This is a genomic window from Flavobacterium soyae, from assembly GCF_021245985.1.
Lineage (GTDB): Bacteria > Bacteroidota > Bacteroidia > Flavobacteriales > Flavobacteriaceae > Flavobacterium > Flavobacterium soyae.
Map to the genome: position 1 here is coordinate 57672 of NZ_JAJQXA010000002.1, position 44897 is coordinate 102568.

The following is a 44897-nucleotide window of genomic DNA, read 5'->3' on the forward strand; positions in this document are numbered from 1 at the left end:
GGCTGTTGAAAGATTCAGAAATTAATAAAATTGAATTTTTAAAGTTAAAAATTATGAGAAGCATTGAAAAATTTAAAATCTTAATTATCGGTTTAACGACTGTTTTATCGCTAATAAATTTTAGCACCAAAGATTTTAAAAATGAAATCGATCAAAATGTATTAAGCAAAAATATTAAATAGTTGATGTCCTCGGACTTCCAGTCGAAAATCAATAAAATAATAGTAATCACACATGTTAAACGAACAGATTTTTTTCCATTATAAATGCCATTGATAATTGAATTAATGCTATTAAAATTAAATAATTTTCATTATAACCGGGGCATCAGCTATAATTTTAAATATATAAGAAACAAATAATTAATTCATGGTTTGATTTGTTTGTATGGGGGGAGGCCCGGCGTCTGATTAACGCCGGGCTTCATTTATAATTTAACTTATAATTAATAAAAATAAAAGCGGTAAAAATATTCAGCGACACAGATTTTAATTAATTTTATAAAAAAATATACAATGAAAAAAATACTATTTATAGCCTGTAGTGCCTTATTTTTATTAAGCACACAGACTCATGCTCAAACAAACACAAATAAATTATCTAAATCAGATAAAACTATGGCAAAAGAAACCATTTATCAGTTTAAAGTTGAAGATTTATCAGGTGATACTTTTGATTTTGCGTCTTTAAAAGGCAAAAAAATCCTAATCGTAAACACGGCATCAAAATGCGGATTAACTCCTCAATACAAAGATCTTGAAGCTATTTACAAACAATACAAAGACAAAGGTTTTGTAATTGTTGGTTTTCCGGCAAATAATTTTGCTTCGCAGGAACCTGGTACAAATAAAGAAATCGAAACTTTCTGCCAGCAAAATTACGGTGTAACTTTTCCTATGATGAATAAAGTTTCTGTAAAAGGCGACGATATGTGTGAGGTTTATAAATTCTTAACTCAAAAATCGAAAAATGGATTGAAGGATTCTGAAGTTGAGTGGAATTTTCAAAAATACTTAATCGACGAAAAAGGAGAATTAGTAAAAGTGATTAAACCAAAAACTTTAGTTACTGATCCAGAAGTAATCAATTGGATTAAAAGTTAGTTAGAACTATCCAGACAAAAAAATCCGCAAATTTGAATTTATCAAATTTGCGGATTTTTTTAAGGTTCAAAGCAGCAAAGAGACAGAGGGACAAAGGTTTTTCCAAAAAGTCTTGTCTCGCACAAGAAACTCGACAAAGATTGGCGATTCACTATGAGGAAATGCGAGTGCGATTTCATGTTCCTCAAAATGACAAAAAAGCGAAAAGAAAAAAAATCCTTATAAATCCGCGCCTTCGCGATAGCGAACCCGTAAAATCCGCGTGCCATTTACGCTAATATAAGCTGCATAAAAACCAAATCAAGCCAATGATCAAACTTATACCCAACTTCGCGGATTGTTCCTGATACCACAAATCCAAACTTTTCATGAAAAGCAATACTTCCTGCATTATCAGCATCAATTGCACCAATCATAACATGAAAACCCTGTTCTTTAGCCAAACGAATTAATTCTGTCAATAATTTGGAGCCAATTCCTTTTCCAATAACATTATCAACTACATAAACAGAATGTTCGACTGTGTATTGATAACCAATTTTTTCACGAAACTGGCCATAACTTCCAAAACCAACAACTTCACCATCTAAATCAGCTACAACAACAGGAAGATTTTTAGCTTTTTTATCTTCAAACCATTTTGTCTGAATTTCAAGAGTTTGAATATCATAACTATAATTTGCCGTTGTATGAAGGATAGAATGATTTACAATATCAAGAATTTTCTCTAAATCGTTTGTGGTTGCAGGTCTAAGAATAACGCTCATAGTTTTGTTGTTTTTTCCGTCACGAATTCACGAATTTTAATTGGAATAATTCGTGAATTCGTGGCTAATAATAATTTTTAAGTTTATTTAGAATTTAATTCAGTCAGTAAAGTATCAATATCTTTGGTATTCCAGCCCATTTCTTTACCAATTGCTTTGGCATCTTTAGCATATTTCAATGCCTGTTTTTTGTCTTTTATTTTATTGTAAAGCCGGGCAATGAGTAAATTTCCATCGTAAGAATCCGTTAATTCTAAAGAATGTTTTACCCAAAAAATTGATTTTTTCAAACTTTCGGTATCATTAATATGTTTCAAATAAGTCTGTCCAATGTCTTTTAAGAAACCAGCATCATTCCAAACCAATTTTTCAGTATCTTCCAAAGTTACTTTTTTGTAGAAATCCCACTTTTCAGTACGTTCAGCCAGCGTCAGATCAAATTTAAAAACAAGAGAATCCGTTTTCTGCAGTCTAATTGATTTTGCGACTTCTCTTTGTTTATAATAATTTATAGTATCCAGATTATCAACAAGCGGACGAAGTAATTCGTTTACAATACTCTCTACTTTACGGTCCACACGATTTTGCGAAGCTACTGCTGCAAATTCTTTTTGATGTTTTAAAACATATTGAAATTCTCTCGAATTAATATCAGTAACGCCATTTGCAATTACACGCCAATTGGTTTCACTTATTAATTGAGAATCTGATTGTGTTTGAAGATAAATATGGGTTGGAATCGATAATTCAGTTCTGTCTTTCCCTTTTTTCAGCGTATTCAAATAAGTAAAAAACTTGGTTGAATTACTCGGATCAGCCAGAAACTCTTTTTCTAAATAAGGAAGCTGTAATTTCGGGTTTAAAGCATAATTAGCTTCGGCCAGAAATTCTTCTTTTTTCATTTCGCCTTTTAAAGCATATAAAAGGGTTTCATCAGCATCTAAAAATAAAAATGCAGGAAGAGAAGTCGTTTTAAATTTATTTTTAAGTGCAGTTCCTTCTTCTTTCTCGATGTTTTTCCAAACGCAGATATAATTTTTATTCAAAAAATCCATCACATTTGTATCGCTGAAAACCTCTTTTTTCATTTGGCTGCAATGCGGACACCAATCTGCATACAGCATTACAAAAACCGGCTTGCCTTGTGTACTGGCATTTTCGAGAGCTGTTTTGTATGTTATTCCGTCAACAGCAAACTGATTTTGAGATTTTACGGTTTGCAGAGAAACGAAAAGAAAAAGTAAATATAAAAAACGCATAAAAGGTTAATTTTAATAAAAAAAACTGTTATACAAATATATTCCCTTTTTATAAAAACAGTATTAATATCTTCCTAATATATAAGTTAAATCAAGCACGAAGTTTGTAACTTTGTATTCGCAAAAAGAAAATTTTTATAAAATATATTTTCTTAAAAAATTATACACCATTTAGAATGATTTACCCCAAAATAGCGCTTGCACAAAGCATTATCGAGATTTGTTCAGCAAAAGGAATTCATAATATTATAATTTCTCCTGGTTCACGAAACGCACCTCTGACGATTGGTTTCGCACAAAATCCAAAATTTAAATGTTACAGTATTGCCGATGAGCGCTGTGCTGCATTCTTTGCTTTAGGAATTGCACAGCAGACAAAAAAGCCTACAGCAGTTGTCTGCACGTCAGGATCAGCATTATTGAATTATTATCCCGCTGTAGCCGAGGCATTTTACAGTCAGATTCCTTTAATTGTAATTTCTGCAGATCGTCCGCAGAGTAAAATCGATATAGGTGACGGACAAACGATTCGTCAGGAAAATGTATTTTTAAACCATTCTGTTTTTAATGCCAATTTAACAGAAGATGCATCTGCAGAAAATGATTTGAAAATTAATAAAGCTATAGAAACAGCGATTCTTCAAAAAGGGCCGGTTCATATTAATGCACCATTTGAAGAGCCATTATATGAAACGGTTTCAGAACTTTCTGTTCAACCAAAAATTACCAATCCTGAGGAAGAAACCCCATCTAAAATTATCGAAAACAGCGAAGAAACCGTTTCAATTTGGAATTCTGCAAAAAGAAAACTAATTCTTATTGGAGGAATAAACGAATCTAATTCTATAGATCAGGAAATTTTAGAAAACCTGGCCAGCGATCCATCAATTGTTGTACTTACAGAAACTACCTCAAATTTGCATCATGCGAGTTTTATTAATAGTATAGATACCTTAATTACACCATTTGACGATTCTGATTTTAAAGAGCTGGAAGCAGAGGTTTTAATCACTTTGGGTGGTATGATTGTATCAAAACGTATTAAAGCATTTTTACGAAAATACAAACCTGCACATCACTGGCATATAGATACTTTACGTGCTTATGATACATTCAATGCTTTAAGTAAACATTTTGTAATGGAGCCAAATGATTTTTTTAAAAATCTGCTTCCAAAAACAGAATTTAGAGCAAGCAATTACTTTTCAAAAATCGATAAAATTTACAGTCTGAGAAATAAAAGAAAAGAAGAATATTTAAAGAAAATTCCATTTTCAGATTTTAAAGTTTTTGAAAAAGTTATCGAATCGCTTCCCAAAAAAAGTCAGTTACAAATTAGCAACAGTTCAGCAATTCGTTATGCACAATTAATTGAAATTGATCCGTCAATTGAAGTATTTTGCAACAGAGGAACAAGCGGAATAGACGGAAGCACTTCAACAGCAGTTGGATCGGCCGTAGGCAGCGAAAAGGAAACTATTTTTATTACGGGCGATATAAGCTTTTTGTATGACAGCAATGCTTTATGGAATTCTTATATTCCTAAAAACTTCAAAATTATTATAATTAATAATGGAGGAGGAGGAATCTTTAGGATTTTGCCCGGACATGAAGAAAAACCTGTTTTCAATACTTATTTTGAAACATCTCATCAATTAACGGCAGAGCATTTAGCTAAGATGTATCAATGCAATTATTTTAAAGCCAATGATTTGGAAGAATTAAATAAAAATTTAGAAAAATTATATAATACTAATGAAGCGCCGGGAATACTTGAAGTATTTACACCGACTAAAGAAAACGATGCAATTTTAAAACAATACTTTAAAGAGCTTGTTTAAATATATTGTAAGTTAAATAGTGTTAAATATTTGTTTTAAATCATAATATTATTTAGATTTGATACATAAAATAGTAATCAATATTAAATTTATTATGAGCAAAAGAGAAGAATTAATTCAGAAGTATGCAGCAGATTTAAAAGACAAATGCGGAGTAACTCCAAATATGGATTTATTGACAAAAGTAACAATTGGCTGCGGTCCGTCGATTTACAATGATGATGCTTCAACTGTAGCAGGAAGCCAGCAGTCTGAATTAGATACAGTTAAAAATAATTTTCTGATCAAGAAATTAGGTTTACCGGCAGGCCCGGCTTTAGATGAAGCTATTCATGCTGTTTTAGAAAAATATGGCAAATCAAACAGAAATAAACACAGAGTTGTTGTTTATTATCTATTGACATTACACTTTAAGAAAGAAAGTGTTTATAAATAATAAATGTAAAAGCGTCTATAAATAAGGCGCTTTTTTCTTTTTCTATGGCTTAATCCAAAACATTTTTCATTTACCATTTCAAACTTCGTACATTTGCACCTTAGAAACTTAGCTGTTCGCAGCTTAGAACCTCATAATAATGCTTGAAATAGGAAAATACAATACACTTACTATATTGCGTGATACAAAAGTTGGTCTTTTTTTAGGAAATCCTGAAAAAGATCCAGACGGAATTCACGATGTTTTATTACCAAATAAATATGTTCCAAATGAATTTGAAATAGGCGAAGAACTTGTTGTTTTTGTTTATTTAGACCATGAACAGCGTCCGGTTGCAACTACACTTGAACCTTATATTTTATTGAATGAGTTTGCTCTTTTAAGAGTAAACTATATCAATAACGTTGGGGCTTTTATGGATTGGGGAATGGAAAAAGATATCCTGGTTCCTTTTAAAGAACAGGCACGTCCAATGGAAAAAGGAAAACGCTACCTTGTTTATCTTTATAAAGATGAAAAAACAAATCGTTTGGTCGCATCCAGCAAAACAAATCAGTTTTTGAGCAACGATCATTTAACTGTCGAGAAAGGCGAAGAAGTTGATTTAATTGTTTCGCATATTACCGAAATTGGAATTAACGTAATTATAAACGAACAGCATAAAGGACTTTTGTATAAAGACGAGGTTTATGATGATTCGATAAGAACTGGTGACAGAATGCGTGGCTATATTAAAAACATTCGTCCTGATAATAAAATTGATGTGGCATTGCAAATTCAGGGCTATCAGAGCATTGAACCAAATGCAGAGAAGATTTTAGACGAATTAAGAGCCAATAGGGGATTTTTACGCTTAAATGACAATTCGCATCCGGAAGACATAAAAACGGTTTTAAAAATGAGTAAAAAAACTTTTAAAAAGGCTGTTGGGGCTTTATATAAAGAAAAACTAATTGAAATTAAAGAAGATGGTATTTATCTTTTAAAAGATTAAGAATAAATTCCAATATTTTAAATTCCAATGTAGTACGTTATACATTGGAATTTGGAATTTAAGAAAATTACATAACAAGAAAGGCTGCTCATTACAAGCAGCCTTTCCCTTTTTATTCTAGTTTTAAAAAAAATTGTAATTAAAAAAAAACAGAAATAAAATAATTCGAATTCATCTTGAAAGTTAGCAGCTTTACGAATTTTAGAAACTACTTTCTTGATGGTATGTCTTTAAACAATTAATGCGTTTATCTCAAAAGCAAAAATTTAATTTCACGGCTAATCCATTTGGTTTAATAAAATAACTTATAGAAAGTTTTAGTTAGCATTTTTCCTCTTTTCGTAATCAATTTTATACTAATTACAAAACAATTCTAGCGTTTAACCTTAGGTGTTACTATTTCCTTTTTGAAGTTTTGACAAACGAATAAATCATTTGCTCATTCTTAACAGGTTTACTATTTAAAACCATAAAAAAATGAGCGACAAATTTTTTAAATTTTCTCAAAAAAATCATTTTTTAGGTTAATAAATCAGTGAAAGAAAATCAATCTTATATCAACAAAATAATTTGTATCTTGTTGATTTCTAGGACGTAAAATTACTCATTATTTTTTAATACCAATGTTAAAAAGTGTTATTTTTTGTACAGGAATATTAATTGTTAACATTGAAAGAAAAATATAGCCGAGACTTAAACAAAATTGAATAGGGAAAAATGTAAAAAATGGTTTATTTTTACACTATAATTTTTAAATAAAACAAACAGAAATGGATTGGATTACAGCCAGAGAATTTGAAGATATAACCTATAAAAAATGTAATGGAGTTGCCAGAATTGCTTTTAACAGACCAAATGTTAGAAATGCTTTCAGACCTAAAACAACTTCAGAATTATACCAGGCTTTTTACGATGCGCAAGAAGATACTTCAATAGGAGTAGTTTTACTTTCTGCAGAAGGACCATCAACTAAAGATGGTGTTTACTCATTTTGCAGTGGAGGCGATCAAAATGCGCGCGGACATCAGGGATATGTTGGAGAAGACGGGCAGCATCGTTTAAATATTCTTGAAGTACAGCGTTTAATTCGTTTTATGCCAAAAGTAGTTATCGCAGTAGTTCCTGGCTGGGCTGTTGGCGGCGGACATAGTTTGCATGTAGTCTGCGATATGACCCTGGCAAGTAAAGAACACGCCATTTTTAAACAGACAGATGCTGATGTGACCAGCTTTGATGGTGGTTACGGGTCTGCTTATTTGGCAAAAATGGTAGGACAGAAAAAAGCACGTGAAATTTTCTTTTTAGGAAGAAATTATTCCGCTCAGGAAGCTTTTGAAATGGGAATGGTAAATGCCGTAATTCCGCATAATGAATTAGAAGCTACTGCTTATGAATGGGCACAGGAAATTCTTCAAAAATCACCTACTTCTATAAAAATGCTGAAATTTGCCATGAACCTAACAGACGACGGAATGGTCGGGCAGCAGGTTTTTGCAGGAGAAGCAACACGTTTAGCCTACATGACCGAAGAAGCAAAAGAAGGAAGAAATGCCTTTTTAGAAAAAAGAAAACCAAACTTTGGCGAAAATAAATGGCTGCCATAAATATTTTAGATTTTAGATTGCAGATTTTAGATTTTTTTGAATCTGAAACTGATATCTAAATTCTAGATAAAAAAACAATATTATTTAGATTACAGATTTTAGATTTTTTTAAATTAAAAAGAATCCAATAATCTAAAATCTAAACTCTAAAAATCTAAAATTAAAATATGAAACATTGGATTGAAGCCGCCAGACTGCGCACATTACCTTTATCAGTTTCCGGAATTATAGTTGGAAGTATTTATGCACTTTCAAACCCAACAGAAACAATTAATACGCCAACAGAAGTTTTTAGTTGGAAAATTTTTGGTTTCGCTCTTTTAACAACACTTGGTCTTCAGGTACTTTCTAATTTTGCAAATGATTATGGCGACGGAGTAAAAGGTACAGATAATACAGATCGTATTGGTCCGCAGCGTGCCATTCAAAGTGGTGCAATTACGCCGGAAGCTATGAAAAAAGCCATAATAATTACTTCATTGCTGACTTTGTTATCGGCTATTATATTGATTTATTTTGCTTTTGGTCAGGATAATTTTGGTTATTCTATCTTTTTCTTGCTGCTGGGAATCGCTGCAATTGTTTCGGCGATTCGTTATACAGTAGGAAGTTCAGCTTATGGATACAGAGGATTTGGTGATTTATTTGTTTTCATTTTCTTCGGACTTGTAAGTACATTAGGCGTTAACTTTTTATATTCAAAAGAAGTTGATCCGCTTTTAATTCTTCCTGCAGTTTCAATTGGATTATTGAGCGTAGGTGTTTTAAACTTAAACAATATGCGCGACGAAGAATCAGACAGAAAATCAGGAAAAAATACTATTGTAGTACAAATGGGCGGAGCAAAAGCTAAAATTTATCACTTTTCATTGATTATTACGGCAATGCTTTTAGTTATAATTTTTGCCTTTTTAAGTGATTATAATTTTGATCAATATTTGTTTTTACTGGCTTATATTCCGTTAACTAAACATTTAATTACCGTTTATAAAAATCAAAATCCTAAACTGTTAGATCCGGAATTAAAAAAGCTGGCACTTAGTACATTTTTGTTATCTATATTATTGACAGTATGTATGATTTCGTTGATTTCAGACATCATTGTTAATCTTTTCTTAGGGGGAAGATAATTAGTTCAACTTTAAAAATTTTTAAGATGAAAATTACATTTTACGGACATGCATCCTTAGGAATCGAAGTAGGAGGAAAACATATACTTGTTGATCCGTTTATTTCTGGAAACCCTCAGGCCGCTGCTATTGACATAAACAAATTAAGAGCCGATTATATTTTGCTTACTCATGCGCATAGTGATCACGTTTTAGACGTAGATACTATTGCAAAAAACACCAATGCAGTAATTGTTTCAAATGCTGAAATTACAAGTTATTACGCAAAGAAAGGTTTTAATGCACACCCAATGAATCATGGTGGAAGCTGGCAATTTGATTTTGGGAAAGTAAAATATGTAAACGCAATTCACTCAAGTTCTTTCCCTGATGGAACTTACGGAGGTAACCCCGGTGGATTTGTAATCGAAGGAGAACATAAAAACATTTACATTGCCGGAGACACAGCTCTTACATTTGATATGAAACTGATTCCGATGAGAACAAAATTAGATTTAGCGATTCTCCCAATCGGAAATAATTTTACAATGGATGTTGAAGATGCCATAATTGCTTCTGATTTCATAGAATGTGACAAAATTTTAGGTTATCACTTTGATACTTTTGGTTACATCGAAATCAACCACGAAGAATCAATTCGCAAATTCTTTGATAAAGGAAAAGATTTGATGCTTTTAAATATTGGAGAATCTATAGAATTATAATAAAAATTCTATTTAATTATTCGTTATGTTATGTCATTCCGAGGAACGAGGAATCGCACTAGAAATTCCGCAAAGAAAAGAACCAATCTTTGTCGATCTGCGAGTGCGATTCCTCGTTCCCCGGAATGACAAAAATGAGAATAAAAATAAATAGTAATCATCCGTAATATGAATCTTAAAAGAATATTTTTAATACTTTTAATAACTTCAACCTACAGCACCTTTGCTCAAAAAGATGGTTATTGGGACAAAGAACGCGCAACTACAAAAGAAGTTCTGGTTTCTGCAGGAGACCGGCTTGTAGTAAAAACAGAAGATTTACCAGTAGGGACAACCGAAATTGTGTACAGAATTACACTTCTGGACAAAAATCAGCAAATGGCCAATAGTCTCGTTTCTCTGCTAAAAGCAATTCCAGATCCATACGGAATAGGTCAGGGATCAGCCGGAGCTGTTTTTTTAATGTCTAAAATTTCTGGAGACGATCAATGTACATATTCATTGTTTACCTCAAATGAAAATGCTAAAAAATACGTTACCGACGGAAAAATTGATTCGGCCTGTTATTCACAATCAGAACCGGTTAGTAAAGACGCAAAGCGAATTTCATTAGATAAAAATTCCTGCCTTAAAGAGAATACAGCCACAATCTGGTTTGGTTTTGAAAGCAAAAACTGGTTTTTGAGCCAGAAGATAGTTTTAGAAGTTGTGCCCTGGGTCGATACTAAATTAAACCGAGGCTGGAATCAGGATAACAAAAATGAGATTATCAGTTTATGCAAAACATCGACAATGGCACAAAAAATGGCTAATTCTGATGATTTTTGCGTTTGTATACTTGATAAGATAATGAAACAATATCGTTATTCAGAATTTCAGAAATTACTTGCTGTTGAAAAAACAAAAGTGTACAAAGACTTTGGAAATGCCTGTTATAAAGATGCCGACATTTCTAAAAACGTTTATAATGATTTAAGAAATCAGGCTGCAGTTTTAATAAAACAGCAAAAGTACAACGAAGCTATTCAAAAATTAAATATAATTGTTAACGACGGTAAAGCTACAGCATTAGACTACAGTTCAATTGGTTATTGCTATATCCTGACAAAACAATATGCAAAAGCATTAAAGTTTTTGCAGGAAGGCGAAAAATTAGATAATACAGAGTTACTGGTAAAATTAAACTTAGCACACGTTTATTTAGTAAGCAATAATTATAGTGATGCAAAAGCAATATATAAAAAATACCAGGATCAAAACGTTACAGACAGCGTAAGCTGGAAAGACAAAACAAAATCTGATTTTGCCCTTTTCGAAAAAGCTGGTTTACCCTCAAAAGACTTCGAAAAAGTTTTAAAATTATTTAACTAAGTTACTAAGTTGCTGAGATACTAAGTTTCTAAATTTTTTAGTTTCTCAGCATCTTGGGATCTTAGAATCTTAGCATCTAAAAAAAAAATGAAAGCAACTTACCACAAATATATGCTCGAGTTTAAGCGTCCGTCCGGGACGTCTCGCGGTGTTATGACCGAAAAAGAAACCTGCTTTATAGTTCTTGAAGAAAACGGTAAAAAAGGAATAGGTGAGTGCGGCATACTTCGTGGCTTAAGTGCTGATGATCGCGATGATTATGAAGAAAAGCTAAAATGGGTTTGCGAAAATATTGAATTAGGCGAAAAAACACTTTGGGAATCCTTACTGGAATTTCCTTCGATTCAATTTGGAATTGAAATGGCTTTTTTATCCCTTAAAAGTAAAAATCCATATTTACTTTTTTCATCTGATTTTACCGATAATACTCAGCCAATTGAAATAAATGGTTTGGTTTGGATGGGCGAGCCGGCTTTTATGAAACAACAGATTGAAGAAAAATTAGCAGACGGATTCAACTGTATTAAACTTAAAATTGGGGCGATAGATTTTCAAAAAGAATTAGAATTATTAGAATTTATCCGTAGTCATTTTTCAGCAGAAGAAATAGAAATTAGAGTTGATGCAAATGGTGCTTTTACTTTAGATGAAGCTTTAGATAAACTCAATCAATTAAATAAATTTCAATTGCACAGCATTGAGCAGCCTATTAAAAAAGGAAATATTCAGGCGATGGCCGATTTGTGTAAAATGCCCCCTTTTCCAATTGCTTTAGATGAAGAATTGATAGGCATATTTACATTTAAAGAAAAAGAAAAATTACTAAAAGAGATCAAACCTCAATATATTATTTTAAAACCTAGCTTTATTGGCGGTTTTAGAGGAACGCAGGAATGGATAATATTAGCTGATAAATATAATATTGGCTGGTGGATTACATCTGCACTTGAAAGTAATATTGGATTGAACGCAATCGCGCAATGGACATTTCTTCAAAATTCAAAAATGCCCCAAGGATTAGGAACAGGAGCACTTTACACCAATAATTTTGATTCTCCGCTAGAAGTTCTAAAAGGAAAATTATGGTACAATACAGCTGCAGATTGGGATTCTGTAATTTTAGAAAAGGTACAAAGTAACAAAGATTCATAGGGTTAAAAAGCACGATATAAAACCTCTGAACCTTTACAGCTCTGCACCTTTGAACCTATTTTCACTCTTTCCCTCCAAGTAAATTCTCCTGCCATTCTTTTAATTCCTGCCATTTGCCCAGATAGGCAAATAAAGCTTGTTTAGCCCAGGTACTTGGATTATGAATTGCATAATTTTCTCCTCCAGCATCCAGAATTGATTGTAATTTTTCTGTCGATGCTTCCGAAAGATCTTGCCAGGTTTTAATCCCGGCTTCGTTAAACAAAGCTTCTATTTTTGGACCAACTCCTTCGACAATCTTCAAATCGTCCTGTTTTATTTTTTTTCCTAATACATTTGAAGCCAGCTCACTGTCAAATAAAGCTGATGGAGCCTCCGAAACAAATGATTTAGCCACTGATGCAGAAGCTTTGGCATGAGCAGCTGTAAGATCTGCTTCAAGAGAAGATATTTTTACATTTAAATTTTTCGTATTTGCTTTGCAGGCATCAAGATCTGCTTGTAATGATGCGGCTAACGAATCATCTCCTTTTGAGTTCAATTTTCCTAGTAAGTAACCTAAAATTCCACAGATTATACCCACTAAAATCGGTATTAAGATACATGGTAAATTCATAATAAGTATATTTTTGATTATTTGATGGTAATAACAGTTCTTCTATTGCTTGCTTTTCCTTCACTGGTCATATTATCACCAATTGGTTCATCCGGCCCTTTTGATTCAGTCACAATTCTAGAGGCTTCAATACCATTTTTAATTAAATAATTTTTAGAAAAATCAGCTCTTTTTTGTGCCAGAGCGATATTTAAATCCCGATTGCCTACATTATCGCTATGCCCCGCGACTAAGACAGAAGTATTTTTTACATTTTTTAAATATTTAATAATATCAGTTATTTTTTGCTGTTCTTCTTCATTTAAATTAAAGTTTGATTATTCGTATTAAAATGAAGAATTAACGGATCTATAAAAGGAACAAAATTATCATTCTTAACTAGTGCCGAAGGTGCATTTTTGGAAGCCTTTGGCTGTGCCGCATCGCAATTGCAGCAAAACTTTATATACAAAATAGTACCTAAAATTATGGTAAGAGCGATCCCTAATAGATAAAGTGCTTTTTTAGACATGATTGATAAATTAAGGTTCTATCAAAATTAACAAATTTAACATATGTAATGTGTTAACAATCAGTGAAAATGGTTTCATTTTAGATCAAATAAATTATGATCTGAAACGAATTTTATATCAGGAATTTTAAAAATGAAATTTCATGACTGGATTAAATTGAGTAAATTGCAGTAAAATAAATTAAGACTTAAAATGCTCGAAATAGAAAGAAAATTTCTTGTAAAATCAGACGATTTTAAAGAACAGGCATTTGCAAAAAATAAAATTGCGCAAGGTTATTTAAGCTCAATGCCTGAAAGAACAGTTCGTGTAAGAATTAAAGGGGAAAAAGCTTTTTTAACCATAAAAGGTATTGGGCATCAGGGTGGAATGTCTCGTTTTGAATGGGAAAATCAAATTCCGCTTGACGAAGCTGCTGAACTTCTTAAATTATGCGAAAAAGGTAAAATTGAGAAAACTCGTTATGAGATTAAACTCGGAAATCATATTTATGAAGTAGATGAATTTTATGGCGAAAATGAAGGCTTAATAATGGCTGAAATTGAACTGCTGTCTGAAGATGAAAGTTTTGAAAAACCTGACTGGCTGGGAGAAGAAGTAACAAATGACGAAAGATATTATAATGCTTATTTGAGCAAAAATCCTTTTAAAAACTGGGGAAAAGAATAATATGGCTGATCAATATGATTTAATTATTGTGGGCGGCGGACCAATAGGTCTGGCTTGCGCAATAGAAGCTCAAAAGAAAAACTTACATTATTTAATTATAGAAAAAGGTGCAATAGCAAACAGTATATTCAATTATCCATTGTATATGACTTTTTTCTCAACTGCCGAAAGACTTGAAATTGGCGATATTCCGTTTAACTGTTTAGCGCCTAAACCAGGTCGTCAGGAGGCTTTAGAATATTATCGAAATATTCATCGTTATTTTAATTTCAATATCAATTTATTTGAAAAAGTAACCGAAATTAAAAAAACAGGAAATTCTGTTTTCGAAATATCTACCGATAAAAATTTATATAAATCGAAAAACGTTGTTATTGCAACCGGTTTTTATGATATTCCAATTCAAATGAATATAAAAGGAGAGGAATTGCCCAAAGTTCGCCACTATTATAAAGAAGCACACGAATATGCTTTTAGAAATGTCGTGATTGTAGGTGCTAATAATTCATCTGTTGATGCTGCTTTAGAATGCTGGCGAAAAGGAGCGAACGTAACGATGGTAATTCGCAAAAATGAAATCAATAATCGAGTAAAATATTGGGTTAAACCCGATATCGAAAACCGAATTGCTGAAGGAAGTATCAAAGCTTATTTTGAATCGAATATAACTGAAATCCGTGATAATGAAGTTGAAATTGAAACTCCAACCGGAAAAGTGACAATCGAAAATGATTTTGTTCTGGCTTTAACAGGCTATAAACCAGATTTAAATTTTCTTGAAAATATAGGAATCCAGCTTTCAAACGACGAATTGAAAATTCCAACTTATAATCCTGAAACGATGGAAACGAATGTTGAAGGTTTATTCCTTGCAGGCGTTGTCTGCGGAGGAATGCAGACGCATAAATGGTTTATCGAAAATTCAAGAATTCACGCTAATATGATTGTGGATTATATTACATCGAAATAAGTTTGCCACTAATTACACTAATTTTCACGAATTAATATTTTTGTCAGTTCGAGCGAAGTCGAGAACATACTCGCATCTCGATTTCGCTCGATGTGACAGCTTTAAAAAAATTCGTGAAAATTAGTGTAATTCGTGGCAAAAAAATCTAAGAACTACAAGAAAGCATAGAGCATCCTACTTTAGATCGTGCCCAATCCGGGCGTTTTGCAAACCATTTTTCGTATTCCGGCTGTTCATCGTATGGTTTTTGCAATAATGTATACAGCTCGTTTATCAATGAATAATCTTCTTTATCAGCTGCATCAATAGCTAATTGTGCCATATAATTTCGAAGTACATATTTCGGATTAATCAAGTTCATTTTTTGTGAACGTTCTTTATCTGATAATTCTTCAGAGTTCAATCTATTCAGATAAACTGCAAACCATTTTTTCCAGGCATCTAAAATATCTCCTGAAACTTCTTCGATTTTATAGAACGAAAATTGAATTTTCTCAATCGCTTTTTCAACAGAATCAGACTTTTTAACAGAACTTAAATTTCTAAAAAAGATCGTCATATCTGTTTCTGTTAATTGTAAAATCGTTTCTAGATTATCGATCAAATCATTATCAGTTTCAGTTGAAGTAAATACTCCTAATTTACTTAAAAACATTTGCTTATAATCTACAATAAAATCATCCATAAATGATTCTAAGATTTTTTCTAACTGCTCCGTTTCATTAATCAAAGGATAAATAGCGTTTGCCAATTGATATAAATTCCAATGCGCAATCTGCGGCTGGTTCCCAAAACGATATCTTCTGTTTTGACTGTCTGTAGTATTTGGTGTCCAGTTCGGATCATAATTTTCAAGCCATCCGTAAGGGCCATAATCAATTGTAATTCCGTGAATTGACATATTATCTGTATTCATTACGCCGTGAACAAAACCTACACGCTGCCAATGCAAAATCATTTCGCGGGTCGTATCTGCCGCTTTTTTAAAGAACTGTAAATATTGTTCTTTTGGCTCGCCGGTAATTTCAGGAAAATAATACTTGATATTATATTCTACAAATTGTTTTAAATTTTTAAGCTCGTTTCTGGCTGTCAGCATTTCAAAACTTCCAAAACGAATAAAAGAAGGTGCAACACGACATACAATTGCACCTTTTTCGTAAGCAGGATTTCCATTGTATAAAATATCACGCAAAACCTGATCTCCGGAAAGAATCAACGAAAGAGATCGGGTAGTGGGAACGCCTAAATGGTACATGGCTTCTGCACATAAATATTCTCTTATCGAAGATCGCAAAACTGCCAAACCATCTGCAGTTCTGGAATAAGGTGTTTTACCGGCACCCTTTAATTGAAGGGTAAAAAACTGATTATTATTTTCTACCTCTGCTAAATTAATAGCACGTCCGTCGCCCAATTGCCCTGCCCAATTTCCGAACTGATGCCCGGCATAACACATGGCGTAAGGTTGTGTATCAGGAAGGATTTCATTTCCTGAAAATACATCTAAAAATTCCTCAGATTGAATTTCATCTTTTGAAATTCCAACCATTTCAGCTACTTCATCAGAAGCGTGAATTAATTTAGGATTTGAAGGTTTTGTTGGATTTACATATGAAAAAGCAGTATTTCTAACTTGACGAATTTCATTCGTTAAATCAGAATCTGCTGGCAATTCGGCAGTAAATCTATTATTTATTTTTAAATTTTTCATTTGTGTTTTATGTTTGGGCCACAGATTACACAGATTAAAAGGATTTCTCCTCTCTTATTTGTAAATATTTAGAATCTACACAGATTTTAAAAAAAATACTTTTAATCTGTGGCTGAAAAATTATCAGCATACATTTTTTAATTTTTTTATATTTGGCTGACAGATTACACGAGTTAAATTAAACGTTTTTTTTAAATCTGTGTTCATTTTTTTCTATTTACCCCGTCAAAAAAAGAGAAATCCTTTTAATCTGTGTAATCTGTGACTGAAAAAAAAATATCAGCCAATTAATTTATCAGCATACATTTTTTTAAGTTTTTGAACTTTTGGGTCGATTACAACCTGGCAATACCCAGCTTCCTGATTATTGTTGTAATAATTTTGATGATAATCTTCGGCTTCATAAAACACTTCAAAAGGTTTTAACTCCGTTACAATTGGATCTGCATAAACGGGCTGAACTTCTTCAAAAACTTGTTCCGAAATTTCTTTTTGCGATTCGTCATGATACAAAACTATCGAACGATACTGCGTTCCGCTGTCACCGCCCTGACGATTTAAGGTTGTTGGATCGTGACTTGTCATAAAAACGGTTAGTAAATCATGATATGAAATTATGTCAGAGTCAAAAGTAACCTGAATAACTTCTGCATGACCTGTTCGTCCTGTACATACTTCACGATATGCAGGATTTTTTATAAAACCATCTGAGTAACCAGATTTTATTATCTCAACACCTTTTAAACGCTGAATCACAGCTTCTACACACCAAAAACATCCACCACCAAAAGTGGCTGTTGATAAATTTCCCATAAATGTAAATAGTTTAAAGTTTACATGCCCTATTAATCCGATAGAATATTATGATAATTTATCTAAAAAATCACTGTTTAACTAAAAATATTAAAAATTTATTTAAAGTTTGAAGTTTAGAATTGATAAATTCTCAATTTTAGAAAAAAGCAATATATTTGCAGTTAAACACAGGCACAACAAATGAATACCAAAAATAGTACCATCAATCTAGAAACTTATTTTCAGGATTTTAGACAGCATATCGTTGGCATAGATCAGGAATTTATGTCACCTTTTGGCAAAAAAAATATTATTTATACCGATTGGACTGCCAGCGGAAGGCTCTACAGACCAATTGAGGAGAAACTTTTGAATCAATTTGGACCGTTTGTTGCCAATACACATACAGAAACAACTGTGTCTGGAACTGCCATGACAAAGGCATATCACCACGCAAGACATATTATAAAACGTCATACAAACGCAAGTGAAGATGATGTTTTAATTACGGATGGAACAGGAATGACTGGCGTTATCAATAAATTCCAGCGCATTTTAGGTTTAAAAATCCCTGAAAACCTTAAAAATTTCACCACAGTTCCGGCTGAAAAAAAACCGATCGTTTTTATCTCTCATATGGAGCATCATTCTAATCAAACTTCATGGTTAGAAACAATTGCTGATGTTGAAATTATTCCGTCTTGTGAAAAAGGTCTTTTTTGTTTAGACAATCTAGAACTATTATTACAGAAATACAGCGACAGGACTATAAAAATTGCATCGATTACTTCCTGCTCAAATGTTACGGGTTTAAAAACCCCTTTTCATGAAGCAGCAAAATTAATGCACCAATATAATGGAGTTTGTTTTGTAGATTTTGCCTGTTCAGGCCCTTATGTAGAAATTGATATGCATCCTGCAGATTCTGAAGCTTATCTGGATGCGATTTTCTTTTCTCCGCATAAATTTCTTGGCGGTCCAGGAACTTCGGGAGTTTTAATTTTCAATAAGAAACTATACAATAATATGATTCCGGATTGTCCGGGCGGGGGAACAGTGAGCTGGACAAACCCGTGGGGCGAACATAAATATATTGATAATATAGAGGATCGTGAAGATGGCGGGACTCCGGGATTTCTTCAGGTTATTAAAACCGCTTTGGCAATTGAGCTAAAGGAAGAAATGGGAATTGAAAACATTTTGCAGCGTGAACACGAAATTGTTGATTTTGTTTTTAGTCAGTTAGATCCAGTTGAAAATATTAAAATTTTGGCTGGTCAGCATAAAAACCGTTTGGGTGTAATTTCATTTTTTATTGAAGATCTGCATTTTAATTTAGGTGTAAAATTATTAAACGACAAATTCGGGGTTCAAACTCGAGGCGGATGCAGTTGTGCGGGAACTTACGGTCATTATTTATTACACGTAGATCAGGAAACTTCTAATAAACTGGTTAATGAAATTACAATTGGTGATTTAATAAAAAAACCAGGATGGATTAGAATGTCAATTCATCCAACTACAACTGATAAAGAAATTGCTTTTGTGTGTAATAGTATTATAGACTTGGCTAAAAACCATAAAACTTGGGCTTTAGATTATTCTTATAATAAAGATACTAATGAATTTGTTCATAAAAACGCTGCTTCATTTGAAGATAAATTAGTGAAGAGCTGGTTTAAATCTTAATTTTATTCTAACTTTTAATTTTAACACAAAGAGCGCTAAGTTTTTTTCACAAAGATTGCAAAGTTTTCTAGTTTAAAAGCAAGTTTTTTTAAGGTCACAAAGCTGGTTTTAAAATAAATAAAGTAAATAAGCCTGAGAGTTTTAAAACTCCCGGGCTTACTTTTATAATTGATAATCTCAAACTAAACTTTGAGATCTTAAAAAAAACTTTTATAAATCAAAAACCTTTGCAATCTTTGTGAAAAAACCTTAGTGAACTGAACTTTGTGTTTAAAAAAAAACTACGATTTAAACCGGCTTTTCTACGTTATTTAGATTCCTGAAATTTTTTAAGGGAAAGCAAGGCTTGTTCCTGAATTTTTTTATGGAAAAATCCTGTCCAGCCTAGTAAATATCCAGTTGGTCCAAAGGCTTGTTTTGACCATTTCCAGACATCAAAATTATCTGTATGTTTGATGATTAGGCCGTCCTGAAATACGAACTCGGCCGAAACTCTATTTGTTACATTACGATTTGTTTTACTGAAATTATAGGCGGCTACCCATTTTGCCGAGCCGGTAAATTCATCTGCTTTTACATCAAAGAATTCAATTTTAATGTTTCCTTTGCTTCTAATAAGCAGCATCTCCCACATTTTCGAAACTTGTTCTTCTTTTAATAAACCAAATGCGGGATCAATAAAGTGTATTTTTGGATGATAACATTCTGCCATTGTTTTAAAATCAGAATTGGCAAAAGCAGTATAGAACTTTATAATAAAAGCTTCGTTAGGTGTCATAAATTTGGAAATTAGATTATAAATATAAGATTTATTTTATAAACCTTACATTTTTTTTTATAAACCTTACATTTATAAAATACTAATTTCTTTTGCAGTGTCGTAACTCTTTTTAGATTTATCGTAAGCCGTTGAAAAATAATTCTTTTTGTTATGCGCCGTAAAATATCCCGTTTCGTTACCAAAAGTATTTGATCCGCCATTTATGATAAATCTTACGGCATAAATATCTGTTTTTTTGAGTTTAGCAAATTCGGCAGGAGTAAAATAATAGTAAGAAGCTGTCTTTCCGTCTGCAGATTCCTTTACGTTTTTATCGACACAGGCAATAACATCGGCATTTGCCAAATCTACGTAAAGACCTCCGGCAATTCTGGCTTTATCATTTGAAGTCGCAATAGTAATTTTTAAAATGCCCCCTTTATCTGTTTTTGCAATCTGAATATTAGTTTCGCCCGTAAAAGCATATTTTTCGCAGATAAAAGTATAATCCTGTGTTGCCGAAAAGGGCTGAGATCCTTTTACACTCATAGTCTGCTGGGCATTTGCAAAAAATGAAATAAACAGTAACAAAAGAAGCGGCATTTTTAATTTCATATATTTTTACTTTATTGTTCGGCTATTTTTGCATCAAATTTTTCATCCCAATCCATTGATTTAATAGCAGATATTAAATTTTCTTCATTTACAAAAATACGAAGTTCTTTGTTTGCTACTTTTTTGCTGTATAAAGCGTGGTAGCGGTAAATAACTTCTTGTTTGGTTTTGTAAACGCCGTCTAATTTTAAATCAATAAAACTTCCATAATATTGTCTAAATCTTGTGCAGGTTTTAGTCAATCTTTCTTCGGTCGTGTTTTCTCTAACAGACTGAGTAACTTCGGTTTCATTAAAAGGCTTAAACTTTGATGTATTACAGGTTTCTAAAACTCTTTTGCCTAATTCATAAGCTTTTCTTTGCTGCTCAGAATTAATATCGGCGTTAGAAACTTTTTTAATTTTTAAATCTTCAGTATCTCTGCTTACAGTTTTCGATTTACATCCAATTAATAACAACAAACATATAATCAATCCCGCTTTCTTCATAATCATTTAAGTTATTTTTAATAATAAGTTTGGGTCGGGGCAGTTTTCAATATAAAAATTTAAATCATTTGTGTTGCAGACACCGGGATAATCGCCCCATTTGTCTCCTAAGTTTTTTATAATCTGAAAGTGAACATGAGGTGCGTAATCTCCGTTAACAGTTGAATTTCCTAAAGCAGCAATTTGTTCACCTTTCTTAAAAATTGTCCCAACGGTAAGGTTTTCTATACTTTCTAACGATAAATGTCCGTATAAAGTATAAAATTTCTCGTTTTCTACTTCATGTTCTAATATTATAGTCGGTCCGTAATCTCCTAAACCTTCATTATTTTGAAAACTATGCACTTTTCCGTCAAGCGGCGCTAAAACGGCAGTTGCAGCTTTTGCCCATAAATCAAGTCCAATGTGAATATTTCGTTCCGGAACCGAATCATTTTTAAAAATGGTGCTTCTTTTATATAAGTTACGTCCTTCAATATAACCTCCGTAAGCAACTTCGGCGTTATTATCAGTAAGGTAGGCAAAAATAAAACGCTCAAAATCTGCAGCCGTTTCGGGTTTACTTTCGACTAATTCAGTATTTGTTATGGATAAATCTAAAGGAAGGTATTTTGAAAAATCAATAGAGGCATCAATTATTTTAGTAGGTGGTAAGGCTTTTAATATAGATACAAGGGATTTCATAAAATTAAATTTAGGCTACTTTTTCGATTATTATTAATTCATTATGAACTTCTATGCGGGGCAGCATTTTTGAAGTAAATAATTGTGAGTTTATTTCGGTAATATATTTTCTGTTTCGAACATTATGTGCTTCATCGAGAATCATGGTATTAAATAAAATAAAGCCCTGATCTTTTAGAAGAAAGCAAACTCGTTCGCTAAAAAACTTTTCGAACAAAAAGTTTGGCATATTGGTATCTTCAAAAATATCAATAATTATTAAATTATATCGGTCTTTTGTTTTTAAAACAAATTCAAATGCATCATCAATAATAACTTCAAGCTGCTTTATCTCATTTAGATTAAAATATTGATTTGCAATTTGAATCATATCAGGATCGATTTCAACTCCGGTAATTTTACCTTTATAGTTAATTTCGTCAACAAGGGTTTTTATTACGCTTCCGCCGGCAACTCCCAGAACCAGAATATGATCCATTTTTACTACTTTATCATAACCAATATTTCGAAGGCCATACCTTAATATACGCTGTAAACTTCCGTATGAATAATTTGTGTTTTCAGAATCTAAAACTAATTCTCCATTTGCCCAGGTAATTTCGATTACTTTGCTTCGGGCTGATTTTTTTTTGAAAATTTTAATTGGATATAGATAACTGAATAATTTTTGAATCATTTTGTAATGCTTTTACTCAAAAATACCATTTTAAATCTTTTATTTTGCAAGAAATATTAAATTTTAATGAAGAAAAGACTATACAAATTCATCTTTTTTAAGCTAATGGGCTGGAAGATAGTGGGAATGGAAAATGCTGAAGTGAAAAAATGTATATTAATGGTTATGCCGCATACCAGTAATCATGATTTTTATATAGGTCTTTTAACCCGTGGTATTTCTGGCTTGCAGATGAACTGGGTTGGAAAGAAAGAATTATTCAAGTTTCCGTTTGGTTATTATTTTAGAAACGTGGGCGGTGAACCAATTGATCGCACCGGTGGATTAAATAAAGTAGATTCTATCGCCGCTATTTTTGATCGTAAAGAAGTTTTTCGTTTGGCTGTTGCGCCAGAGGGAACACGAAAAGGTGTAACCGAAATTAAAACAGGATTTTATTATATAGCGCTTAAAGCGAATGTACCAATTGTTCCGGTTGCTTTTAACTGGAGCGGGAAAGAAGTTAATTTAGGAAAGCCATTTTATCCGACTGGAAATTACGAAGCCGATTGGGAAATTTTAAAACAGCATTATAAAGGTGTTTTAGGAAAAATTCCTGGAAACGGAATTCAAATCTAATTTTTTGATGTTTTTTCAGATTCGCGAGAATCCCTTAAATGAAAATTATTTTTTAAAATTTTCAAATACGCGAAATTTTCAATCTATGGTACATATGCCTTAAAAATTCCATTTTTATAGAAAATTACTATTTTCTCAATTTCGTCTTCTTCAAAACTTAAATTTGGTTTTTTGATTTCGATCGAACTTTTAATTACTGATTTATTTTCATCGTTATTTATTGGAATAAATAAATCTTCTCCGGAATAATTTTTGCTTGATGAAGAAGGGAAATCTGAATCTGTATTTTGAAAATTTGAGATCGTTTTATTTTCTGATTTTGGAAAATTTCCTTTTCCAATTAAAATCCAATATAAATCTACTTCCGGAAAAACATCCAAAATTTTCATGACAAAATCAAGACTTGGCTTGTTTCTTCCAGAGAGCAGGTGAGACATACTCGAACGCTGCACGCCAATTTTATCTGCAAAAGAAGAGGCGTTTAGTCCGTAATAATCCAGTATAATTTCCAGCCTTTTTACAAAATCATCAATGTTTACCATTGTAAATTCTAATTTAAATCATACATGTTTACAAATGTAATTAAAAAGATTTGATAATGCAATTTTACAGTTGCAAAATGCTCAAAATAAGCTTTTAATATGTTACTGTTACTTCATGTGAACACAATTAATATATTGAAATACAAGCTTTTACATTTTTATACTTAAAGTAATAACAATTGTTAACCATATTTCGCTTAAAACCATAAAATCTATTATTAAATGTGTTTACATTTCTAAATTTCTCTGATTTTTTCTTGTTTACAATTGTAAAAATAAAGATGTTTACTTTTGTAAACTAATCAAAACACAATGAATTTAGAAGAATTATTTAACCAATACAAAGAGCAGTCAATCGAAGGCCGATATCTAACTTTAGATCATATTAAGCCATTATTAGATAAACTAAATACTGATAATCAAGTTAAGGTTATTGGGAAATCTGTTTTAGGAGAACCTATATATAGTTATGAAATTGGAACAGGAAAAACACGTATATATTTATGGTCTCAAATGCATGGAAACGAAAGTACCACAACAAAAGCACTTTTTGACTTTATAAACGTATTAAACAGCAAGTCTGATTTTGCTGAAAAAATGCTGGCAGCATTTACATTTTATGCGATTCCAATCTTAAATCCGGATGGTGCAAGACTTTATACACGCGAAAATGCTAATAAAATTGACTTAAATCGCGATTCTCAAAATTTAACACAGCCTGAAAGCAACATTTTAAGAGAGGTTTTCGAAACTTTTAAACCTCATTACTGCTTTAATCTGCACGATCAGCGTACTATTTTTGGTGCTGGCGATACTGGCAAGCCTGCAACTGTCTCTTTTTTAGCCCCATCGTATAATGAAGAAAGAGAAGTAAATGAAAACAGACAAAAAGCAATCAATTTAATTGCAGGAATTAACGACGAATTGCAAAAATATATTCCCGGACAAGTAGGAAGATTTGACGATTCATTCAATATAAACTGTATAGGAGATACTTTTCAGTTTTTAGGGGTTCCTACTATATTATTTGAAGCCGGCCATTTTCCTAATGATTACGACAGGGAAATTACAAGAAAATACATATTTTTCTCACTAATTTCAGGCTTCAAACTCATAAGCGAAAACGATTTAGTTGTCAATAGAATTTCTGATTATTTGAATATTTCACAAAATAAAGTCGTTTTTTATGATTTTATGTATAAAAATATCAAAATAAATTATGATGGTATCGAAATTATTACGAATTTTGTCGCACAATACAAAGAAGAATTGATTGAAAATAAGATTCATTTTAATGCTTATATCGTAGAAGCAGGCGAATTGGAAAATTATTTTGGTCATTATGAATACAACGGGAATGAAGCTGTTTACTCTGATGATTATCTTAATATTCCGAAAATGAACCAAAAAGCAGATTTTTATTTAGATAAAAATATTAAATTTGTTAACGGTTTGATAAAAAGTTAATTTTTATGTGAATTTGTTGTTTTTTATATATATTTTTATACTTTGTAATAGCAATTAGTAATATTAATTAAAGAATTATGAGTAAATTTCGTTTAGATGAAGTAGATCACCAGATTTTAGATATGTTAATAGACAATACGAGAGTTCCGTTTACTGACATTGCAAAAAAATTATTGATTTCTGCTGGTACAGTACACGTTAGAGTAAAAAAGATGGAGGATGCCGGTATCATCATGGGGTCTTCATTAGCCTTAGATTACGATAAATTGGGTTATTCATTTATTGCTTATGTTGGGGTATTCCTTAATAATACATCACAAACTAAATTCGTATTAGAGCGTATCAATCAAATTCCATTCGTAACAGTTGCATCTGTAACGACAGGAAAATTTAATATCTTTTGTAAAATCAGAGCAAAAGATACAAAACACGCAAAAGAAGTTATTTTCATGATTGATGATATCGATGGTGTTTACAGAACTGAAACAATGATTTCATTAGAAGAAAGTATTAACGATAAGAAGCGTTTGATGCATACTATTTTCAAAAATATGTAAGAATTCCTCTTGAATGCTATATTAAAATATAACCTCAAGTTTATTCTTGGGGTTTTTTTATGACCAATTAACCAACCAACTATAAAAGAATTTATGTACACGTTGCCAAAAATAGAACGTTTTAATAAAGACGTTCTCTCTAAATACCACATTTACAATAGTGTTTTCATAACATTACCATTTGATTCTATAGATAATACAGGTGTTTTACTGCCATTATTTACAGAAACGTGCGAAACGGGATTTAAAAAACAGGAAACTCCAAAAGAAATTTTTGATTTCTTTTCAAACAAATTTCTAAACAATGCTTCAGAAACGGAGAAAATCGATCTTATGTTTCGATTTATTCAATATATAGAACGTCAGATTGTATTGTTTGATGCTATCGAAGATGCTGCTTTTCCGGAAGTTAATAATATGGAAGGGCGAGGATCTTTGCGTGATATTAAAGAAAAATCAGATGCAAAAGAAAAAGACGACGAATTAGTTAATTTTTTAGAAAATTTTAATGTTCGTACGGTTTTAACAGCACATCCAACTCAGTTTTATCCTGGACCTGTTTTAGGAATTATAAACGATTTGACTGAAGCAATTCGTCAGAACGATTTATTGCAGATCAAACAATTATTGGCGCAGCTGGGAAAAACACCTTTTATTCAGCATGAAAAACCAAATCCTTACGACGAAGCTGTAAGTTTAATTTGGTACCTCGAAAATGTATTTTATGCTACAGCCGGAGAAATTGTACATTATCTTCAAAAAAATCTTCACAACGGAAATCCTATTCATAATCAATTGATAAAACTTGGATTCTGGCCGGGTGGTGACCGTGACGGAAATCCATTCGTTACAACAGAGATTACGCTTAAAGTTGCAGATCGATTAAGAACCTCAATTTTAAAGTGTTATTATGTTGAAATGAGAAACTTAAAAAGAAAGCTAACTTTCTCTGGTGTAGATACTTTGGTGTCTGATCTTGAACATAAACTTTACCGTTCTGTATTTTATTCTAATGGTGAAATTTTTATCACTTTAGACGAATTATTGACGCAGCTTAATAAGATTCGAACTATAATTATTGAAAAACATCAGTCTTTATATTTAGATGATTTAGAAGCTCTTTTAGTAAAAATTAACTTATTTGGATTCCATTTTGCAACTTTAGATATTCGCCAGAATAGTAAAATTCATAATGCTGTTTTTAAAGATGTTGTCAATTATTACTTAAATTCAGGTTCAGATATTTTTCCAAAGAATTACTATGAATTGACAGAGGATCAAAAAATTGATGTTTTATCAAAAATAAAAGGAAATTTAAACCCTGCCGATTTTGAAAGCGAAATTACAAGATCGACGTTAGAATCTGTACAGGCAATTAAGACTATTCAGAAAAACAATGGAGAAGAAGGCGCTAATCGTTATATTATTAGTAATAACGAAAGTGCCCTAAACGTAATGGAGACTTTTGCAATGATTCGTTTGAACAATTGGGAGAATCCAACGGTTGATATAATTCCGCTTTTTGAATCTGTAGATGATTTACAAAATGCCCATCAAATTATGGAGCAGTTGTATACAAATCCTGAATATTCTAAGCATTTAAAAGCCAGAAGAAATGAGCAGACAATTATGCTTGGTTTTTCTGATGGTACAAAAGATGGTGGTTATTTAATGGCTAACTGGAGTATTTATCAGGCTAAAATTTCGTTGACTGAAATTTCAAGAAAATACGGAATTAAAGCTATTTTCTTTGATGGCCGCGGAGGACCTCCAGCGCGCGGGGGTGGTAAAACACATAAATTCTATGCTTCTTTAGGTCCAAAAATTGAGAACAAAGAAATCCAGATCACGGTTCAGGGGCAGACAATCAGTTCTAATTTTGGAACTTTAGATTCTTGCCGCTATAATATTGAAAACTTATTGAGTGCTGGTGTAACTAATCAGGTTTTTAGTAAAGAAAAGAATGAATTATCTGCAGAAGAAACACAAATTTTGACTCAATTAGCAGATTTGGGTTATAATAAATATTTAAGTTTTAAGAATCACCCTAAATTTATTCCGTATTTGGAAAAAATGAGTACATTAAAATATTATTCTAAAACTAACATTGGAAGCCGACCTTCAAAAAGAAGTAAATCTGAATCTTTAGATTTTGCAGATTTAAGAGCAATTCCGTTTGTGGGTTCATGGAGCCAGTTAAAACAAAATGTACCGGGATTTTTTGGTGTAGGAACAGCTTTAAAACATTTTGAAGAAAGCGGTCAATGGGATAGAGTGCAAGATTTGTATCACAACTCTTTATTCTTTAAAACACTTTTAGAGAACAGTATGATGTCATTGGCAAAATCATTTTTACCTTTAACGGCCTACATGAGAAAAGATCCTGAGTTTGGTGAGTTTTGGCAGATTATCTATGATGAATTCTCTGAAACAAAACGTCTTTTATTAAAAATTGCGGGTCATAAAACCTTAATGGAAAATTATCCTGATGGTATAGCATCAATTCAAATAAGAGAGCGTATTGTGCTGCCGTTGTTGACAATACAACAATATGCACTATTAAAAATCAATGAATTAAATAAAGAAAATTCGACCAATGAAGAGCTTATCAAAGTATACGAAAAAATCGTAACGAGATCTCTTTTTGGAAACACGAATGCAAGTAGAAATTCGGCTTAATCTTATCTGTAAACTTTAAAATTATAAAAAATGATTGCAAGTCAGTTACTAGAAAATGAATATTCAGGCCATTTTGGTACTTATATCAAAGAAGCCGGCGACGGAAAATTAATCGAAGAATTAGAAATTTCTCTTCATGATTTTATCCGATTTGTTCAGAATATTCCAATGGATAAATTTGATTATCGCTATGCAGAAGGGAAATGGACAATTAAGGATATTATCCAGCATGTTATTGATACTGAGCGTATTTTTGCTTATCGCGCTTTGAGATTTTCAAGAAACGATAAAACACCTTTACCTAGTTTTGAAGAAGATGATTATGCTAATAATACAGAATCAAATAAAAGAAGTATTCAGGATTTATTAACTGAACTCTCTGCTTTAAGACATTCAACTTTATTGTTTTATAAAAGTTTATCTGAAGAACAGCTTAAAAGAATTGGGACTGCTTCTAATAATCCGATTTCAGTTCGCGCATTAGGTTTTGTTATGATTGGACATCAAAAACATCATCAAAAAGTTTTTGAAGAAAGATATTTATAAGGCTTAAAATTTATAAAAACAAAAAAATCCTGTGAATTTACTTCATAGGATTTTTTGCTTTTGTCATTTCGAGGAACGAGAAATCGCACAAGTATTTCCTCATAGTGAATTATCAATCTTTGTCGAGTTTCTAGTGCGATTTCTCGTTCCTCGAAATTACAAAAAATCCGTATTAATCCGCGCCTTCGCGATAGCGAACCCGTAAAATCCGTATACCATCTACGCCAATATTAATTTATTTAATAGTTTGATGCTTTCTCTCCAAAAACGCCAAACCAAATCGAATTTTATCATAAGACATTTTTTCTTCAAAGTAATCATAATAAGGGCGTAAAGCGTTAGGATTTTCTAATTCAACTTGAGCTTTTCTAATTTCATTGATTTCTCCATCTGAAACAAACTGACTTAAATCGAAATCATTTCCGTCAACGTATAATTTTGCCAAATGAGAAACAATCGTGGTTTCTCCCAGATTTCTTTGTCCGGCAATTTCTTCAATAGAATGTCCATTTTGAAATAACTCTAAAGTTTTAGCATACGTGCTTTCCTTTTTTTCTTTTTTTACAACCGATTTATTTCTTTGAAATTCAATAATTGCGTTAATAAAATCTGCCCCATATTTTTCGAGTTTTGCTTTTCCAACACCTTCTACAGCAAGGAAATCCTCATCGCTCATTGGTCTTAAAATTTCCATATGTCTTAACGAAGCATCGCTGAAAATCACATAGGCCGGAACTTCTTCTTCCTTAGCAATTTCATAACGTAATTTTCTAAGTGTTTCAAAAAGAGAATTTTTGGCAGCAGTTTTTGCTTTCTCTTGTTTTATTTCGTTTTTATCAATTACTTTTTTAACAACCGTTGTCAGTTTTACTTTTTCTCCTTCAAATAGAACTTTTTTGGCAAAAGACGTCAATAAAATTTTGTTATGCTGATGAAAAGCAATTTCACAATATCCTAAATTAATAAGCTGAATCAGGTATTGATTCCAATCGTACCAGGAAATATCGGCACCAATTCCGTACGTTTTTAGCGTTTGATAATTTTTTTCGTAGATATACGCGTTTTTTGAACCTCTTAAAAAGTCTACAATTACAGCTAAAGGCTCAGATTCTTGTAATCTTGTAATCGCCGAAAGTGCTTTTTGCGCGAGAATCGTTCCATCAAAAAATGTTGGGGGATTTTTGCAAATATCACAATTACCGCAGTTTTCTGTAACTAGTTCTCCAAAATAAGAAAGAAGAATTTTTCGTCTGCAGCTTACTGCGTCTGCGTATTGCTTCATTCGGTCTAATTTTGCAAGCTGCACATCAGAATTCAACCCTTCAGAAGCAAATTTCTGAAGTTGAATTACATCTGCATAACTTTCAAATAAAACCGTTTCAGCAGGTAATCCATCACGGCCTGCACGTCCGATTTCCTGATAATAACCTTCAATATTTTTTGGCAAATTATAATGGATAACCCAGCGGACATTTGATTTGTCAATTCCCATTCCAAATGCGATAGTAGCGCATACAACCTGACAATCGTCGTTTATAAATTGATCCTGAGTTTTTGCTCGTGTTGTATTGTCTAAACCTGCATGATAAGCTTTTGCAGAAATTCCATTTTTAGATAATTTCTCAGCAAGTTCTTCTGTAGTTTTTCTGCTTAAGCAATAAATAATCCCTGATTCGTTGGGTTTGTTTTCAACAAAATCAATAATTTGTTTTACCCGATCTAATGCTGGTCGTACTTCGAGACTTAAATTTGCGCGATCAAAAGAAGTTACAAAAGTTTTTGGGCTTTTTAAATTTAATTGTTTGGTTATATCTACACGCGTTGCTTTATCGGCTGTTGCAGTTAAGGCTAAAACAGGAGTAGAAGGGAAGCGGTTTTTTAGATAACCTAAATTTGTATATGCCGGTCTAAAATCATGACCCCAAGACGAAATACAATGTGCTTCGTCAATTGCAATTAAACTGATTGTCAATTCGTTAAAGACATTATCTAAATACGATAAACTTTCCGGAGCAATATAAACGAGTTTAAAATTATTCGATTTTAAATTATCGATGTAAAACTGCTGCTCATCAGATGATTGACTACTGTTGATATAACATGCCGCAATACCATTTGTTTTTAAACTGTCGACCTGATCTTTCATTAGAGCGATCAGGGGAGATATAACTATAGTTATTCCCGGTAATATAAGGGCCGGCAGCTGAAAACATATTGATTTTCCACCACCTGTAGGCATAATAGCTAATGTATCCTGTCCGGATAAAATAGTTGTTATTATTGTTTCCTGATTTGGCCTGAATTTTTCAAACCCGAAACTTTCTTTCAGTTTGGCGTGCAGTAATTCTGATTTCATATTGGCGAATAATCTATATTTTAAAAATACTTTTTAAAATATAAATATAGTAATTTTCTTATAATTTATTTTATCTATGGCAATAAAAAAAGGAACTCAAAAATAGAGTTCCTTTGTCTATATATTAAAGAAAATGATTAATCTTCATCGTCTTCATCTTCGTCATCATCAGCTATATCGTCTGGGTCTCTGTCATCGTCATCTTCGTCATCTCCGCCATCAACGTCTGGTTTATCCTGATTGTCATCATCGTCATCATCATCTGCTGCATCATCATCAAGATCAAGACCTTTTACTGGCTCGATTGTATCAACATCAAGATCAATATCATCATCTTCATCATAATTTTCGATTCTGTCAGCAAGTTTAGTACTGATTTTTACTAAATAAATAGTGTCTTCAGTACGAACTTCAACAGCTTCTACTAATTCGTTTTTAGCGTTTCTAAAACGGATAACATCCGAATCATCATAACCATCAGGAAATTTTTCAACCAAAAGGTTTAAAATTTCGTTTGTCAGTTTGGCGTAGTCTACTATAACTCTTTTCATAAAAATATCCTATAAATCTAATAAATATGCAAAAATTAACGGCGCAACAATTGTAGCATCCGACTCGATAATAAATTTAGGGGTTTTGATATCTAACTTACCCCAGGTGATTTTTTCATTTGGAACTGCTCCTGAATAAGAACCGTAACTAGTTGTTGAATCTGAGATTTGGCAGAAATAGCTCCAGAAAGGAACGTCATGCATTTCCATATCCTGATATAGCATTGGTACAACACATATTGGAAAATCTCCTGCGATACCTCCGCCAATTTGGAAAAATCCGATACCATTTTGGCTGTTTTTTGAATACCAGTCGGCAAGGAAAGTCATGTATTCAATACCAGATTTCATTGTAGATGCTTTCAAATCACCTTTGATTACGTATGATGCAAAAATATTACCCATAGTACTATCTTCCCATCCCGGAACAATAATTGGTAAATTTTTCTCAGCAGCAGCATACATCCAGCTGTCTTTTAAATCAATTTCGTAGTATTCTTCTAAAACACCTGATAATAACATTTTGTACATGAATTCATGTGGAAAATAACGTTCTCCTTTATCATCAGCATCTTTCCAGATTTTGTAGATGTGTTTTTGTAAACGTCTAAAAGCCTCATGTTCAGGAATACAAGTATCTGTAACACGGTTTAATCCTTTTTCCAGCAAGGCCCATTCGTCTTCTGGTGTCAAATCACGGTAATTAGGAACTCTTTCGTAGTGAGAGTGAGCTACTAAATTCATGATGTCTTCTTCTAGATTGGCTCCAGTACATGAAATAATTTGTACTTTATCTTGTCTAATTATTTCCGCAAAAATTTTACCAATTTCTGCTGTACTCATTGCTCCAGCCATACTCACCAACATTTTAGATCCATTTGCTAATTGTTGTTCGTATTCTTTGGCTGCATCTACCAGTGAAGCAGAATTAAAGTGTAAATAATGTTTTTCAATAAACTGACTGATTGGTCCTTTCATTTTGATTTTTGTTTTTTTTGTTTTTTTTGAATTAAAAGTTTTAACCTTTTTTGTGTATATGCAAATTAATAATTTTATAATAATTAACCTTAATTAATTTACAGTTTTTTTTTACATTTTTTTCTTGTATCCTAATATTTTTAACACATCATCTGAAGTCTGCTGCTCAGAGAAAACTTCTGTTGCCAGAATTCCATTTTCATCACGATCTATCAAAATATGTTTTGGCTGCGGAATCAAACAATGGTGTAAACCACCGTAACCTCCAATAGTTTCCTGATACGCTCCTGTATTAAAGAAACCAATATATAATGGCTTTTCCTTATTATATTTAGGCAGATAAATAGCGTTCATATTTTGTTCAGAATTGTAATAATCATCACTATCACAAGTTAATCCTCCTAAGAGAACCCGCTCATAAGTATCATTCCAGCGATTAATAGCCAGCATAATGAAACGTTTATTAATAGCCCAGGTATCCGGAAGGGTAGTAATGAACGATGAATCGATCATGTTCCATTTCTCTCTGTCATTTTGTTGTTTTTGATACAAAATCTGATAGATTGCACCGCCGCTTTCACCTACTGTAAATGAGCCAAACTCTGTAAAAATATTTGGAACATCTACTTCAGCTTCATCACATGCTATTTTAATTTGATTGATAATTTCATCAATCATATATTGGTAGTCGTATTCAAATGCCAGAGAGTTTTTAATCGGGAAACCTCCGCCTATATTTAAACCATCCAGAGTAGGGCATTCCTTTTTTAGTGCAATGTAGACTTTAATACATTTTACAAGCTCATTCCAATAATAAGAAGTATCGTTTATTCCGGTATTGATAAAGAAGTGAAGCATTTTAAGCTCTAGTTTATCATTTTCCTGAATTTGTTTTTTGTAAAACGAAACGATATTTTTATAACCAATACCTAATCTTGATGTATAAAACTCAAATTTAGGTTCTTCTTCGGCAGCGATACGAATTCCAATTTTGAATTTTCCTTTGATTTCTCCCTGAAGTAAATCAAGTTCTTCATAATTGTCAATAATCGGAATTGTATTTTTATGTCCGTTATTGATTAATCTTGCAATATTATTAATGTATTCGTCTCTTTTAAAACCATTACAAATTACATAAGTGCTTTTATTGATTTTACCATTTTCTAATAAATTCTCAACAATATTAACATCAAATGCAGATGAAGTTTCAATATGAATGTTATTTTTAAAAGCTTCGTTCATAATGTATTCAAAATGAGAGCTTTTTGTACAGTAACAATAATAATATTTTGCTTCGTATTTGTTCTTTTCCATTGCATTTCTGAACCAGGTCTTTGCCTTATTAATATTTTCAGAAATCTGAGGCAGGTAAGTAAACTTTAGTGGTGTACCATATTGTTCAACCAATTTCATCAAATCGATGTTGTGGAACTGAAGGTTGTCTTTGCTTAGTTTAAATTCTTCTTGCGGAAAGTAATATGTTTGGTTAATTAGATCCGAATATTTTGTATTCATTTATATTTCAATATTTTAAGTAGTAATTATTAAATTTAGTGATTTTATTCTAAATCTAAAATTCAAACTCTAATATTAGCAAATATAATTTGCAGTTTTTCGTGTTCTGCTTTTGAGCACAGGAAAACATCAAAACAAAACGGACTTTTGCTATTGTAAAAACGGTTCAACATTCTAAGTAAAGAACTGTTGAGACGGTTTCTGTAAGAGCTGAATTGTCTTTGTTTATTGTTTGTTTTCATTGTGGCAAATGTAAAAAATAATATATACCAAAAGCAATGCTTTTAATTAAAAAAAGTTTAAGATTTATAATCCTGAAACGCAGCCAGAATTAATTTATTTTCAACGGATTGGTTAATTTTAATTTTTCCGATTCCTTCAATTAACGCAAATTGAATCAAACCATATTCATTTTTTTTGTCATGAACAAGCAATTCTAAAATAGGATCAATGTCGTTTTCTTCAAATTTCACATCGTCATAAATAGCTTTTATAGCTGTTTTTATTTCAGAATATTCTGCTGAAGTGATTAAATCTTTATGCAGGGAAATATAACTTTCCAAAATCATCCCCACAGCGATTGCTTCTCCGTGTAATAAAGTTTTTTTGGATTCGCTTTCTAAAAAATAGCTTTCGATAGCATGCCCCAGAGTATGGCCGAAATTAAGTGCTTTACGGATGTTTTTTTCTGTTGGGTCCTGAATTACGATTTCGTTTTTAATTTCTACCGAGCGGTAAATCAATTGGTCTAATGCATTATAATCAATAGCTCCCAGATCAAGAAACTCTTTCCAGTAAGCCGCATCATAAATTAAACCGTGTTTTAGCATTTCTGCAAGTCCTGAACGCATTTCGCTTTGCGATAAAGTTTCAAGGTATCCTGTGTCAATCAAAACCATTTGAGGAACATTTATAACACCAATCTGGTTTTTAAGATTGCCTAAGTCAACTCCTGTTTTCCCTCCCACAGAAGCATCAACCATAGATAATAGGGTAGTAGGGATGTTTATAAAATCAACTCCTCTTTTAAAGGTTGAAGCTACAAAACCGCCTAAATCTGTTACAACACCGCCGCCAAGATTAATTATAAGTGATTTTCTGTCTGCTCCAAGTTCTGTTAAAACATGCCAGATTTCAATGCAGGTTTCAATATTTTTATTAGCCTCTCCAGCTTCAAACTCGATAATTTCGATATTTAAATCTGTTTCAATTACAGGTAAAAGTTTGGGCAGGCAATACTCATTTGTCTCAGTATCAACAATAATAAAGATATTTGAGTATTTATTTTCTTTTAAATGTTTATTTAAAGCTTCGTATGCATACTGGTTAAAATGCACGAGATAATTGTTCGCTTGAATAGATTGCATAATTCTTCGGTTAATTGAAACCGCAAAATAAGGCATTTTTAACTAAAATATATTCAAATTTCAGCCCTAATTTGTTTAAAAACGAATCATTCTAAATTAATGCTTTAAAAGAGCAGAAACTATTTACACATCTTTAGTAATTGTTCTACATTAGAATAGTTTTTATTTTTTGATATGTTTAAATATTTACATGCATTCGTTTTGTCATCTTCTTTTAAATAGCAAATTGCAAGGAAGTATTCTGTTTTTCCATCATTTAGCCCTGGATACTTTAAAGCATTCAATAAATAATTGATTGCTTTTTTTGACTGCCCGACCTTTAAATAATAGAAACCTATATTTTGTGCTGCATAAATGCTTTTTGGGTCAACTTTTAAAGCTTTTTGATAGGATACAAGAGCTTTGTCCATTTCCTTGTTTTCTTCAAATTTCTGACCTTCTGTAATTAAATCGGCAATTAAAAGATCGTTTTTACGTTTTTTTATTACAGCTTCATCTGCTCCAACATTTTGCATTTTATACATTAATTGTTTTGCTGCAGGATAATTTTTATTTTTTGATAAATTAAAGTATTTAAGAGCATTAGTTTTATCATTTTCCTTCAAATAAGAAATCCCCAGAAAAAATTCTGTCTTTCCATCATTTAAGCCTGGATGTTTTAATGCTTCAAGCAAAGTGTTTATTGCTTTTTTATTCTGACCTTGTTTTAAATAATTGAACCCTATATTTTGTGATATGTAAACATTTTTAGGATCAATTTTCAATGCTTTTTCATAGGATTGTAAAGCATTATTTAAATCAGATTTATTTTCAAAGTTTTGACCTCCGGTTAGGTAACTCGTAATTAAAAGTTCATTTTTTTGAACTGTTAAGGCACTATCCTGAGGAAATTTTTTCAGTCCTTGATCAATCAGCTCGATTAAATTTTGATAATTATATCCTGAATATTTAAGTCCGCGAACTGCAAGATCCCATGTTTTAGGCATTGGTCTGTATTGAGAAAACAATTCATGTTCTTTTACTATTTCTAAAGTATCTCTTTTAGATATTGCAAAATTAATCGCAGTATTAAATAAATCATAATTCCTTGGACGCAGATAGAATGCCTTCTTAATATAAATATAAGCACTATCAATGTCGCCTTTATTTTTAGATATTACGTTTTTATAAAAATCGATACGTCCCGAATATCCATTAATTTTATTGGCTTTTGAAAAACAATTTAAAGCTTTATCATATTGCTTTTCACGAACATAATAAATTCCGGCATATTCATAAAATGACTCTGAACTGCTGAAAGTATTTGGATAAGCAACAATTTTACTCACTACCTGATCTCCGGTAAGAAATCCTTTTTGGTTCATATTTATATTATCACGAGCGATTAGATATTCTAAATTTGATGCTTTGTAAATTATAAAAGCTGAATAACTCGTTAGCATTGATACCACAATTATAATTGAAACTGTAATTTTTGAAAAAAATATTTTATTGGTTAATGCAATTTGATTTATTTCAGAATTAGTTAAGCTCAAGGCCAGAATAAAACTAAAAAATATTGCCATTGTTGGTCTGTACATGGGAAAGTTAAAGAACGAATCTATTCCGTATACTATTAAAAGCAATAGGATTAATACAGCAATTATTTGGGATTCTTTATTTTCTGGTTTTATTATTTTTTTCAGATTTATAACAAAAACACAAATAAATATAGAAAGATAAATTAATCCATTTATTATTCCTGTTTCAGCTAAAATCTCAAGAAAATCATTGTGGGCATGTAAAGAAACCATGGAGTCATTAAAGATTGTCCTTTCATAAGGAATAGACTCAATTTGATAATTGCCCAGACCAATTCCTGTAAGAGGAGCTTTTTTGGTCATTTCTAATGTGTTTCTCCAAAAAGCTAACCTTTGTTGTGATGATTCATCATTGGTACTTATTTTGCTTACCCTGTTTTCTAAAGAGGTATATCTTCCTTTGTCTTTTGATTTTTGAAATATTGAGTTTGCAAATAATATGGCAGTCAATACCGGAATTATCAAGAATAAAACTTTAAAAATTGTTTCCCTTTTAAATTTATATTCTTTTAAAAGATAAATGATATAAATTAAATAAATTAAAAATAAGTTGATAAGCGGTGTTCTGGCTCCCGTTAAAAAAATAACCGAAGTAACAGAAAATAAAATAAAAACTAAAAACCATTTTTTGAATGTTGTAAAATGAGCTATACCTAAGAGTAAAAAAGGAATTTTAATAGTAAGGCTGGCTGCCAAAATGTTTATATTTCCCGTATTTCCTTTCATTGTATTCAATAAATCCATAATTGAAGCATGACGCGGAATAATAATAAAGTGACAAAGCTGCTGCCAGGATTGAATTAAGGCACTGATGCTGACTATAAATATAATTTTATAAAGAAGGTCTAATTTGTTTTTTAAAAGAATAGACAGATTTATAAATAAACAGAATACAATAACTATTTCTGTAAATTTTGTAAATACCAGTGAAGTATTTGTTGCAGCAAAATAAGATATAGCGCAAAAAAACAAGAATGCTGTATATAATTTAAAAATATAACTTTTTTTAAAAACGGGCCAAATATCTGCCGCAATTAAAGAAGGATTACAATAAAAATAAACAGCAATAATTACATTAATTACTGAAAGGTATAAAAACTGCGGATTAATGATTTCTGCACTTTTAAAATAAGGCAGAAAGTCAATTACTAATAACGAAGAGATAAAAAGAAGAACTATAAAATTAGGAATAGTGTATTTTCCTTTTACTTCACTTATAATACTGTCAATCTTTTGAGTATTCATACGTTTTCATTTTTTTGCAAAATTACATAAAAATCAAAGTAAAATCCTACTTTTATAACAAGTAATATTTTTAAGAGGATTAAAGATATCAAAAAATATGATATGATTTAGTAAATAATATTCAAAACAGTCTATATCTTTGCACAAAAACTAAACTTAATGGAAAAAATATTCGATAACACTCAGGTTGCTTTTTCACTTAAAAGTGATACAGAACTTGACAGGGCTTATTTTCTTTTTAAAATGATTGATAGTGAGCCTTTAGTACGTATTGGAACTGCTGTTACAAATTTTGCAATCAAAGCACATCTTCCTGTTGAAGGATTGATTCGTGCAACAGTTTTTGATCATTTTTGCGGAGGAGTAAACGAAGATGACTGTCTAACTGTAGTCGATAAAATGTTTACCAAAGGTGTTTCATCTGTATTAGATTATTCGGTTGAAGGAAAAGAAGAAGAAACACAGTTTGACGCTGCTTTAGAAATGACCTTAAAAACTATTGAATTTGCAAAAGAGCGCTTAGCGATTCCGTTTGCAGTATTTAAACCAACAGGTTTAGGACGTTTTGAATTGTATGAAAAATTAGGAGAGAAACAAACTTTAAGTCCGGCTGAACAAGAAGAATGGAATAGAGTAGCAGCCCGCTTTGATCAGGTTTGCAGTGAAGCTCACAAAAAAGATGTTGCCTTATTAATTGATGGTGAAGAAAGCTGGATGCAGGATGCTGCCGATGATTTAGTTACTGATATGATGCGTAAATACAATAAAGAAAAAGCTATTGTTTTTAATACATTACAAATGTACCGCTGGGATCGTTTAGATTACTTAAAAAAGCTTCATGAAACAGCAAAGAACGAAGGTTTCTTTATTGGAATGAAATTAGTTCGCGGTGCTTATATGGAAAAAGAGAACAAAAGAGCAGAAGAAAAAGGATATGTTTCACCGATTTGTGTTTCTAAAGAGGCAACAGATATTAATTATGATGCCGCTGTTCATTATATGTTAGAACATTTAGAAACAATGTCAATTTTTGCAGGAACTCATAACGAATTGAGTTCTTACAAATTGATGGAAATGATGGCTGGAAAAGGTATTGCCAAAAACGATAAAAGAATCTGGTTTGGGCAATTATACGGAATGAGCGATAATATTAGCTACAACTTAGCTGAAAACGGTTATAATGTTGCAAAATACCTTCCGTTTGGACCTGTAAAAGATGTTATGCCGTACTTAATTCGCCGTGCAGAAGAAAATACTTCTGTAGCAGGACAGACAAGCCGCGAATTATCTATGATTAAAGCAGAACGTAAACGTAGAAAAGGTAAGGAATAGTTTTCAGTCTCAGTTTACAGTTTATATATTAAAAAGCTTCAATGAAAATTGGAGCTTTTATGTTTTCTAGCATCTAAAATGACTTTTCTTAAATTTCTGGATATTTGAATATTCTTTATGTAAACTGGACTAAAGTCCAGCCCTACAATATGGATCGAGCCAAAGGCTCTTTGATAGTTCCGAAGGAACAATTATATTGTAGAGCTGGACTTTAGTCCAGTTTACATAAATAAAAATTTAGAAAAACAAATCCGGCAGGTTTTTAAACCTGCCGGATTTGCATTATAATTGAGATTCGGAATTTAAAAATTGAAAATTCACTAAGAATTACTAAACTGTAAGTTGCTTAAGTTTTTGTAAATTCCGTTTTCCAGATTTATTAATTCTTGATGTGTTCCTTCTTCTGAAATTTCTCCGTTATCGAGAACTAAAATTTTATCCGCATTTCTAATCGTCGAAAGGCGATGAGCAATGATAATACTAGTTCTTCCTTCCATTAGAACTTCTAAAGCTTCCTGAACCAGTTTTTCGCTTTCGCTGTCTAAAGATGAAGTTGCTTCGTCTAATATTAAGATACTTGGATTTTTAAGCAAAGCTCTTGCAATTGCAATACGCTGGCGCTGCCCACCTGATAATTTTACACCGCGTTCCCCAACCAGTGTTTCGAATTTTTCAGGAAAGCCATCCACAAAATTGAATGCATTTGCTTGTTTTGCAGCTAATAATATTTCTTCATCAGTTGCATTTGGTTTTCCGTAGGCAATATTTTCTCTGATAGTTCCGCCAAAAAGAATAACATCCTGCGGAACAATACTCATGTTTCCACGAAGATTTTCTAAATCATAGTCGTAGATACTTTTTCCGTCAACTAAAATTTCTCCTGAAGTTATATCGTAAAAACGCAATAAAAGTGATGAAATAGTTGATTTTCCGGCACCACTTGGACCAACAATAGCTATTTTTTGTCCGAATTCTGCAGAGAAATTTACATCTTTTAAAACCTGAACTTCTTTTCTTGAAGGATAACTAAAAGCAACATTTCTGAAAGAAACAATTCCTTTTATTTTCTCAATAGAAGATATTTTTGGTGTTGCATTGATTGCTTCCGGAGTTTCTTCTAATAATTCAAAAACGCGTTCTGTTGCTCCAACTGCTTTTTGGATTTGCGCATACATTTCGGCAATTCCTCCAAAAGAAGCACCAATAAAGGTCGTATAAAGTACAAACGAAATTAAATCTCCTACACCCTCAACCTCACCTTTTATAGTCAATGTAATTCCGTACCAAACGACAGCAACTACACATCCAAAAAGACATAAAATGATAAACGAAGCAAAGTAACCTCGGTATTGACCACCTTTAATAGCAATTTTTACAATCTCTTTTATTTTGTTTCTATAACGTTGAATTTCGTACCATTCATTGGCAAAAGCTTTTACATTGCTGATTCCCTGAAGTGTTTCTTCAACGATTATTTGGCTTTCAGCTACTTTATCTTGAGTTTTTTTTCCATATTTACGAATAAATCTTCCAAATATAACGGCGGCAACTGCAACAATTGGTACAATGGCCAGCATCATTAAAGTTAATTTCGGACTTATATTTCCCAGAATAACAAATCCTCCAATAATCAGGATTAACTGTCGTAAAAACTCGGCAATTGTAGTAGTAAAGGTGTCTTGCAGCTGCGAAATATCAGCACTGATTCTACTATTTAACTCTCCAACACGTTTTTGAGAATAAAAAGACATTGGTAATTTTACCAGATTTTCATATAAAGCAAAACGGATATTAGATAATGAATTCTCTGTAAAATTTACAAAAAGTGAAATCCTGAAAAAAGAGAAGATCGCCTGAAGCGTAAGAATCACCATTAATCCAACAGCAATTTCGTTAGCCCTGCTAAGGTCTTTATTGGTAACACAATCAACCAGCATTCCCATTAATTTAGGAAAGGCGAGGGCAGTGGCGCTGGTTAATAATAAGAAGATCAAACCAAGGAAAAATTTCCATTTATGGCCTTTTCCGTATTTAAAAATTCTGAAAGCTTTTTGAAGTGAATTAGAGTCTAATTTAGCCTTTGGTAAATCATTTTCCTGAAATCTTGCCATTTGAGTATACAATTAAGATATGCAAATGTATGACTATAGCAAATGATTACAAAAGATTATTATAAATTAGGCAGCTGTATTCTTTTTTTTAACTAAAATTAACTGAAACATAATTTTTATTTAATTTTTAAAAAGCTGAAAAATAGAATGCTAAATAAAAGCATGAAAAAATATTTGATTTTTTTTAAAATATGCTTGCAATTACAAATTCTAGCTGTATATTTGCACTCGCAATCACAAAATGATAGCATTCTAATAAAATAGGGCGATTAGCTCAGCTGGTTCAGAGCACCTCGTTTACACCGAGGGGGTCGGGGGTTCGAACCCCTCATCGCCCACCATGAGGGATAACAGAAATGTTGTCCCTCTTTTTTTGATATATAATCATTTATATTGCCCATTTTCATCCGGAATTAGGTATTCATTTTATCCAAAATACCTACACAAGAAGCCGAAAATGGAAACTTAAAACCTGAGGTAACCAATCCACCTAAAACTATTTCAAAAATCTGGAACTATTGCTGTAACTTTTTTAAAATAAACCGTCAAAACTATAAATCTAAATTATAAACCAAATGAAGTCAAAAATTTTTTACACACTAAGTATTTGTAACCTGTTAGCTTTTAGTTTCTATCTCTTTTCATTTTCCAGTAAGGATAATGTTAAAGTTGTAGATTTTCAGGATAAAATAATAAAAGTCCGGGGTATTGTGGTTGTTGACTCACTTGGAGTTGAGCGTGTTATTATGGGTTCTCACTTACCTGAACAGAATTTGAGCAGTTATGGCAGCAGATTAAATTCAAGAGGTAAGGTTGGCGTTTCTGGTGTCATGCTTTATGATGCGGAAGGACAGGAAAGAGGAGGATATGTTACAGATGACAATTTAGGAAATGCTTTTCTGACTTTAGACTCGAAAAGCGGCATGCAGATGTTATTACTATCAGAACCACAAGGTGCTGCAGCAATAATGTTAAATGACCATGATAGAAAAAACACGATAACACTATCTACCAGTGATGGAAATGCATCTGTAAAATTGAAGAAGAATGATAAAAATATAAAATTATATGAAAATGAACAATAATAAAATTCTATCAACGCTCATTTTACTTTTTGCAATATTAGGATGTAAAGGTCAAAATATTTTCATCCCTAAACTGACAAATATAAACCCGGTATCTTATACAGATGTGGTTTATACTGGTATTAAAGATACGGTGCTTGTTTCTACTTTCAGCGGACGTATTTCCAAAAGAATAAATGGCAGTCCAAAAGAAATTGCTATTGCAAAAATTGCAGATGAAATTTATTCTCTGGCTTATAATCCCCAGCGAAAAGAAATTGCCGCTGCCACTTTAGAAAATGACATCCTTTTAATTAATGAGAAAAATGGAAAAATCATAAAAAAACTGCCCTTAAAAACCACTTGGTCCATTGCTGTATTCTTTTCGGATAATTTTAATTATCTGATTACTCAGGACCAGAAAAAAAACCAATATATCTGGGATGTAACCAAAAATTACCAGGAATTGGTATTGCCATCTGATTTCCCAAAAGGAACTATTGTAAAGATTGACAAACAAAACATCGCAGTAATTGTTACTCCAAGTAAAGTTACCTATTGGAATATGAATAACAATACGGTACAAAAAGAGATTTTAGTTGACCTAAAGAAATTTACGGACATGGATAGTGAAGGAAATTTTCTTTCCTTAAATTATAATGAATGTGCCAAATACAACAGTAATACTCATCAAACGGAATTTAAAGTAAAGCACCCCAATTGGATTACACATGATATATACGATGATAGTAAAGTATATGAAGACAATTACAGCATGAATCTTACTACGGCAAAATTTGCTAAAGATAAAATTTATACAGCCAGCATTGACCGTTCAATAAGAATTTGGGATAAAAAAACCGGCAAGCTTTTAAAATCACTAACAGACGACCATAAAGCAACTGTAAATAAATTAAAAGTATCAAAAGACGAAAACCAGCTTGTATCTGTTGACCTCAAGGGTGGAATCCAGTTTTGGAATATAGAGTAAGAAATCCCGACCAAGTTGGTTTACTTACGAAATTGAGATTTTAAACTCGAGAAACATAAGAGACTGTCAATCAAATACAAACCCTGACATTCCATAAAAAAACTCCTTAATTTCTTAAGGAGTTTTTTATGGTTATTTTCCCAAAAACTTTTTTGCATTGAAAATAAACACAAAATATTATTCAATCTTTTATTTAATAATTACAAACTCATTTTGGATCTCCTTTAATACTATATGGAGTACTTTTTACAAACGATCCCGCGGCGTTTCCTGCATACACTTCATTATTGGTCAGATTAAGCTTTTTGGCTGGGGTTCCTGAAGAAAAATCAACTGTTTTGAAATCTACCCAAAATGTATTAGGTGTTTTTGATGATTCGAAGTAATAAACCAGATTTTTTTGATCCGACACCGTTCTCCATAAAGTAGAAGCAATGTTAGGCTGATCGGCAGTTGATATTCCAAGGGGTACTGAGCAATTTCTTATTACACTTAATAGTCCTGCTACGCCGGCAGCTGGATCATTGGTTTTAGGTAAAACGCTGCTGTAAAATGAAGCACGAACAAATCGGTCTGCCGCGCGATTGGTTCCTGGTAACATTGTGAGCCCTCCAATAGAATTCCAATACTCATTTAATGCAAGCTGTTGATCAAAAATAGGAGAGTTTGTCATAACAGTATACTTTGTATCATGGTGGATCACTAATTTTCCATTGATATACTCAAATATTGCATTATCTCCTGTCGGGTCTGAGATGGACAAATGAAGCGTTGCTTTTGGACCTTCTCCTGGCATTGAACCTGTCATAAGAACAAAAGGCTCTTTTTGCAATGCAATTACAGCTTCAT

Annotated in this window: 41 protein-coding genes and 1 tRNA gene; 21 read left to right on the top strand and 21 right to left on the bottom strand. The window is 32.0% G+C overall.

Annotated elements, in window-relative coordinates; genetic code table 11:
* Positions 1-515: 515 nt before the first annotated feature.
* Positions 516-1103, top strand: coding sequence for a glutathione peroxidase (locus LUU93_RS02700; RefSeq protein WP_232677952.1), 588 nt, complete (start codon positions 516-518; stop codon positions 1101-1103).
* A 269-nt stretch (positions 1104-1372) separates the two neighbouring features.
* Here the strand turns inward: LUU93_RS02700 and LUU93_RS02705 are convergent, their stop codons facing one another.
* Positions 1373-1870: a GNAT family N-acetyltransferase gene (locus LUU93_RS02705; protein ID WP_232677954.1), complete on the bottom strand. Its 498-nt coding sequence runs from the start codon at positions 1868-1870 to the stop codon at positions 1373-1375.
* An 83-nt stretch (positions 1871-1953) separates the two neighbouring features.
* Positions 1954-3129, bottom strand: coding sequence for a thioredoxin family protein (locus LUU93_RS02710; RefSeq protein ID WP_232677957.1), 1176 nt, complete (start codon positions 3127-3129; stop codon positions 1954-1956).
* 176 nt (positions 3130-3305) lie between these two features.
* On the opposite strand from LUU93_RS02710, the gene menD reads away from it, so the two are divergent.
* From menD to LUU93_RS02750, 8 genes are all read left to right on the top strand, one after another.
* Positions 3306-4970, top strand: coding sequence for a 2-succinyl-5-enolpyruvyl-6-hydroxy-3-cyclohexene-1-carboxylic-acid synthase (gene menD / locus LUU93_RS02715; RefSeq protein ID WP_232677960.1), 1665 nt, complete (start codon positions 3306-3308; stop codon positions 4968-4970).
* A 94-nt stretch (positions 4971-5064) separates the two neighbouring features.
* On the top strand, positions 5065-5406 hold the full coding sequence (locus tag LUU93_RS02720; protein ID WP_232677964.1) for a DUF2853 family protein: 342 nt from the start codon (positions 5065-5067) through the stop codon (positions 5404-5406).
* A gap of 139 nt (positions 5407-5545) precedes the next feature.
* On the top strand, positions 5546-6400 hold the full coding sequence (locus tag LUU93_RS02725) for a CvfB family protein (RefSeq protein ID WP_232677970.1): 855 nt from the start codon (positions 5546-5548) through the stop codon (positions 6398-6400).
* Positions 6401-7170: 770 nt separating this feature from the next.
* Positions 7171-8004: a 1,4-dihydroxy-2-naphthoyl-CoA synthase gene (locus tag LUU93_RS02730; RefSeq protein WP_232677971.1), complete on the top strand. Its 834-nt coding sequence runs from the start codon at positions 7171-7173 to the stop codon at positions 8002-8004.
* Positions 8005-8171: 167 nt separating this feature from the next.
* Entirely contained in the window at positions 8172-9134 is a 963-nt protein-coding gene (menA, locus tag LUU93_RS02735; protein WP_232677972.1) for a 1,4-dihydroxy-2-naphthoate octaprenyltransferase, read from the top strand.
* Between the two features lie 26 nt (positions 9135-9160).
* Positions 9161-9838 carry a metal-dependent hydrolase gene (locus tag LUU93_RS02740; protein WP_232677975.1) on the top strand — a complete coding sequence of 226 codons (678 nt, stop codon included), beginning with the start codon at positions 9161-9163 and terminating at the stop codon, positions 9836-9838.
* A gap of 168 nt (positions 9839-10006) precedes the next feature.
* Positions 10007-11209 (top strand): tetratricopeptide repeat protein, encoded by a 1203-nt coding sequence (locus tag LUU93_RS02745; protein WP_232677976.1) that lies wholly within the window; start codon positions 10007-10009, stop codon positions 11207-11209.
* Positions 11210-11296: 87 nt separating this feature from the next.
* Entirely contained in the window at positions 11297-12361 is a 1065-nt protein-coding gene (locus tag LUU93_RS02750; RefSeq protein ID WP_232677977.1) for an o-succinylbenzoate synthase, read from the top strand.
* 61 nt (positions 12362-12422) lie between these two features.
* Here LUU93_RS02750 and LUU93_RS02755 read toward each other — a convergent pair whose 3' ends face one another.
* From LUU93_RS02755 to LUU93_RS02765, 3 genes are read right to left on the bottom strand one after another with little or no spacing between them, the layout of a single operon-like run.
* Complete coding sequence (locus LUU93_RS02755; RefSeq protein ID WP_232677979.1) at positions 12423-12977, bottom strand: helix-hairpin-helix domain-containing protein; 555 nt, start codon at positions 12975-12977, stop codon at positions 12423-12425.
* 17 nt (positions 12978-12994) lie between these two features.
* Complete coding sequence (locus LUU93_RS02760) at positions 12995-13258, bottom strand: OmpA family protein (RefSeq protein WP_311202621.1); 264 nt, start codon at positions 13256-13258, stop codon at positions 12995-12997.
* Positions 13259-13278: 20 nt separating this feature from the next.
* A complete protein-coding gene (locus LUU93_RS02765) occupies positions 13279-13488 on the bottom strand; it encodes a hypothetical protein (protein ID WP_232677982.1) in 210 nt (69 codons plus the stop codon).
* Positions 13489-13681: 193 nt separating this feature from the next.
* Between LUU93_RS02765 and LUU93_RS02770 the strand changes: the two genes are divergently transcribed.
* Together LUU93_RS02770 and LUU93_RS02775 are read left to right on the top strand one after the other, a co-directional pair.
* Positions 13682-14158, top strand: a complete 477-nt coding sequence (locus LUU93_RS02770) for a CYTH domain-containing protein (RefSeq protein WP_232677983.1) — start codon at positions 13682-13684, stop codon at positions 14156-14158.
* 1 nt (position 14159) lies between these two features.
* A complete protein-coding gene (locus tag LUU93_RS02775; RefSeq protein ID WP_232677984.1) occupies positions 14160-15128 on the top strand; it encodes a YpdA family putative bacillithiol disulfide reductase in 969 nt (322 codons plus the stop codon).
* Between the two features lie 145 nt (positions 15129-15273).
* Here the strand turns inward: LUU93_RS02775 and LUU93_RS02780 are convergent, their stop codons facing one another.
* Together LUU93_RS02780 and msrA are read right to left on the bottom strand one after the other, a co-directional pair.
* The gene (locus tag LUU93_RS02780; protein ID WP_232677985.1) at positions 15274-16842 is read right to left on the bottom strand and encodes a protein adenylyltransferase SelO; all 1569 of its coding nucleotides are present in this window, start codon (positions 16840-16842) and stop codon (positions 15274-15276) included.
* 279 nt (positions 16843-17121) lie between these two features.
* The gene (gene msrA / locus LUU93_RS02785) at positions 17122-17655 is read right to left on the bottom strand and encodes a peptide-methionine (S)-S-oxide reductase MsrA (RefSeq protein ID WP_232677986.1); all 534 of its coding nucleotides are present in this window, start codon (positions 17653-17655) and stop codon (positions 17122-17124) included.
* Positions 17656-17838: 183 nt separating this feature from the next.
* Between msrA and LUU93_RS02790 the strand changes: the two genes are divergently transcribed.
* Positions 17839-19326: an aminotransferase class V-fold PLP-dependent enzyme gene (locus LUU93_RS02790; RefSeq protein WP_232677987.1), complete on the top strand. Its 1488-nt coding sequence runs from the start codon at positions 17839-17841 to the stop codon at positions 19324-19326.
* A 307-nt stretch (positions 19327-19633) separates the two neighbouring features.
* On the opposite strand, the gene LUU93_RS02795 is transcribed toward LUU93_RS02790, so the two are convergent.
* From LUU93_RS02795 to LUU93_RS02815, 5 genes are all read right to left on the bottom strand, one after another.
* Positions 19634-20104 carry a nuclear transport factor 2 family protein gene (locus LUU93_RS02795; protein WP_232677988.1) on the bottom strand — a complete coding sequence of 157 codons (471 nt, stop codon included), beginning with the start codon at positions 20102-20104 and terminating at the stop codon, positions 19634-19636.
* Positions 20105-20176: 72 nt separating this feature from the next.
* On the bottom strand, positions 20177-20701 hold the full coding sequence (locus LUU93_RS02800; protein WP_232677991.1) for a hypothetical protein: 525 nt from the start codon (positions 20699-20701) through the stop codon (positions 20177-20179).
* A gap of 11 nt (positions 20702-20712) precedes the next feature.
* Entirely contained in the window at positions 20713-21189 is a 477-nt protein-coding gene (locus tag LUU93_RS02805; protein WP_232678702.1) for a hypothetical protein, read from the bottom strand.
* A 6-nt stretch (positions 21190-21195) separates the two neighbouring features.
* Positions 21196-21873: a peptidoglycan DD-metalloendopeptidase family protein gene (locus LUU93_RS02810; protein ID WP_232677993.1), complete on the bottom strand. Its 678-nt coding sequence runs from the start codon at positions 21871-21873 to the stop codon at positions 21196-21198.
* A gap of 10 nt (positions 21874-21883) precedes the next feature.
* Complete coding sequence (locus LUU93_RS02815; protein ID WP_232677995.1) at positions 21884-22549, bottom strand: spermidine synthase; 666 nt, start codon at positions 22547-22549, stop codon at positions 21884-21886.
* Positions 22550-22615: 66 nt separating this feature from the next.
* Between LUU93_RS02815 and LUU93_RS02820 the strand changes: the two genes are divergently transcribed.
* Positions 22616-23167 (top strand): 1-acyl-sn-glycerol-3-phosphate acyltransferase, encoded by a 552-nt coding sequence (locus tag LUU93_RS02820; RefSeq protein WP_232678001.1) that lies wholly within the window; start codon positions 22616-22618, stop codon positions 23165-23167.
* Between the two features lie 83 nt (positions 23168-23250).
* On the opposite strand, the gene LUU93_RS02825 is transcribed toward LUU93_RS02820, so the two are convergent.
* Positions 23251-23709 (bottom strand): helix-turn-helix domain-containing protein, encoded by a 459-nt coding sequence (locus LUU93_RS02825; RefSeq protein ID WP_232678002.1) that lies wholly within the window; start codon positions 23707-23709, stop codon positions 23251-23253.
* A 312-nt stretch (positions 23710-24021) separates the two neighbouring features.
* Between LUU93_RS02825 and LUU93_RS02830 the strand changes: the two genes are divergently transcribed.
* From LUU93_RS02830 to LUU93_RS02845, 4 genes are all read left to right on the top strand, one after another.
* Positions 24022-25176, top strand: a complete 1155-nt coding sequence (locus tag LUU93_RS02830) for a M14 family metallopeptidase (RefSeq protein WP_232678004.1) — start codon at positions 24022-24024, stop codon at positions 25174-25176.
* Positions 25177-25253: 77 nt separating this feature from the next.
* Positions 25254-25733, top strand: a complete 480-nt coding sequence (locus tag LUU93_RS02835) for an Lrp/AsnC family transcriptional regulator (protein WP_008468989.1) — start codon at positions 25254-25256, stop codon at positions 25731-25733.
* 93 nt (positions 25734-25826) lie between these two features.
* The gene (locus tag LUU93_RS02840; protein WP_232678008.1) at positions 25827-28412 is read left to right on the top strand and encodes a phosphoenolpyruvate carboxylase; all 2586 of its coding nucleotides are present in this window, start codon (positions 25827-25829) and stop codon (positions 28410-28412) included.
* Positions 28413-28442: 30 nt separating this feature from the next.
* The gene (locus tag LUU93_RS02845) at positions 28443-28958 is read left to right on the top strand and encodes a DinB family protein (RefSeq protein ID WP_232678012.1); all 516 of its coding nucleotides are present in this window, start codon (positions 28443-28445) and stop codon (positions 28956-28958) included.
* Between the two features lie 235 nt (positions 28959-29193).
* Here LUU93_RS02845 and recQ read toward each other — a convergent pair whose 3' ends face one another.
* The 6 genes from recQ to LUU93_RS02875 all read right to left on the bottom strand — a co-directional run bounded on the left by recQ (position 29194) and on the right by LUU93_RS02875 (position 38550).
* Complete coding sequence (recQ, locus tag LUU93_RS02850) at positions 29194-31314, bottom strand: DNA helicase RecQ (protein WP_232678014.1); 2121 nt, start codon at positions 31312-31314, stop codon at positions 29194-29196.
* Between the two features lie 137 nt (positions 31315-31451).
* Positions 31452-31865, bottom strand: a complete 414-nt coding sequence (locus tag LUU93_RS02855; RefSeq protein ID WP_232678016.1) for a DNA primase — start codon at positions 31863-31865, stop codon at positions 31452-31454.
* 9 nt (positions 31866-31874) lie between these two features.
* Positions 31875-32843: a deoxyhypusine synthase family protein gene (locus tag LUU93_RS02860; protein ID WP_232678019.1), complete on the bottom strand. Its 969-nt coding sequence runs from the start codon at positions 32841-32843 to the stop codon at positions 31875-31877.
* A 111-nt stretch (positions 32844-32954) separates the two neighbouring features.
* Entirely contained in the window at positions 32955-34358 is a 1404-nt protein-coding gene (locus LUU93_RS02865; RefSeq protein ID WP_232678020.1) for a type III PLP-dependent enzyme domain-containing protein, read from the bottom strand.
* A 299-nt stretch (positions 34359-34657) separates the two neighbouring features.
* Positions 34658-35725, bottom strand: coding sequence for a 3-dehydroquinate synthase (gene aroB / locus LUU93_RS02870; RefSeq protein WP_232678021.1), 1068 nt, complete (start codon positions 35723-35725; stop codon positions 34658-34660).
* Between the two features lie 119 nt (positions 35726-35844).
* A complete protein-coding gene (locus LUU93_RS02875) occupies positions 35845-38550 on the bottom strand; it encodes an O-antigen ligase family protein (protein WP_232678027.1) in 2706 nt (901 codons plus the stop codon).
* Between the two features lie 159 nt (positions 38551-38709).
* Here LUU93_RS02875 and LUU93_RS02880 point away from each other — a divergent pair, with 159 nt between their 5' ends.
* Positions 38710-39882, top strand: a complete 1173-nt coding sequence (locus LUU93_RS02880; protein WP_232678029.1) for a proline dehydrogenase family protein — start codon at positions 38710-38712, stop codon at positions 39880-39882.
* 320 nt (positions 39883-40202) lie between these two features.
* On the opposite strand, the gene LUU93_RS02885 is transcribed toward LUU93_RS02880, so the two are convergent.
* Positions 40203-41993 carry an ABC transporter ATP-binding protein gene (locus tag LUU93_RS02885; protein WP_232678033.1) on the bottom strand — a complete coding sequence of 597 codons (1791 nt, stop codon included), beginning with the start codon at positions 41991-41993 and terminating at the stop codon, positions 40203-40205.
* Between the two features lie 263 nt (positions 41994-42256).
* On the opposite strand from LUU93_RS02885, the gene LUU93_RS02890 reads away from it, so the two are divergent.
* The 3 genes from LUU93_RS02890 (at position 42257) to LUU93_RS02900 (ending at position 44048) form a co-directional block, all read left to right on the top strand.
* A tRNA-Val gene (locus tag LUU93_RS02890) sits at positions 42257-42334 on the top strand.
* A gap of 234 nt (positions 42335-42568) precedes the next feature.
* Complete coding sequence (locus LUU93_RS02895) at positions 42569-43078, top strand: hypothetical protein (RefSeq protein WP_232678034.1); 510 nt, start codon at positions 42569-42571, stop codon at positions 43076-43078.
* The gene (locus LUU93_RS02900; RefSeq protein WP_232678036.1) at positions 43068-44048 is read left to right on the top strand and encodes an SdiA-regulated domain-containing protein; all 981 of its coding nucleotides are present in this window, start codon (positions 43068-43070) and stop codon (positions 44046-44048) included. The genes LUU93_RS02895 and LUU93_RS02900 overlap by 11 nt, the downstream gene beginning before the upstream one ends.
* Before the next feature lie 208 nt (positions 44049-44256).
* Here LUU93_RS02900 and LUU93_RS02905 read toward each other — a convergent pair.
* Positions 44257-44897 (bottom strand): linear amide C-N hydrolase (locus LUU93_RS02905; RefSeq protein WP_232678037.1); only part of this gene is annotated, 641 nt, incomplete at its 5' end.

Coding starts and splice junctions, on each gene's coding strand:
- msrA (WP_232677986.1), bottom strand. CDS start 17,655: ATGGGAAATTTATCAACAGCCACTTTTGGTGGTGGATGTTTTTGGTGT.
- LUU93_RS02705 (WP_232677954.1), bottom strand. CDS start 1,870: ATGAGCGTTATTCTTAGACCTGCAACCACAAACGATTTAGAGAAAATT.
- LUU93_RS02840 (WP_232678008.1), top strand. CDS start 25,827: ATGTACACGTTGCCAAAAATAGAACGTTTTAATAAAGACGTTCTCTCT.
- LUU93_RS02720 (WP_232677964.1), top strand. CDS start 5,065: ATGAGCAAAAGAGAAGAATTAATTCAGAAGTATGCAGCAGATTTAAAA.
- LUU93_RS02885 (WP_232678033.1), bottom strand. CDS start 41,993: ATGGCAAGATTTCAGGAAAATGATTTACCAAAGGCTAAATTAGACTCT.
- LUU93_RS02830 (WP_232678004.1), top strand. CDS start 24,022: ATGAATTTAGAAGAATTATTTAACCAATACAAAGAGCAGTCAATCGAA.
- LUU93_RS02775 (WP_232677984.1), top strand. CDS start 14,160: ATGGCTGATCAATATGATTTAATTATTGTGGGCGGCGGACCAATAGGT.
- LUU93_RS02805 (WP_232678702.1), bottom strand. CDS start 21,189: ATGAAGAAAGCGGGATTGATTATATGTTTGTTGTTATTAATTGGATGT.
- LUU93_RS02860 (WP_232678019.1), bottom strand. CDS start 32,843: ATGAAAGGACCAATCAGTCAGTTTATTGAAAAACATTATTTACACTTT.
- LUU93_RS02800 (WP_232677991.1), bottom strand. CDS start 20,701: ATGAAATTAAAAATGCCGCTTCTTTTGTTACTGTTTATTTCATTTTTT.
- LUU93_RS02780 (WP_232677985.1), bottom strand. CDS start 16,842: ATGAAAAATTTAAAAATAAATAATAGATTTACTGCCGAATTGCCAGCA.
- LUU93_RS02755 (WP_232677979.1), bottom strand. CDS start 12,977: ATGAATTTACCATGTATCTTAATACCGATTTTAGTGGGTATAATCTGT.
- LUU93_RS02795 (WP_232677988.1), bottom strand. CDS start 20,104: ATGACACCTAACGAAGCTTTTATTATAAAGTTCTATACTGCTTTTGCC.
- LUU93_RS02750 (WP_232677977.1), top strand. CDS start 11,297: ATGAAAGCAACTTACCACAAATATATGCTCGAGTTTAAGCGTCCGTCC.
- LUU93_RS02725 (WP_232677970.1), top strand. CDS start 5,546: ATGCTTGAAATAGGAAAATACAATACACTTACTATATTGCGTGATACA.
- LUU93_RS02825 (WP_232678002.1), bottom strand. CDS start 23,709: ATGGTAAACATTGATGATTTTGTAAAAAGGCTGGAAATTATACTGGAT.
- LUU93_RS02740 (WP_232677975.1), top strand. CDS start 9,161: ATGAAAATTACATTTTACGGACATGCATCCTTAGGAATCGAAGTAGGA.
- LUU93_RS02900 (WP_232678036.1), top strand. CDS start 43,068: ATGAACAATAATAAAATTCTATCAACGCTCATTTTACTTTTTGCAATA.
- menD (WP_232677960.1), top strand. CDS start 3,306: ATGATTTACCCCAAAATAGCGCTTGCACAAAGCATTATCGAGATTTGT.
- LUU93_RS02895 (WP_232678034.1), top strand. CDS start 42,569: ATGAAGTCAAAAATTTTTTACACACTAAGTATTTGTAACCTGTTAGCT.
- LUU93_RS02810 (WP_232677993.1), bottom strand. CDS start 21,873: ATGAAATCCCTTGTATCTATATTAAAAGCCTTACCACCTACTAAAATA.
- LUU93_RS02880 (WP_232678029.1), top strand. CDS start 38,710: ATGGAAAAAATATTCGATAACACTCAGGTTGCTTTTTCACTTAAAAGT.
- LUU93_RS02845 (WP_232678012.1), top strand. CDS start 28,443: ATGATTGCAAGTCAGTTACTAGAAAATGAATATTCAGGCCATTTTGGT.
- LUU93_RS02815 (WP_232677995.1), bottom strand. CDS start 22,549: ATGATTCAAAAATTATTCAGTTATCTATATCCAATTAAAATTTTCAAA.
- aroB (WP_232678021.1), bottom strand. CDS start 35,725: ATGCAATCTATTCAAGCGAACAATTATCTCGTGCATTTTAACCAGTAT.
- LUU93_RS02745 (WP_232677976.1), top strand. CDS start 10,007: ATGAATCTTAAAAGAATATTTTTAATACTTTTAATAACTTCAACCTAC.
- LUU93_RS02865 (WP_232678020.1), bottom strand. CDS start 34,358: ATGAATACAAAATATTCGGATCTAATTAACCAAACATATTACTTTCCG.
- LUU93_RS02765 (WP_232677982.1), bottom strand. CDS start 13,488: ATGTCTAAAAAAGCACTTTATCTATTAGGGATCGCTCTTACCATAATT.
- LUU93_RS02710 (WP_232677957.1), bottom strand. CDS start 3,129: ATGCGTTTTTTATATTTACTTTTTCTTTTCGTTTCTCTGCAAACCGTA.
- LUU93_RS02730 (WP_232677971.1), top strand. CDS start 7,171: ATGGATTGGATTACAGCCAGAGAATTTGAAGATATAACCTATAAAAAA.
- recQ (WP_232678014.1), bottom strand. CDS start 31,314: ATGAAATCAGAATTACTGCACGCCAAACTGAAAGAAAGTTTCGGGTTT.
- LUU93_RS02700 (WP_232677952.1), top strand. CDS start 516: ATGAAAAAAATACTATTTATAGCCTGTAGTGCCTTATTTTTATTAAGC.
- menA (WP_232677972.1), top strand. CDS start 8,172: ATGAAACATTGGATTGAAGCCGCCAGACTGCGCACATTACCTTTATCA.
- LUU93_RS02820 (WP_232678001.1), top strand. CDS start 22,616: ATGAAGAAAAGACTATACAAATTCATCTTTTTTAAGCTAATGGGCTGG.
- LUU93_RS02855 (WP_232678016.1), bottom strand. CDS start 31,865: ATGAAAAGAGTTATAGTAGACTACGCCAAACTGACAAACGAAATTTTA.
- LUU93_RS02770 (WP_232677983.1), top strand. CDS start 13,682: ATGCTCGAAATAGAAAGAAAATTTCTTGTAAAATCAGACGATTTTAAA.
- LUU93_RS02835 (WP_008468989.1), top strand. CDS start 25,254: ATGAGTAAATTTCGTTTAGATGAAGTAGATCACCAGATTTTAGATATG.
- LUU93_RS02875 (WP_232678027.1), bottom strand. CDS start 38,550: ATGAATACTCAAAAGATTGACAGTATTATAAGTGAAGTAAAAGGAAAA.
- LUU93_RS02790 (WP_232677987.1), top strand. CDS start 17,839: ATGAATACCAAAAATAGTACCATCAATCTAGAAACTTATTTTCAGGAT.